Annotated in this window: 37 protein-coding genes, 1 tRNA gene and 2 pseudogenes; 10 read left to right on the plus strand and 30 right to left on the minus strand. The window is 38.0% G+C overall.

The window, feature by feature from the left end; all coding sequences use genetic code 11:
* Both P20495_RS20615 and P20495_RS08875 read left to right on the plus strand, forming a co-directional pair.
* Nucleotides 1-1,927 (plus strand): hypothetical protein (locus tag P20495_RS20615; protein WP_033015885.1); only part of this gene is annotated, 1,927 nt, incomplete at its 5' end.
* Nucleotides 1,928-2,099: 172 nt separating this feature from the next.
* Nucleotides 2,100-2,714, plus strand: a complete 615-nt coding sequence (locus P20495_RS08875) for a GntR family transcriptional regulator (RefSeq protein ID WP_007586156.1) — start codon at nucleotides 2,100-2,102, stop codon at nucleotides 2,712-2,714.
* Nucleotides 2,715-2,999: 285 nt separating this feature from the next.
* Here P20495_RS08875 and P20495_RS22525 read toward each other — a convergent pair whose 3' ends face one another.
* The 9 genes and pseudogenes from P20495_RS22525 to P20495_RS08845 form a co-directional block, all read right to left on the minus strand.
* Nucleotides 3,000-3,857, minus strand: a complete 858-nt coding sequence (locus P20495_RS22525; protein WP_008136649.1) for a hypothetical protein — start codon at nucleotides 3,855-3,857, stop codon at nucleotides 3,000-3,002.
* Nucleotides 3,858-3,865: 8 nt separating this feature from the next.
* On the minus strand, nucleotides 3,866-5,380 hold the full coding sequence (pbpC, locus tag P20495_RS22530; protein WP_008136651.1) for a penicillin-binding protein 1C: 1,515 nt from the start codon (nucleotides 5,378-5,380) through the stop codon (nucleotides 3,866-3,868).
* Entirely contained in the window at nucleotides 5,361-11,285 is a 5,925-nt protein-coding gene (locus tag P20495_RS08870; protein ID WP_008136653.1) for an alpha-2-macroglobulin, read from the minus strand. The genes pbpC and P20495_RS08870 overlap by 20 nt, the downstream gene beginning before the upstream one ends.
* A gap of 65 nt (nucleotides 11,286-11,350) precedes the next feature.
* The gene (locus tag P20495_RS08865) at nucleotides 11,351-11,944 is read right to left on the minus strand and encodes a DUF1287 domain-containing protein (protein WP_008136654.1); all 594 of its coding nucleotides are present in this window, start codon (nucleotides 11,942-11,944) and stop codon (nucleotides 11,351-11,353) included.
* A gap of 27 nt (nucleotides 11,945-11,971) precedes the next feature.
* Nucleotides 11,972-12,451, minus strand: a complete 480-nt coding sequence (locus P20495_RS08860; protein ID WP_008136656.1) for a hypothetical protein — start codon at nucleotides 12,449-12,451, stop codon at nucleotides 11,972-11,974.
* Between the two features lie 221 nt (nucleotides 12,452-12,672).
* Nucleotides 12,673-13,395, minus strand: a complete 723-nt coding sequence (locus P20495_RS08855) for a SapC family protein (RefSeq protein WP_008136657.1) — start codon at nucleotides 13,393-13,395, stop codon at nucleotides 12,673-12,675.
* A gap of 23 nt (nucleotides 13,396-13,418) precedes the next feature.
* Nucleotides 13,419-14,983 (minus strand): annotated as a pseudogene (locus tag P20495_RS20625) (tryptophan halogenase family protein).
* A 74-nt stretch (nucleotides 14,984-15,057) separates the two neighbouring features.
* Nucleotides 15,058-17,829 carry a TonB-dependent receptor gene (locus tag P20495_RS08850; protein ID WP_008136663.1) on the minus strand — a complete coding sequence of 924 codons (2,772 nt, stop codon included), beginning with the start codon at nucleotides 17,827-17,829 and terminating at the stop codon, nucleotides 15,058-15,060.
* Nucleotides 17,830-18,261: 432 nt separating this feature from the next.
* The gene (locus P20495_RS08845) at nucleotides 18,262-19,029 is read right to left on the minus strand and encodes an IclR family transcriptional regulator (protein WP_008136664.1); all 768 of its coding nucleotides are present in this window, start codon (nucleotides 19,027-19,029) and stop codon (nucleotides 18,262-18,264) included.
* Between the two features lie 233 nt (nucleotides 19,030-19,262).
* On the opposite strand from P20495_RS08845, the gene P20495_RS08840 reads away from it, so the two are divergent.
* Complete coding sequence (locus tag P20495_RS08840) at nucleotides 19,263-20,036, plus strand: phytanoyl-CoA dioxygenase family protein (RefSeq protein ID WP_007378079.1); 774 nt, start codon at nucleotides 19,263-19,265, stop codon at nucleotides 20,034-20,036.
* Nucleotides 20,037-20,113: 77 nt separating this feature from the next.
* Nucleotides 20,114-21,217 carry a hypothetical protein gene (locus tag P20495_RS08835; RefSeq protein WP_008136666.1) on the plus strand — a complete coding sequence of 368 codons (1,104 nt, stop codon included), beginning with the start codon at nucleotides 20,114-20,116 and terminating at the stop codon, nucleotides 21,215-21,217.
* 235 nt (nucleotides 21,218-21,452) lie between these two features.
* Here P20495_RS08835 and P20495_RS22535 read toward each other — a convergent pair whose 3' ends face one another.
* From P20495_RS22535 to P20495_RS08825, 4 genes are all read right to left on the minus strand, one after another.
* Nucleotides 21,453-22,184, minus strand: a complete 732-nt coding sequence (locus tag P20495_RS22535) for a hypothetical protein (RefSeq protein WP_242401483.1) — start codon at nucleotides 22,182-22,184, stop codon at nucleotides 21,453-21,455.
* A 133-nt stretch (nucleotides 22,185-22,317) separates the two neighbouring features.
* Nucleotides 22,318-23,496: a hypothetical protein gene (locus P20495_RS22540; RefSeq protein WP_008136670.1), complete on the minus strand. Its 1,179-nt coding sequence runs from the start codon at nucleotides 23,494-23,496 to the stop codon at nucleotides 22,318-22,320.
* Nucleotides 23,497-24,135: 639 nt separating this feature from the next.
* Nucleotides 24,136-24,564 (minus strand): hypothetical protein, encoded by a 429-nt coding sequence (locus tag P20495_RS08830; RefSeq protein ID WP_007378076.1) that lies wholly within the window; start codon nucleotides 24,562-24,564, stop codon nucleotides 24,136-24,138.
* A 199-nt stretch (nucleotides 24,565-24,763) separates the two neighbouring features.
* On the minus strand, nucleotides 24,764-24,943 hold the full coding sequence (locus P20495_RS08825; protein ID WP_007378075.1) for a hypothetical protein: 180 nt from the start codon (nucleotides 24,941-24,943) through the stop codon (nucleotides 24,764-24,766).
* Between the two features lie 281 nt (nucleotides 24,944-25,224).
* Between P20495_RS08825 and P20495_RS08820 the strand changes: the two genes are divergently transcribed.
* Entirely contained in the window at nucleotides 25,225-25,611 is a 387-nt protein-coding gene (locus tag P20495_RS08820) for a YkgJ family cysteine cluster protein (protein ID WP_007378074.1), read from the plus strand.
* A 738-nt stretch (nucleotides 25,612-26,349) separates the two neighbouring features.
* Here the strand turns inward: P20495_RS08820 and P20495_RS08810 are convergent.
* The 3 genes and pseudogenes from P20495_RS08810 to P20495_RS20635 form a co-directional block, all read right to left on the minus strand.
* A complete protein-coding gene (locus P20495_RS08810) occupies nucleotides 26,350-28,257 on the minus strand; it encodes a hypothetical protein (protein ID WP_008136677.1) in 1,908 nt (635 codons plus the stop codon).
* An 11-nt stretch (nucleotides 28,258-28,268) separates the two neighbouring features.
* Complete coding sequence (locus P20495_RS08805) at nucleotides 28,269-29,087, minus strand: alpha/beta hydrolase family protein (protein ID WP_008136679.1); 819 nt, start codon at nucleotides 29,085-29,087, stop codon at nucleotides 28,269-28,271.
* 11 nt (nucleotides 29,088-29,098) lie between these two features.
* Nucleotides 29,099-30,207, minus strand: a pseudogene (locus tag P20495_RS20635) (Zn-dependent alcohol dehydrogenase).
* 36 nt (nucleotides 30,208-30,243) lie between these two features.
* On the opposite strand from P20495_RS20635, the gene P20495_RS08800 reads away from it, so the two are divergent.
* Nucleotides 30,244-31,098 (plus strand): helix-turn-helix domain-containing protein, encoded by an 855-nt coding sequence (locus tag P20495_RS08800; protein WP_242401484.1) that lies wholly within the window; start codon nucleotides 30,244-30,246, stop codon nucleotides 31,096-31,098.
* On the opposite strand, the gene P20495_RS08795 is transcribed toward P20495_RS08800, so the two are convergent.
* The 6 genes from P20495_RS08795 to P20495_RS08770 form a co-directional block, all read right to left on the minus strand.
* Nucleotides 31,084-32,361, minus strand: coding sequence for an NAD(P)/FAD-dependent oxidoreductase (locus P20495_RS08795; protein WP_008136688.1), 1,278 nt, complete (start codon nucleotides 32,359-32,361; stop codon nucleotides 31,084-31,086). The genes P20495_RS08800 and P20495_RS08795 overlap by 15 nt on opposite strands.
* 16 nt (nucleotides 32,362-32,377) lie before the next feature.
* Nucleotides 32,378-32,686, minus strand: a complete 309-nt coding sequence (locus P20495_RS08790) for a 2Fe-2S iron-sulfur cluster-binding protein (RefSeq protein ID WP_007378067.1) — start codon at nucleotides 32,684-32,686, stop codon at nucleotides 32,378-32,380.
* A 60-nt stretch (nucleotides 32,687-32,746) separates the two neighbouring features.
* Nucleotides 32,747-33,919 carry a cytochrome P450 gene (locus P20495_RS08785; RefSeq protein ID WP_008136691.1) on the minus strand — a complete coding sequence of 391 codons (1,173 nt, stop codon included), beginning with the start codon at nucleotides 33,917-33,919 and terminating at the stop codon, nucleotides 32,747-32,749.
* Between the two features lie 528 nt (nucleotides 33,920-34,447).
* Nucleotides 34,448-35,557: a mandelate racemase/muconate lactonizing enzyme family protein gene (locus P20495_RS08780; RefSeq protein WP_007378064.1), complete on the minus strand. Its 1,110-nt coding sequence runs from the start codon at nucleotides 35,555-35,557 to the stop codon at nucleotides 34,448-34,450.
* Between the two features lie 290 nt (nucleotides 35,558-35,847).
* Nucleotides 35,848-36,846, minus strand: a complete 999-nt coding sequence (locus P20495_RS08775; RefSeq protein ID WP_008136694.1) for an SMP-30/gluconolactonase/LRE family protein — start codon at nucleotides 36,844-36,846, stop codon at nucleotides 35,848-35,850.
* Complete coding sequence (locus tag P20495_RS08770; RefSeq protein ID WP_008136696.1) at nucleotides 36,833-39,124, minus strand: beta-galactosidase; 2,292 nt, start codon at nucleotides 39,122-39,124, stop codon at nucleotides 36,833-36,835. Before P20495_RS08770 ends, P20495_RS08775 begins: the two co-directional genes overlap by 14 nt.
* Before the next feature lie 468 nt (nucleotides 39,125-39,592).
* Between P20495_RS08770 and P20495_RS08765 the strand changes: the two genes are divergently transcribed.
* The gene (locus tag P20495_RS08765; RefSeq protein WP_008136698.1) at nucleotides 39,593-41,974 is read left to right on the plus strand and encodes a TonB-dependent receptor domain-containing protein; all 2,382 of its coding nucleotides are present in this window, start codon (nucleotides 39,593-39,595) and stop codon (nucleotides 41,972-41,974) included.
* Nucleotides 41,975-42,336: 362 nt separating this feature from the next.
* Here P20495_RS08765 and P20495_RS08760 read toward each other — a convergent pair whose 3' ends face one another.
* The 7 genes from P20495_RS08760 to P20495_RS08730 form a co-directional block, all read right to left on the minus strand.
* Nucleotides 42,337-42,957 carry an FKBP-type peptidyl-prolyl cis-trans isomerase gene (locus P20495_RS08760; protein WP_007378060.1) on the minus strand — a complete coding sequence of 207 codons (621 nt, stop codon included), beginning with the start codon at nucleotides 42,955-42,957 and terminating at the stop codon, nucleotides 42,337-42,339.
* 69 nt (nucleotides 42,958-43,026) lie between these two features.
* The gene (locus tag P20495_RS08755; protein ID WP_007378059.1) at nucleotides 43,027-43,410 is read right to left on the minus strand and encodes a hypothetical protein; all 384 of its coding nucleotides are present in this window, start codon (nucleotides 43,408-43,410) and stop codon (nucleotides 43,027-43,029) included.
* Nucleotides 43,411-43,460: 50 nt separating this feature from the next.
* Nucleotides 43,461-43,551 (minus strand) — tRNA-Ser (locus P20495_RS08750).
* Nucleotides 43,552-43,647: 96 nt separating this feature from the next.
* The gene (locus tag P20495_RS08745) at nucleotides 43,648-44,025 is read right to left on the minus strand and encodes a hypothetical protein (protein WP_007378058.1); all 378 of its coding nucleotides are present in this window, start codon (nucleotides 44,023-44,025) and stop codon (nucleotides 43,648-43,650) included.
* 203 nt (nucleotides 44,026-44,228) lie between these two features.
* A complete protein-coding gene (locus tag P20495_RS08740; protein ID WP_008136700.1) occupies nucleotides 44,229-44,777 on the minus strand; it encodes an NAD(P)H nitroreductase in 549 nt (182 codons plus the stop codon).
* Nucleotides 44,778-44,908: 131 nt separating this feature from the next.
* On the minus strand, nucleotides 44,909-45,595 hold the full coding sequence (locus P20495_RS08735) for a DoxX family protein (protein ID WP_008136701.1): 687 nt from the start codon (nucleotides 45,593-45,595) through the stop codon (nucleotides 44,909-44,911).
* A 103-nt stretch (nucleotides 45,596-45,698) separates the two neighbouring features.
* Nucleotides 45,699-47,660: an FAD-dependent oxidoreductase gene (locus P20495_RS08730; protein ID WP_008136702.1), complete on the minus strand. Its 1,962-nt coding sequence runs from the start codon at nucleotides 47,658-47,660 to the stop codon at nucleotides 45,699-45,701.
* Between the two features lie 290 nt (nucleotides 47,661-47,950).
* Between P20495_RS08730 and sppA the strand changes: the two genes are divergently transcribed.
* Both sppA and ansA read left to right on the plus strand, forming a co-directional pair.
* Nucleotides 47,951-49,816, plus strand: a complete 1,866-nt coding sequence (gene sppA, locus P20495_RS08725; RefSeq protein ID WP_008136703.1) for a signal peptide peptidase SppA — start codon at nucleotides 47,951-47,953, stop codon at nucleotides 49,814-49,816.
* A gap of 82 nt (nucleotides 49,817-49,898) precedes the next feature.
* Nucleotides 49,899-50,909, plus strand: a complete 1,011-nt coding sequence (gene ansA, locus P20495_RS08720) for an asparaginase (RefSeq protein WP_007378053.1) — start codon at nucleotides 49,899-49,901, stop codon at nucleotides 50,907-50,909.
* A 67-nt stretch (nucleotides 50,910-50,976) separates the two neighbouring features.
* Here ansA and gndA read toward each other — a convergent pair whose 3' ends face one another.
* Entirely contained in the window at nucleotides 50,977-52,350 is a 1,374-nt protein-coding gene (gndA, locus tag P20495_RS08715; protein WP_007378052.1) for an NADP-dependent phosphogluconate dehydrogenase, read from the minus strand.
* A gap of 372 nt (nucleotides 52,351-52,722) precedes the next feature.
* Between gndA and pyk the strand changes: the two genes are divergently transcribed.
* Nucleotides 52,723-54,159 carry a pyruvate kinase gene (gene pyk, locus P20495_RS08710; protein WP_007378051.1) on the plus strand — a complete coding sequence of 479 codons (1,437 nt, stop codon included), beginning with the start codon at nucleotides 52,723-52,725 and terminating at the stop codon, nucleotides 54,157-54,159.
* The last annotated feature ends 34 nt before the right edge of the window (nucleotides 54,160-54,193 follow it).

Consider the following 54,193-nt stretch of genomic DNA (forward strand, 5'->3'; position numbering starts at 1 on the left):
GGTAGGTGGATACAACACGTATTACGCAAAACTTGACGGCCACGACCTTGCAACGCCCGATGGCAAAGAAAATGTAGAACTTAACTTTACTTCTGGTCTTCGCTCTAACCCTGATACGTGGGAGTCTGATGAGGTACAGTTTATTTCTATGTGGGGTAAAAAAAATCTCAACTTAAAAGGCATCGCTAAAATAGCAATTAGCGTGCAAAGTACATTACATGACAAAGAGCTGGCAATAAAATCTATTTCACTTCGTAAAAACCCTCAATTTAATACCGCTTTTTTAACCAAAATTGTTGATGAATTTGGCCAAAATGCAAAACAAGAATTTGCAGGGAAAGTACATTCAGAAGCCGAGCTATTGAGCGACAAAAAACAAGAAGCAACACAGTTACTTTCTAAACGCCCTACTAACCGCTCACGCTTTGGTGGCTGGGCAGAAGGTCCAAAATTAGAAGCGACTGGTTATTTTAGAACGGCTAAATACAATGATAAATGGTCATTAGTCGACCCTGATGGCTATTTATATCTTGCAACTGGCATTGATATTATTCGTCTTGCAAACTCAACAACACTGACGGGTTACGATTTTGATCAAGCGTTGTTAGCTAAACCAGCTGATGCCGGTGTAACACCTGAGGATTCAAAAGGTTTAAACCAAGTAAATAAAGAAGCGCTTAAAAGCCGCTTTGTAGCGTCACAAGTGCGTAAAAATTTATTTGAATGGCTACCTGATTATAGCGATCCACTCGGTAAACATTTTGGCTATCGTAAAAGTGCGCATTCGGGTCCGTTAGAACACGGTGAAACATATAGCTTCTACGCTGCTAATTTAGAACGCAAATATGGTCAAAATAATGCAGATTACATGCAAAAATGGCGAGAAGTTACCCTCGATAGAATGATTACATGGGGCTTTAGTTCATTAGGCAACTGGACAGATCCGAGCTACTACGATAATCAAAAAGTGCCCTATTTTGCCAATGGTTGGATTATAGGTGATTTTAAAACCGTATCAAGCGGCAACGATTTTTGGGGAGCCATGCCGGATGTATTCGACCCTGAATTTACAGTGCGTGCTAACGAAACCGTTAGTGTTGTTGCAAAAGAAGTTAAAAATTCGCCTTGGGCAGTAGGTGTATTCATTGATAACGAAAAAAGCTTTGGCCGCCCTGATTCTGTTAAAAGCCATTATGGTATTGTAATAAACACATTAGGCCGTGATGCTAAAACAGTCCCTACTAAAGCTGAATTTTCTCGCTTAATGAAAGAAAAATATACTGATGTCGCTAAACTTAATAAGGTATGGCACTTAAACTTAGCCTCATGGGTTGAGTTTGACAAAGGTGTAACGGTTGATATAAAAAATGAAGAGCAGCTTGTCGATTTTTCTATATTACTCACCGCCTATGCTGATAAGTACTTTAGTGTGGTAAATGCCGCTATGGATAAATACCTACCAAATCATATGTATTTAGGTGCGCGTTTTCCTGATTGGGGCATGCCTATAGAAGTTGTTAAAGCCTCGGCTAAATATGTTGATGTAATAAGTTTTAACGCATACAAAGAAGGCCTAAGGGATGACAAGTGGGCGTTTTTATCACAATTTGACAAACCCGCTATAATTGGTGAGTTTCATGTTGGTTCATCTGATTCAGGATTATTTCATCCTGGGTTAATACATGCTGCTAATCAACAAGACAGAGCAAATATGTATACCGATTATATGAACTCAGTGATCGACAACCCCTACTTTATAGGTGCTCATTGGTTTCAGTATATAGATTCTCCGATTACAGGCAGAGCTTACGATGGCGAAAATTATAACGTAGGCTTTATAAGTGTCACTGATAGACCCTACATTGAAATGATTGAAGCCGCTAAAGCGATGAATGAGTCTATGTATGAGCGACGATTTAAAAAATAATTGCACATTCATCATTTAATTGTATATTTATTGGCCTGTTGTAATGTGTTAACAATAGACCATTCCTTTTTTTTTATATACACTGAGATAAGTACATGATCTTAACTCGAATAACGACTATTTATTAACCGTAGCTAAGGTCACATAAAGTAAATTAAATCTAGGAATAAATATGGCTGGTAACAGAGCAACAAAAATTTTGTCTGTAAAAGATCAAATCGCTGAACAATTACGTTCAGATATAATCTCTGGTGAAATGCCACCACAAACTAAGTTAAATGAAAAAGAGCTGGCTGAGCGCTTTGGTCTCTCCAGAGGTCCAATTCGAGATGTGATTTTGCAGTTAACAAAAGAAGGTCTGTTGATTTCGCGAAATAATTGCGGCGCATCAGTCAACAGCGTACTAGAGCCTAAGCTACAACGTTTAATGATTAAACTTCGTCGCAGCATTGAAGAGTACGCAATCACAGAGTTAAACGGTAATTTAACTGAGCAAAACATTGCTGAACTTGAAGGTATCTTAGCATCTCTAGAAGACGCACTCGATCGCGAAGATTATACCGAAGTAACTAAAATCGATATTTCGTTTCATCAGTATTTAATATACCAAGCTGGGGGCGAAGAGCTGGTAAATATTTGGTATCCGTATGTCATGCGTATGCGTTTAAACTACAAACGTATTACCTCAAGCTCTGAGTGTGTTAATGAGCATCGCGCTATTTTAGAAGCACTTAAAGCTCAAGATAGCGCCGCAGCAGTTAAGGCTGTAAAACATAATATCAAGTAACTACTTTCGAAGTCATTTTGATACTCCGTTATATAAACTAGCGGCTATGAAGTCATAAGGGCATGTTGATCTTTGTGGATTGAAATTTGTTCAATCTAGGAGCCGATTTAATCACGGCCCGAGATTTGTAGTCTAGTGGGCTACCGAGCAAAACCTCCGCATCCAGCTCACGCCCCTTACCATCATCCATGTAGGTAAGAAAGAGTAAATCGCCCTAGTTTATATAAATTTCAGTTATAAAAAACTACCCTTTATTTATTACATTAAATGCATGAACACTCAATATCACTGAACGAGCTTTACACGCATTGAAACTGATGCGCTACGCCCTAAATTATCAACCACTCTTACGTCAAATTCGCCTACTTGCGGGTGCCAGAAAAGAGGCGTATCCCGCTCTACTTTACCAACAAAGCTGTTATCTACAAACCAATATAAAATACGTGAATCTGTATCTGTGATTGCGCTAAAAGGCAGGCCTTCTTGCTTCAATTTACTGGCTCTTATCGTGTAGCTAATTAAATTACTCGGGGATGTAATACTCGGTGCTGAGCCTCGTGTACTCGTGTCATTAATTAAGCATGAATCTAAATAAGGTGGAGGCTGGCGTTTAACAATGCCTGCTTGTTTAAATAATCTGACTAAGTCAGATGGCCAAAATTCGTAAACTGCCTTTGTAGTTGTAGATTCAACATACTGACAAGCACGTAATCCCGATACTTTATCAATATAAATTTCACGATGTACATCCGATACTTTAATTGGCGACTTACCTGGAATAAAAAGCCCTTTTTCTGTTTTAGGGCAATGCACATTAGGTAAATCACCTGTTGTTGAACAAATATCTACTTCTGTAATATTTAAACCACCTGGTTTTATATTGCCTTTGATTAAGCCGTAACTATCTAATGAACGTATTATTTCAAAAAATAAAGGCGCGGCTGCTTGTCGCCCAATAAAAGATGGGTGCCCTTCTCCTGAGAAATTACCCACCCATGTAGCTAAAACATACGGACCAACAATACCTACTGACCATGCATCGCGAAAAGCAAATGAAGTACCTGTTTTCCAATATACAGGATATGATTGTCTTCTTTCTTTTTGAAATGAAATTTCATCGACTGCATTATTTTCACTTAACATTTGTAAAGTCAGGTATGCAGCCTCTGGACTGAGAAGTTGCTTAATATGATCTTTTTGATTATTTGGTTTTTTTGGTTAATACCAGTGGCGTGTTTATTTAATATAATTTCATCTTTATACACCCCTAAATTAGCCAACATGGCGTATAACTTAACGAGCTCTAACATCGTTACTTCACTGCCGCCTAGCGCAAGCGCTAAACCATAAAACTCTTTAGGCCGAAGCTTTTTAACATCGGCTGCAACGAGCAAATCGTATAACCCAACTTTTTTTAAGCGATACATTAAATTAACGGCTGGCACATTACGGCTCAAAACTAGCGATTCAGTGGCTGATATAGGCCCTAAGAACTGCTGGTCATTATTCTCTGGTGTATATCCTCCAAAGCGTTTGGGGGCATCTTTTACAAGCGTTAATGGATGAATTAACCCTTCCTCTATAGCAAGCGCATAAATAAATGGTTTAAGGGTTGAACCTGGTGAACGCTTAGCTCTTACACCATTTACTTGACCGCTAATGTCATTATTAAAAAAATCCACAGAGCCTAATTCAGCAACTACTTCCATAGTTTTATAATTTAGTAAAATAGCAGACGTATTACTAAGCCCGTCTCTATGCCTGCGATTAATGTAATTTCTTGCATGGCGCTGAAGTAAGTTTTGTAAATTAAGGTCTATCGACGTTTTATATTCTCCAGGCTTTAGGTGCGGGTACTCGCTTTGTAAATTATTAATAAAATGTGGGGCTTCAAAAGGCAAGTCTGAAGAGGCATATACCTTTATCGGTAATTGCATAGCTGCTAGCCAGTGTTTATCATCTGGGTGCTTTTCAAGCCAACGAGTAAACAGTTTTTTTCTTGTTTCTAGCAATACCAATTTAGCCGATTTTTTAATGGGATTTCGTTTGGTTGGGTTTTGCGGGATTAAGCTAAGTAATAATGACTCAGGTAAATTAAGATCAATAGCTGGTTTCTTAAAATAAATTAAACTGGCTGCACCAACACCTTCAATATTTGATCCATAAGGCGCTAAGTTAAAATACGCCTCGAGTATTTGGTTTTTACTGTAGTGTCTCTCAATTTGTAACGCTCGAAGTATTTGTTCTACTTTTCCAAAAATAACATGCGTATTCATCCCAAAGTGCAACCGGGCTACTTGCATTGTTATTGTTGACGCACCGACTCGGTGACTTCTTTTAATATAGCTAGTATAAAACGCATTTATTAAAGCAATAAAATCGATACCAATATGCTCATAAAAGTCTTGGTCTTCATACAATAAAGTAGCTTGTTGAACGCTCAAAGGGATTTTATCTATTGGCGTCCATAATCTATATCTATCGTCTGCGGCTAAATTTAAACGAAGTAATTTATCACTGCTATCGTAAAAAGCCGTTGAGTAAGCATTGGGCTGGGTAATATCCGGCTTTGGAGTAAATAAATACAACAGCACTGCAAGCAGTGCTGTTGTAAAAAAAGCCGTTTTTATTATAAAACTAAGCTTTTTATTTAGCGTCGGTAACATCAAAACGACCCGATTTTGAGTGCGCTTTAATACTTAAATCATACATAGATTCAGCATAAGCCGATGGCACTACAAAGCTGCCAGATGCAGTAACCTTAACCTTATAAGTAAGCTCAGTCATGCTATCGCCAAAGCTGCCATACAATATAACCCGATCCTCTCGAATATCTTTATAATCAGAGGTCCAGCGATTATAACTATTGCGAACGCTGTCTCTGAGTACTTCAAACCCACCAGGTAGTAAATCAATAACAGCAACATCCGAAATATTTTTACCCGTTGTACTACGCACTCGTAATACAACGTTTAGTTCTTGACCTTGAACAGCGGTGGTTATCACATTACCTTTATCGTCTTGGTATTCTCTGACAACTTCTAAACCATTACTTAATGACTTTTGTGGCACGTTTGTATCAAAACCAGCTTGGCTCATCATGTAAAATGAGCGAGGTGGCGCTAATACATCAAGCGTTTTAACGTCATTTAAAAACGAGGCTTTAGGATAAGGTGTATAGGTTACGTCTAATGCCTTTTTTTCTGCCATTGTCGTTGTTGCCATTATTTTTACATCTTCAGGCTGGGCTTGTGATAACGCAACTTTTGAGTATGCCGTCATAGCAAGTACAGACCAAGCAGACGACAACGTGTTGTAGTCTCCTTTAAAAATAGGGTCAACGACATTAAACAAATCATCTTTAGTTAACTGCTTTAAGCGAGCAGGAAAATGTTTTGATAACAAATAAATATACTGTCCGTCGTGAGCTAAACGTGAGTCGTAAGCGCCCCAATTATCGTGCTGGGTATCTTGCCCAATTTTATAGCTATTGATCAGTGCTTGCGCTTTGTCGCTTGCACGTAATAGCTGATAAGTTGCGCCCATAAACGCGGACGTTATATCTTGTTGCCATACTTTGCTATTACTCGCATTTACACTTTTTTCTAAATCAGATAAGTAATTAGTTGTTACCTCACCTTGTCGTGTTAGCAAATAAATGGCATAAGCGCGGTTTCTGTCATTCGTCTCTAAAGATCCGCTCGCTATACTGCGCACACCTTCAAAACCACTGCTCCACATATCATAAGGTATTGCTACGCCCGCTTCTTTTGCATCTAATAAAAAATGCATAACATAAAGAGAAGAATAAATAGATGCACTAGAATTACCCGGCCATAACATAAATCTGCCATCAGGTAACTGACGTTGACGAAGGGTATCTATTAAGTTGTTTATACGCTCATGTTTATAAGATACATTGCCCATATAACTTGGGTGTTCTAAATAACTCAGCACCGGAAACACACTACTCACTACTTGCTCGGTACACATATGAGGAAAGTTATCTAAATAATTAATAAGACCATCAACAAGCGCTAACGGGCTTTGTGAAGCGGTAATATTATTTTTTGATAAGTTAGGATATAGCTGTCTCGAAACCGCTATTTCTTTTTTACCTGATTCACTAAAGCCACTTTCAAAGCTACTAACAAATGCAACCGCAGGGCGCACACTTAACGTTGCCGTGCGTTGGCTAACATTGTCACCCGATAACGCAGTAAATGTAATTGATGCAGCGCCAAGCTTATCAAGCACTTTCACTCTAAACGTTAATGTCTCTTCTGATTTTTCATCAATATTTAGCGTTAATTTTTTATCGCTTATTATTTCAATGTTGCTTGAAGTAAGCGCTTCTACCGTAATTGGCAGTTGTTTACCTGAATCCTCAACGCCATTAGCAATACCAAGTACAATATCAAACTCATCGCCTGGTGCTGCTGTCGTTAATACATTGGGGGTTAATACAAAGGGCCCTTTCACAAGTGTTGTACTTTCTTTAACACCAACACCCTCGTCATTTACGGCAATAGCAATTACACGTACCTGACCTGCAAAAGTATCTGGGATAGTAAACGTATGTTTTTTCGTTTTAGCATCAGCCGATAAAATACCAGACCAAAATGCGACTGGTTTTTGTACCTTACGAGAAAACGGGTTAAGTTGCTTGCTCTTGCGGTTCATTGCCATTGATTCTGCATAACCACCACCCGTAGCTGCAAGCTCTTGCACTAGTTTAAATTCAGGTAAAATAAGATCAACAATTTGCATGGTACTGACTTCTAAAGCACGTTTTTGTAAGAAGTGATTTAACGGCTTTGGCGTCCGATAATTCGCCACTTGTAAAATACCTTCATCTACAGCAAATAACAGAACACGTGAAGGTGATTTGGCACTATATGAAATGACTAAATCGTCACCTGGTTTTACTTTATCAGGTATGTTTACGTCAAAATCTATTGCGCGTTTACTACGATCAATCGCAAATGGTTTAACTGCGTAGCTTAATGGGCTTGTAAATATTTCTTTCGATTCAAGGCTTCGAACAAATGAAACATTAACATACGCATTGCCTTCTATCCCTTGAGGTAACGTTATGGTTTGTATGCTACTTGTTGTTTTACTCTCAAACCATTTAAAAGCGTGTACTTTATTAGTTTCAATTGTAATTAAACCCGAGCCAACATAGGGCGCTACAATACTTATTTCAATTGTTTCGCCCGGTTTGTAATCCGGTTTATTTAATTGAACTTGCAGTTCAGCATTCTTTTCAAGCTTACCCGCTAAGTTACCCGTGCCGGTTATCGTAAATGATACCCTACTAACGGTATTCCCTTTGCCATCAACGAGTTCTATTAAGTAATCACCTGGTTCAGCAGTGGGTAATTCGTAGTTTGCGCCATCTTGTTTAATGTAAAACGGATTGCTTGATACCTGTTTGTTTTTTCTAACCGATTGGTACTTATAAGTGCCGTTATTTTGTTGCACCAACGTAGATACATATTGTTGTTCTATTAAATTTAGCGATAAATCATCACGAGCTACTTGCTCAGTTTCTGAATTAATATTAATAAATTTTACAACACGTTTTGACTCTTTTGATATGTAGCTTAAATCGCCATCGGCTTTATAACCAACTAACTGCTCAACGGGTGAAACAAGCACCGAGCTGCTTGCACGAACACTTTTACCACCGCCTTCTTCATACCCTTGTACTGCAAAATTTAACTGATAAGTACCTGCCTCATAGCGAGTTAAGTCAATATCAAATTCTGCCTTGCCTTGTTCATTAGTTTTGGTTTCGGTTAATGATTCAATACTGTGTCTAATATTTTTTCCTTCACTGTGGGGATCAGAAAACACATAATCTTTGTATTCATTAAAGTAAAAACCAGCTGGAGATAAACGTAAATCAGCAGTAACACGTCTATTTTGAGCGGGTGTACCAAATAAATTTTGAAGGCTCACCAATGCTTTAAATTTTGAGCTGTTTACCCACCCCTTTGCAGATGATTGAGAAAATTGACTACTAATTTTCAATCTATCGGGTACAAACTCTTCAACTTTAAACTGAGTACTGCCTAATTGGTCGCGGCTATTATTATTTTTAATAAGTTGGACCGATACATAATACGTTCCGGTATTGGCGCTATTTTGTGTTTTAAAGTCAAAATCAAGCAATCCATACTTATCTAAGCTCACTCGTTTATTATAAACAGTTGTCCCTTTAGGATCGGTAATTATAAGTTCAAGCGGTATATCGCCCAGTTTTGCAAAGTTTTGTTGCTTAACAATCGTGGCAAGTTTAACACTATCGCCTGGTCGATAAATTCCACGGTCAGAAAAAACAAACGCATCTATTTTATTACTACCACTGAGCCCAGAACTTACACCGCCGGTATCAAACCGAGAGTAGTTAACCATTCGAGCATAGCGATTATAAGGAATAAAAGACATGTCACTTTTAGTTTCGACTACAAAAGCAACGGGAGTTTGATCATCAGTAAACCACGTTGTGTTGTCGAAAAATGCGTGCCCCTCAGAATCTGTTTTAGCATTTAAAATAACTAATCCGTTTTTCCCCAATAACGACACCTTCGCTTTTGCTACCGGTTTTCCTGTTTCAATAGATTGGACAAATATATCGCGAGATCCATCTGCATTATTTTTTACCAAAATACCTAAATCAGTAATAAGGATAAGTCGTTTTTCTTGGGGTCCATATACGTAATTATCTTCTGTATTTAACGCTTGAGCATTTATAAAAAATAAGCCTAAACCAACTGACTCATTATACTTACTACTCAAATCAATAGATGAATAGACCGCTTTTTTAGGGTGCTGTGGTTTTAAATTAACTTGTCTGGTAAAAATTGAACTTATGTTTTCTTCTGTAAAGTAATAATTATTAAATTCTGGATTAGAAATATCACCACTGGTTTGACTTATAAGGTGGTTAATTTGATTGGCTTCTACCCTACCTACTTTAACGTGAAGTGCGTTTACACCGCGGGTCAAAAATGACAATTTATGATCGCCATTTTTTGATAATATAGACCCTTTAGACATAATATTTACTTGTGTCGGATAAGCCGGCGTATCTAAAATAGTGTCGTATTTATTCACCATCGTAAACTCACCCGTCGACTTTAATCCCTTATCAATCGCGATATAAACTTGCTGGTTTTGAGGGGCGTCAAACGTAAAACTGTGTAACTTAGTTGTATCTTGCGCGGTAGGAATCGCATTTAACTTAACTTTTTGAGATTGCTTAAGCACTGCATCAGTAACTTCTCGTGGGCTACTGAAGTACTTATAGTTACCTTTTGAATCTTTAGTCGGTAATACGTAAGCAACCATTTTACTAACCACATCTTGCGATGAAATATCATCTGTGAAGTCTAAAACAAGTGTTTGTTCGGGTTCCCCTTGCGTATTTTTTACCATCAACACATTGGCCGTATTTACTCTAAAAAAGCTATTTACACTTGGGATCAACACGGCGTCTTTGATCTCTACTGTTGTTTGAGAAGGACCCATAACCGGCTTTACACCGTTATTAATAACAAAATACAGATAGCTTTCGGTATCTTGAATACGTATTTGCTCTGAAGTAATGTAAATCTCTCGTTGATGCTTGTCGTAAGTAACATCAAATTTATATTGTGCGAGTTCGTTCTTGCCATCTTGCTCAAGTGATTGAGTCAGCTTTAAATTATTTTTTATGGTGTTTATATCTGTTGGGTGAGTCGCTTTTAATGTTGCAACCACCTTGTGACTTTTTTTAACGTTAGGATCTTGATAAAAAGCGAGCGAGCTTAGTGTTAGTTCAAAGTTGGGAGTTTTAAATACATGCTCATTATCACTTAGATGTATATCACTTTTAAAAATAGATGAATCAAAACGTACCTTATATTCTTGCCCTGCTGACCAATCTTGTTTTGGGATAAATTTAAGCTGGCTTTCACTATTCCAAGACCACTGTCCAATTAGCTCAGGCGTGACTTTTATACCTGTGGGAATCACTTTGCCAACAAGCGCAAGCTTTGCGACAGAGTAAGACACTGCATCCGTGTTTTCTACATCATCTAAAACGGGAGTAAAATCAATATAAAGCGGTTCAGGGTTTAAAACATCAGATAAAGTGGTAACAGCAGGTGTAGAGTGAGTTGCTTTGTAACTAATTGGCTGTGGTAAGGAAAGAAAAAAACAATAGCCTGCTATAATTAATATCAGCATTAGCACGGCGCTAAAAAATGCTGTTTTGCGCTCTTTAGCAAACCTAAGCACATTATTTATAGCAGTAATTAACCATTTCGGTTTATGCCAAATAATGACACCAAATACATTTAAAATAACAAAAAATGTGGTCAGTAAAACCCACACACTGCCAACTGTTTTTTCGGTTACATTTACGTTGCCAAGTAAGCTTGCAACCAAACTAAACAAACCCGTTCCTATGGCTGAAAAAGCAATACTCATAAATAAACTAGCTATTTTGTGAGCGAGTTTACTTTGTTTAAGATTAACCTCTTTTGGGTTAGCCTCTTTTGAATCGGTTTTTGTATTCACGTTCAAAATCCTTTTTCTTTATACTGCAATATCAATAAATGAGAGAACTCATACTTATAATCTGGTTATTTATATTCTTGTGGGACGAAACGGTAATGCCCCGTAATTTTAAAATCGAAAAGCATGTCGCTTTTTTCAGGTCCTCGACCAATATTATGAACAATTAATGGATTCCCTGTGTCTTTTGCTAACTCATTCACAACCATACCAATGTGCGGCAAATTACCTGGCAGCATCCACGTTACAATGTCACCCGTTTTATAGTCGTTCACGTTACTTGATTTAGCGAGCACTTGGCCATGATTTTTAAAGTAAACCTGTAAGTTTGGCACACGGCGGTGGTCTATATTTTTATCCGGTTTGGTTAAACCCCAAATACGCTTAGAGGGATATAGCTCAAAGCTTTTTAACATGTCCTCATGCACAAGCTTTTGCAAATCAATACCTAAAAGTCGATATGATCGAATAACTACATCGGTACACACCCCTACATTAGCGGGCACATCGCCACCCGGATAAGCAATAGAGTGATAAGACCCATCGTAGGTAACGTTATGTGTTGTTCTTTCAAGTAACGCAGCCACAATATCGTCATCAAACGATGCCGCATAGGCATTTACACTAAGTAAGCTCAGTAAAAAAACAGTAAAGCGTGTCATATGCAATCCTTTGAAAATGTTAATTAACTACAACGCTTGAACCACGTGTTCAGGCACGTTTATTTTCTTGCCATTATTTGTAAAGTGCTTATCAAGACCATACGCCATGACTTCAAGTGACGCAGCTGCATAACCAACCTGCTGAATTTCGGTTATGTAACGCAACATAAAAGCCTCGGCCCCAAGTTCACTCCATTGGGCTACGTGAACAAGTTCATGAAAATGCACAGCTAAATTATCAGCTACGTAAGGAAGCATGTAATAAGTGTTTTTGTATGTAGTACCTGCGGCATCCATGTCAATAAAATCGTCTAATCCCATTTCACGCAAAAAAGGAAAGCTAGGTTTGGGTATTTCGTCGACAATAACGTAAAAGGCATTTTTTAAAAATTCGACAGGATAAAACCCTGCAAACTCACTAGCAAATTTCTCACAGCTAATTCTTTGGGTTTTATATTTAATATTTGTTGCATCAATCCATTGTTCTATTTGTTCGAGCACGTCCATTCTCTTAATCATCAATGTTTACTGGCTTGACCTTTCCCATTGCGATATAAGCCGATAAGTTAAATGATACCAAAACCAAGGCGAATAATCGAACTCCAAAACCTAAGAAGTGAACTTATAATAGTGTCCAGTTGTAGTTCATTTATTATTTCATCGGTATCAGCATAAACTAATGCACACGTAAAACCAGTGGGGGTAAGTAACGCTAATTAATAAAAAACCTATTTTAAATCGTGTAACCATTCTACTAATTTTTTAACATGCCCGCTTGAACATAAGATTAGATGGCAAGCTTGTATATAACCCATTGAGTGCAAAATATTTAGTGTTTCTGCAGGTAGTTGCTGTAGTGTCTCTGCGGCAATAGAATACAAGTCATTGTAGCCTTGTGTTTTGCCATTTGGTTTAGTGATGTTTAGCTGCACTGCTTCAATTAAATCGTGTTTTAGTAAGGTATTGATAAAAGCAGTTGTACGTTCGCCGCCATGCATAAGCTTTATCAATTGCTCACTCACATTATTTAAATATGTGGTTGGCTCCCCTGTTTCGTTAAATAACCGTGTTCCCTCACTATTATTTACTCTTGGGTGTTGTTCGTTAATTGTAACAGCGAGATCTGTTTGCTCGGTCTTGTTAGTAAGTTTATTTCCTATTCCTAACTTAAATGGTTGTCGCTGTAAGTGTAAAGGTACGTATGTGGCATGCCATATATCATTTTGTAAAAATAAGTTTTGCCCCTCATCAAAGCCAGTTAAAGCATATAGTTCAAACTGGCCAGTTTGATTGTTCTTCATAAAATAGACTGGGTAGTCTAATGCAAGTTGAGCAAGCTCATCAGCAATAACCGGAATGTAGTTTACTGCTTCGCCGTATTGTGTACCGCGTTCAGTTTTAATGCGAGTGTGCTTATGTGTATTTTTATCGAGTAATACTGAGTTTGTCATAGTGTGTCGCTCTTATGTTTTAACTATATTTGCTGCATACCAAATTGATTAATTTGCGTTAATAATGCTTTATTGGTAGGTAATTTATTAAGTAATTTTTGGGTGTATTGCTGGTTGTTATTAACAAGCGCAATGGCCTTTTTAAAATAACTTTCTGAGTTGCCATACAGTTCGCTTGAGCCTGTAAACCCCATGCCATACATCACATATTGATAGCTTGCTGCTGGAAACACTTCTTGTGAATGATCAAAGTGGTTATCGCTTGGTGTATGAAATTCCCAAAGTGATAAGTTATCTTTTAAGCTTTGTGGAATAGTATTTTGATGACAGTGCGCTTGCCAAAATGGGCTGTCGGTTCGTTTACTCAACATATAATGCAACTTTAAAAAGTCGATTATTCGCTCCCATCGGTAGCTAAATGTACGGTTAAAACGCTGCGCGGTTATATTCATTACATGCCTATTGGCCGGAAATTGCTGCGCAACAAAATTGGCTGATATTTCTACCAGTAATAAAGCGGAGGCTTCCAGTGGCTCTAAAAAACCAGCTGAGAGGCCTACTGCGACACAGTTTTTATGCCAAAATTTTTCACGATGCCCTGGTTCGAAACTAAGCTTTTTAACTTTGTATTCGCTTTGCTGATCTTTATTAATATTTAAGTAATCAAATAATTGCTGCTTAGCATCTTCATCACTAATGTGTTTACTAGAGTACACATGCCCTATTCCACGGCGTGTTTGTAATCCTATATCCCAAATCCAGCCCGATGTTTGTGCTGTAGATAAAGTATGCGAGCATATTGGTTCGTCATCTTTGTATGGCATGTGTATGGCATGTGTATGGCAAGCGCACTATCAGCAAATAATACATCTTTACAAGATTTAAACCCCACCCCTAAGTTCTCACCTAGTAATAACGATTTAAAGCCACTGCAATCGATAAATAGATCCCCAGCTATCTCTATTTTATTATTAAGGCTAACGCTTTTAATATCGCCATTTGTGCAATTGTTTACACCGACGACAGTGCCTACAATGTGTTTAACATTAAGATTATCAATGCAGTGGTTTTTTAAAAATGTAGCGAATAAGCCTGCATCCAAGTGATAAGCATAATTTGCTATTGCACTAAATTCGGGTGTTGTGATTTGTTTGGGAGCTAATCCACTTTCGCATATTGACTGCTGCGCACTTACATACTGGGCAAAAGGAGGTTGTGCGTTATTAATATTAAGCCAGCTGGTGGCTAAATTATTTTCAAACATACCCGTAGGTAGCTCAAGCGGGTGATAATAGTAATCATCATTTTCTCCGGTTACCCACTTAGCAAATTTAGCACCTTGCTTAAACGACACATTACATTGTTGAATAAATTCAGTTTCACGAATACCCATGTCTTTAAGGGTTCTACGCATAGTCGGCCACGTTCCTTCGCCAACGCCAACTGTAGGAATATCTGAGGACTCTAACAGCGTTATATTTATTTTTTTGCTGTGATGTTTTTGCAAATACGCCGCAATTATTCCTGCACTTAGCCATCCTGCAGTTCCACCGCCAACTATTACTATTGATTTAATATCATCGTTCATAGCAACCTCGTTAGTTAAAAGGCAAAAACGACAGCGCTGAGCTGTCGTTTTGTATTATTTGTCAATAAACTAACTTACCATTTAGCACTTAAGCCAATGCTAAAGCGCGGACCATATTGCTCAGCAGATACTAATTGCTCTGCAAAACGACCATGGCGGCGTGTTGTTTCATTCGTTAAATTAAGTGCATCAAAGCTAACACCCAAGGTGTCGTTAATGGTGTAATTAAAACTAAAATCTAGCTGACCATACGCCTCTGTAAATGTAGGCTCAGTTCCCAAAGACAGTAAGAAATCATCGCGCCAGTTATAGGCTAAACGTACTTGGTAATCATCGTTTTCGTAAAAGCCGACCAAATTACCTGAATCGCTTAGTCCTGCTAGTGCAATTGTTTGGTCAAAATCATACGGTTTAAACGATTCATCGCTATTCACTATCGTATAATTAGCAACCACGCCAAAGCCTGTATCAGGCACCATGTACTGCGCATTTAATTCCCAACCATCTACTTCACGATTTTGAAGATTATCTGGCGTTGCAATATCAAATGTAACAATCGGGTCTGACGCTTGGCTTAAACATGCTGGGTTAGGTGTATCTGAACTATCAGGACAACCAGGGCGGGGGTTAACACTTGGATCGCGTAACGGCTCGCCATTTACATCATTTAGCGTACCTTGCACTACGCCTGCACCAATGAAGTTTTCAACAAACTTTTTAAAGTAACCAACTGATGCATAGCTTCCGTCGTCTCCATACCACTCAACTGAAAAATCAAAGTTATCTGACGTAATTGGCAATAAGTTAGGGTTACCTTGCGATGCATTAAACGGTCCTTCAGGACGGGCGTTAATGGTAGTTGATGGGAACATACCACCAATACCTGCACGAGCTAATGTACGACTATATGAAAAACGAGTTTTAAAGCCGTCATCTAAGTCGGCGCTTATATCAAAGTTTGGTAATATACGTGTATAACCGCCTTCAAGCTCCTGCGGTGTTGCTGTTGCAGCAAATACAGGGCGAAGCTCTTCAGCATGACGATAGTTAAAAGCAACAACCTCAGGCTTGACTGAATAACCTGTTACATCGGTGTCTTCGTAGCGCACACCGACATTCATATCAATTGGAATATCGTTAAATTCGGTTTTAAGATCAAATGATACATATATCGCGAGCGTTTGCTCCTCAACCCCATTTGTAGAAATATTTGGCTCAATAAATAATCCTTCATCTCTGACAATATCTACAAAATCGTTGGCACTGTAACGTGGAATAAATGGAAATAGCTGATCCGAACCTGAAAACTCATCAGCAAAGTCACCTTGTTCATCAAAGGTTAGCCCTAGGTTGTCTAGAGGAATATCCACAAATGAGAACTGCTCAGAAAGATAAGTATCAATTTGGTAATCGGTATACATTACACCAAAATTTATAGCGCTGAGTGCCCCACTCTTCAAATTCTCCCATTGCCCACTTGCATGATACTGCTTAATGGTATTTTTCATTTCATAGCCACGGCGCTGATATAAATCTGACACAATATTAGCTGGGTTGTAAGCTCCACCCGCCAATGTTGAATCATCAACCCCAATAATCGGAATGTCACCAGAGAAGTTAGCACTGATGGATTTAACCGAACCTGGGACATTCTTTAAATTTGCAATTGTTTCAGCTGTATCACCATCTGGGTTTGAGTGTGATGTAGAGTTATGAGCGTCAAACGTAAGTTTCAATGAATCGCTTGCTTGCCACGCTAAATTTAAGCCTAATGAATCGTTTTCTTTTTCTTCGTAAAGCTCCCACGCCCAAAAATTCAACTCATCATTTGCATTTTTAATATCGACTAAAGTGCCATTTTCATCGGCGGTGCCTGTTGGGTTATCGAACCAAAATGCCATTTTATTTGTGTTACTAATTTCTTCAAAGCGCGATAAAGTGTAATCAAGTGTAGCCGTTAAGTTGTCATTAGGAGCATACTGTAAAACCAACTGCGCATTTTGGCGTTCTCGCTTAGTTTCAAAGCGCTCCATTTCTGGCGTCCAAGGTACCCAATAAGTACCCGTTGGATTAACTGTTGTATCAATTGCACTGCTATCAACACCGGCAGCATTTGCTCGGTTACGTACCCAACCTTGCGATGTGCCTACGCGCTCTCGGCCACTTTCTCGCTCTGAATGCGACAGCGCAAGTAAAACACCAAACGTATCATCAGCGAATGTTTGGCTAACCATTCCCGAAATTTCTGGTGTTAGGTTTGATTTCTCTGAGCTGGTGTCTTTAATTGCCTTTGCATTTGCAAATGCTTTAAAACCGTCAAAATCAAATGGTTTTGCTGTATTTATATTAATGGTTGCGCCAATACCACCGGAGGCTACATTCGCTTTACCCGTTTTATAAACTGATACGCCCGACACACTTTCAGCCGCAATTTCTCTAAAGTTAAAGCTGCGAGAAACTCCCGCTTCTTGTAAAACCGAAGAGTTTGGCATTTGACGACCATTTAAGGTTACTAAATTAAAGCCAGGACCAAAACCCCGAACACTAACTTGGTTGCCCTCATTGTTTGCACGGTCGATTGATACACCACTAATACGTTGCAGCGATTCAGCTAAGTTAGTATCAGGTAACTTACCAATGTCTTCTGCTGATATAGCATCTACGACGCCTGATGAATCTTGCTTTATTGACGCAGATTTACTTAATGCGCTTCTGATACCTGTTACTTGGATAACTTCAACATCACTTTGTACAGTTGTCTCGTTTTCCTGTGCGGCGTAACTTACTGGAGAAGTTATCAGCATTGCCGCGCAAATCGCATTTAATTTGAATTGTGTGTTAGTCATTATTGCACCTAAATATTGTGTTTATAACTTTTAACCATTAGCAGGTTATCTATGGGCATTATCATTGTTAAAATAACATTGTTAACAATTAACTTTATAGTAATGGAATTTAACTAACCAAGTCAAACAAATTGACCATTTATTTTACAAATAACGTTTAGTTTTCGCTCAAGAATGAGTGGGAATAAATATTTAGTGAGCTAAAAAGGCGGTATAAGAGTTAATTTTTCGCGGCGCTGGTTAAGAGGTTTATCGACATATTGAGCCATAAGGATATTTAAATTTATCTTTCGAGGCTGAATTTGCAGCAGTATGTTTGACTTTTAGGCAATGCAGAGCCTGTGTTGTGTCGCAACGCAGCATAAATGCCAAACAACCGCTATCCTTGGTTCCTCCTAGGCGCGAGTTAATACTTAAGCGCTAAAATTAAGTTTAGCGCGCCAATAATGATGTAATTTTTTGCGCTGTACTTTTAAGTTCATCAATAACACATTGCTTATTTGAAGAAGTATTAAGTGCTGAATCAAAAGACGAAATGGTAAGTGCGGCTATTAATTTTGCATTAGGCTTACCTATTAATACGCTAAAGTCGTGTACACCAGCGATCAGTGGGTTATTTTGTACAAGGTATCCTTGCACTTTAATTAAATCGAGCTCGTTCAATAACTGATGACATTCATTTTCATAAGCACTATACGTTTCATCGTGTTCAATAAGCATCTGGCGCACTTCGTCATTACTGTTTGATAAAAGTACTTTACCTGCACTGGAACTACTCAGCGTAAATAAAGCCCCTTCTGCAATACTTAAATGCATTGGACTTTTGCTACGCGCTTGCACAACAACCATTGCTTGGCTTTGATACAACATACTTAAATGGCAAGACTGCCCACTATTTACAGCCAAATCTTCCATATGCGGTAATGCCGATTGCAGTACATTATCCATAGGGGAGATACTTCGTGATAAATTATAAAGCTTTAACGACAGACAATATCTGCCCGACTCCAGTGAGCGAACTAAATAGCCACGCTTTTCAAGGCCCACGAGCACTCTGTATACCTCATTAGGTGTTCTAGAAATACCAGATGCTATTTCACTTTGCGTACAAGGTGCGTTATTTAGAGCTAAAAACTCTAATATATCCAAACCTTTATCTAAAGCGGGCACTGCATATTTTGCTTTTGACTTATCGTTCATAGATGTCCTTTGTTTGAATTTCAACCTAAAATAACTTGTATCTTTATATATAAATTTAAAAATTTTTTTGACTACAAAAAACAATTTACTTATTTACAATCAAGCACATAGCGAATAAAAATCAATTCATATATAAATGCAGTATTTTTATATAAATTAAACTTGACCTAAATGCATAACCGATCAAATATTGTCAACAATAAACAAATAAATAGAAAAATGGAACTACATTTATGTCACACACTTATTTAACACCACAACAAATAGCTGATTTTCACCGTGATGGTTATATTATTGTCAAAAATTACTACAGCGCTGATGAAATTGAGCTACTACAACAAACTGCTTTTAATGACGATACACTCTATGAACGAGCATGGGACAAAAAAGACGCCGATGGCGCTGTAAGTAAAGTCTGTTTATGGCAAAAAACAGGCGACGATTTATACAGTATGTTTTCTCGCGGTCGTCGCTTAATTGAAGTATGCGAAACACTTATTGGCGAAGAGGTGTACCACACCAGCACTAAAATTATGATGAAAGAACCATTTGTAGGTGGCGCCTGGGAATGGCACCAAGATTTTGGCTACTGGCATCGTGATAATTACATGCTTTATCCAAAATCAATTAGCTGTATGGTCGCCATTAATAAAGCGACGCAAGAAAATGGTTGCTTGCAAGTACTTAAAGGCTCACATCATTTGGGACGATTGGATCACAGTAAAACCGGTGACCAAAAAGGCGCCTGTTTAGAGTTTGTAGAAGAAGCAATGAAGTACCATGAACTTATAAATGTAGAACTTGAACCAGGTGATGTACTGTTTTTCCACTGTAATTTACTGCATAAATCAAATCAAAACCGCGCTGCCGAACCTCGTTGGTCAATGATCAGTGCTTACAATGCGATTAGCAACCAGCCATTTAAAGAAAACGAAGCTGTTTATTATCCATTAAATCGCGTTAACGATGATGCTATTTTAAATTTTAAAGCAAAAGAACGCACTTAAAGTAACCTTCTAGCCTAAACCAGCTTATGCATTATAGCCCAATGCATAAGCTGGTTTTTTTATATGGAAAATTCTGTATGTTAACCTCAGAGCAAAAACACCTTATACCTCACGCTACTCCTAAAAATGACGAAGACCCACACGGGAAAATAATTGGCCAAGGTAAATTTAAATACAAAATAGACGCCCACTGGGGAAAGTTAAACCCCAATAAATACCCTATAGAAAATTGTCATGCGATGGTGATGGACTCACAAGGGAGAATATTTATGATCACCGATAACACGACTAATAATATTTTAGTGTATAGCCAAAACGGTGAATTACTTGACGCTTTTGGAAGCTCTTTTCCTGGTGGACACGCTATAAAAATTGTAAAAGAAGGCGAGCAAGAATTTCTATACGTTGTAGATAGTGGCTGGATTGTTAATCGCCACTGGGATGGTCACAGCACAGAGCAATGGGATAGCCCTACTAACAATGTCATTCCACAGGCTGGCTTTATTGCCAAAATGACCTTAGATGGCAAACTAATATACAGTATCGGCCATCCACAAACGTGCGGTGCTTATAAACCCGAGCAACCTTTTCGCTCTACTGACATTGCCATTGCCCCCAATGGGGATTTATATGTCACCGATGGTTATGGCAGCGACTTTTTACTGCATTATGATAAACAAGGTCGCTATATAAACCATTGGGGCGGTCACCATAATGAAGACAAAAATTACAATTTACACAACACCCATGGGGTTGAAGTAGACTTACGAGATCCCTTAAATCCTACATTAATAGTAAGCTCTCGTTTTGAGCAATGTTTAAAAGTATTTTCGTTTGATGGTAAGTACCTTGATAGAATTAGCGCTAATGGGGCATATATTGGCGGTCCCGTGTTCAAAGGTGAACTATTTTATGCACCAGTTTGCTGGTCGCATATTGACAATAAAAATGCTGACGATTCTGGTTTTATTAGTATATTTGATAAAAGTAACACGCTAATAGCTAATTTAGGGGCACCGCAACCGCAGTATATAAATGGAGAACTACAGCCGATGCAAAGTAACGGGGACATTTTTAATCACGTGCATTGTATTTGCGTAGATCAAGACGACAACTTATATGTAGGTCAGTGGAACTCCTCTAAAACATACCCAATTAAATTAATAAAACAGTCATGCTAAGTTTAACGCTCTGAGAATAGTGTTTATTTTTAATAATGAGTACCTTGTACTCATTGTAAAGCATAAAACTCACAGGCTTAACAGCAAAAATACACCTAAAGCCATTCCCAGCATATTTAGTATTAGTTTATTTGTATTGTGTTAGGCAGTAGTAGCGATACAAATAAAAAAACTGCGAAGCTATCATATAGATAAACCCGCAGTTTGTTTATTACTAAACCTTTATTACACGTTTTTAGCGAGTAATATGTTTACTCATTTTAAAGTTTTGTAATGTTAGTGAACTAACTGCACCACCACTGTCAGGGAATGTAACTTCAATATTGTTAGTTTTTTTAATGTTATTATATGGCACTGGAATTTCAATAACACCAAAGAAACGCTCACGTCCAAGGCCACCATTTTTTTGATCATATCCTCTAAAATCAGTAGGAATAGCGACTCTATTACCATTAACAGTTACAACTGGCGTTAACGACTTACCATGAGGGCGGCCAACACCTAAGCGCAATGTAGCCTCGCCATTAGCCCCTTTATCTACATTGTTAATAGTAAAGAACTGGGTCGCGTTGGCTGCAATATTTTTAACTACTGCACTTGCGTAATGCTTAGTCTCTTGATTAATATTGTTAATAACAACATTTTTTTGGTGACTCACTTTAATTATCATGGTTGACTCAGAGCCTAATACAACAGAGCTTGGGAGTGTTGTTCTGTTGCTGTTATCCAATACTGGTTTGCCTTGGGCATTAGGATATAAATGCTTAATATTTACACCCGTTACGTTGTTAGAACCCTTGCCTAAAACACTTAAATCAATATTGGTCGGTGAAAATTCAAGGCTGTTTAATACCAAATAAACATCTTTGCCATCAACATACGCGTCAGCTTGAATATCCATATCGCTTGCCCAGCTATCTATTCGCGTCCCTTTCATATCAGACCATAACTGGTAAAACTTGACCATTTCGGTGTAAACCCATTGCTCGCCGGTTTCACCTTGACCTTCTTTAGCTTGACGCAGTAGACGCCAGTAATAGGGAATAGTGTCGCTTATACGGCCCCATTCTGCTTTTAATGGAATAAACGGAATGGCTTTATCAATAGTTTGGCCTTTCCATAAAGCTCATCAGCATAGAGCTCATTGCCTTTAGACATAACCAGTCACGTTGCGGTGTCCATTTAGTACCAAATGAGCCTTGTAATTGAGAGCCATATTCGGAAATAACTAACGGCTTAATACTTCCCCATTTATAAGCCATATATTGCTCAACCATATCAAGGGTCGCTTCCATATTGCTGCCTTTTCGGTACTGTATTTGATGCTGACCACCAGGGCCACCTGGGAAATTTGGAAAGTCATATAAGTGCATCGAAATAAAGTCCATTTTATTTCCTGCAATATCTAAAAATGCCTTGTCGCGTTGCTTCCAGTTATCGAAAAATTGTGACCCTTTTTCATAATCAGGAAACGCCACCGTAAAGCCCCCTACTTTCACATCATTCAGTGCAGGGTTAGCATTAATCACATCAGCAACTGAGTTATGCAATCTAAAAATGTCATAGAGGCTTTCTTTATCATAACCGGTATGCGGAAAGTCGTGCAGTTCAAACAGTGGCTCGTTCATTACCTCAACATACGTTGGGCGCTTTTGACCAAGGCTATCTGATGGGCCTGATTTAAAGTATTTTTGTAAAAACTGCGCCATGTAGTCGCCCATGGCTGTACCTAGTGGTTCAGCCGCAGTATCTCTTTGCGAGAAAGACCAATTTTGATTACCAATTTTAGTGCCATCAGGATAATAAGGATGTTGCTGTGCAGCGACAATTAAATCGCTGTTACGCCCTTCATGCTTTCGCATTGTTTTAGCTTGAGCTGTTGTAATATTGGTGTAATTCCATTTTACTCCGCCGCCATTTGTTGTTGCGGTTGCTGCGCTTGCATAACCTGGTTTTGCTGAATCTTCTGGTAATTGTGTTAGTTGATATTTCATGCCCCCTGTATCACGACCAAAGTACACATCGTAATCTTCTAAAAAATGCGTCATTAAATCAGGAACAGCATTAGGCGCATTTAAGCTTTGAGCGTTATTTCCAAACCAGTCACTTTCGGTATTTGATGAATGTAACGTAATAAATTTACGACGATCGAAGCTATCAAACTGTCCTACAGCATGTTTTGTATCAATATTAAACTGCACTTTAACAGCGTGCACATTAAAGGTACTTGAAAGTAATAGCGCACTCGAAACCGCACAATACAATGATCTTTTTTTCATAACTGTTACCTATCTTGGTGTAAAAATTAATCCTTTGTGTAAAGGCATGGAACTCACAATCAATATAATGTTAACAATTAACAAAATGCAACGGTTAGTTAAAGTTTTGTTCAAATTTCACACTTTAGTGGTAATTAACGGGACTAAGTTAACGCCGTAAATGAACAAGCTGAACACCCTATTTACAACTAGGTATTTAGAGAGTGTTAACTTTTTGAGGTTGAATTTGCTGCAGCATGCTTGGTTTTTAGCCAAACCAGAACCCAAGCATTTGATAAAAAATATTTTATGTGTGACTTTTAATTACATTCTAATTATTTCAGACGTTTTTCAGTGTTAACAATTTGTTGTTATTCATTCAAAAGGAAGATGACTCATGACCACATTGGTTAACTTATTTTAGTGGGACTCACTCATAAAAAGTAATCTATAGATTTGCTGAATAGAATTTAATAAGTAACAGGCTGATTAATAAATATAAACTTTATGAGTAAACTGGCTCAAAAATAAAGCATTTCTTTTTGTCATTTATAGTAAACATAAAAAAGCGCTGAGGGTATAAACCACCAACGCGTTATTAATATCAAGTTAAGTCCACAAAAATCACATTTAATCGGGGCTAATTATACTTTTAAATACTTAACCTTCCTCTTCAATAAGTGACTCTAGTAAGTCATGTATTTCAGCTTTAAGCTCTTTGTCTTCAATTTTATTAGCACTGACTTTAGCGTTTTGTAAGTTTTTAATCGCTTCGTCTTTTTGACCTATTTCTAACTGTAACGTAGCCATTGAAAAAGCAACCGATGACATATGATCTTTGTTATTAATTGCAATTGATTTCTCTAACGCTTTTTCATAAGTGGTGATCGCTTCTTCTAGCTCTTCGGTAAAATCAGCTAGGGTTTCCCATTGCACTGGGTGATCTTTAGACGTATTTTCGTTTTCCATACAAATAGCTTTTAATTGAGCAAATAAAGACTCAAACTTTTCACGATCATTTTTATTAGCAGCCGTCATTAGCTCTTCTGCTAAGTCGTGTACCGCTTTGTATACTTTTGTGTTCATCATTACGTGTTACCTTTTAATGCAGCTAAACTCAATTACTCACTCAATTTAGCCAAAATATAGCATTCAGCCATTACAAAACATGTTTTAACAACTGATTTATTTAATTTGGTCTATAGCGTAATAATACATTAATAATAAACATCGGGTAGGCGTTAAACACTTTGTGATTAAAATTTTACCGAAATTATTGCTTGTAACCTTAAATGCGAAATAAACTCGCAAGCCAATCGAAGGTAAAGATGGTTGTAAATACCTTAAGCGCAATAACAGCTATAAACAATAAGAGAATTAGCGCTTTAGCTTTGTTACTTTTAAGATTGTTCCAATACAATAACTTTGCATTAAATTCTGTTTTTAACTTTGAAACAGCTTCTTTCATGATAATTCCTGATCAAATATTTTTGTACAGTAATTGTAACAACCACAAGTTACTCAAACTGATTTCATAACATTTTTAACTACCTTTAGAGTAAACCATTTAATAATGTCTGCACTATATAAAATGTAACAAGGGATTTTTCATCTAGATTAATGCCGTAACTACTGTGTACACACAAATTAAAGGGATGGTTTTTTAATTAAGCAAACAGCGAATAATAAATTCAGTGCTACACTCACAGCTAACTTAAACTCGTTGACAACCAATTCAATTAGCAAATTATGAAACAATGTAATCAATGCGGTAAGTGCTGTATTAAATACGGTGGTGGCGATTTAAGCGCATCAAAAGAAGAAATTGATTTATGGGAGCTTTTTAACCCCGAAATCTACGAATACGTGAAAAACGACGAAATTTGGTTTGACCCAAAAACAGGATTGAGACTAGATGCTTGCCCTTTTTTAGAAATTGCGCCTAAAAAAGATCCCTTGGCTAAAAACATGTACACCTGCAGTATTTATCTCGACCGCCCAGAGGACTGTCGCCACTACCCTAGCCTCATTCCTGAAATGATCAGAGACGAATGCGAGATGATTGAAGCTATCGACATAAAGAATCAAACCAGAGCTCAACATAAACTCGATATACTTATGATTGATAGTCGATAATTCTCTTTTAAACTGCAACAGGTTATTGGTTAGTTTTTATTTTTAAAAAAGAGTAAATCTGTATACCAACAACCTATAGCAACTACAATAGAGCCAAAGCAAATTAAAAAAAAGGGCCTTATAGGCTCAATCCAACCTATTGAAATAATTACAATAAATGGGGTTGCACTCGCTAAAAGAACCATAGGTAAATTAAAAACATTAAATTTTTTTTAATAAAATTGATATTGGTACCCCATAAACAAGTAGTGCGGGATAGACATAAAATAAGCTTCCGCCGACCATTGCAGCCGAAAATACTATTGTATCTAAATAGCTTTTTGAGGGCTGAGATCCAAACAGCGCAAATACAATAGCAAGTAAGGTACAAGCAGGAAATAAGGCTAAAGGGCCTATCAATATAACAGCAATAAATTTGATAAATAATCCCTTTTAATCAGGTGTTGTTCTGTGCCATTAAGCCTTAAATTACTGTGTATCTATGCAATAGATTTTGAAGAGCTTTTAACACAGTAAATGAGAACCTCAATACGTTAGGATAATCATGTCGATAACAAGGCATCTGTATTCTTTTCCGCCAATAGCACAAGCAAATATAATACACATTAAGATCAATCACTAATGCATACGAATTATGCCATCTATTTTTAAAATTGAATAAGACTTCTGTGACAACTAAGGCCACTAATAATTAGTGACCTTGCTTTTTATAACATAACAAATAGTTAGTTTTTTAAATTAAATATCATCACTGTACTCAAACGCTTGAAGCGTCACGCTACTAACAAATCCGCCATCATCTGGGTATGTAACTAATATCGTATTATTGGTTTTTAATAGCTCGTTTGGAACTTCGATTTCTAGCATGCTAAATACTTGTTCATCACCGGCATAATCGGTTGGTACAGTAACTAAAGTGCCATTTACTTTAACGATAGGTTGTTGAGCTAAATCATGCTCTCTGCCAAAACTTAAACGCAATATACCTTTACCATATTCACTTGTTTTTACATCGTTAATGTTAAATTTAAGCGCTGTATTAGCTTTAATTGGCTGTTTGTAGGTTGTTGCATAGTATTTATGCTCGTCAGACTCAGCAGTAATTTTTATATTGTTGCTGAACGTATATTCAATAATTACTGTGGCTTCTGCACCTATGTTAATGCTTTTTGGTAACTCATTTTTTACACCAATATTTTGTGATGTTGTTGTAAGTGTTGACTCACCATTAGCAAAGTGCAAGTGCTTAATTTTAATGTTATTAATCGGATTGCTTGGTAGCTCTGTTAAATTTAGCAAGGCGCTATTAGCACTTGTTTCTAAATTACTGATAATTACATATGCTTTGTTCTTGTTTACGTAACTATCTACTAATAAGTCGGCTTCATTTGAGTCAGTATTAACACGTGTGCCATTTACATCTGACCACAATTGATAAAACTTAATAATGTCGGTGAATACATATTCATCGCCTGTTTCACCTGTTTTTTCGTCATTGTGGCGTAGCAAACGCCAAGCATAATCACGCCCCTCATTACCACTCCACTCTGCTTTTGCTAAACTAAATGGAATGGCTTTAATTATGAGATTAGGTTTAGCCATAAATTGCATCATCATAGGGCTAAACGATTTCATAGTTTGCCAGTCATTTATTGCAGTCCATGGCGTTGCTTCTGTTTTATGGTCACGCCCGCCGTATTCCGAAATCATGAAAGGTTTTACCTTACCTAGCTTAAGCTTTTCGTATTGCTCCATCATGTCCATAGTGGCTTCTATACGGGCTCCTTTAAAGTTAGCAACGCCTTTATCGCGGTTTAAATAGCCAAAGTCGTAAAGATGAATCGAAAAATAATCCATGTATTCACCGCTGGTATCTAAAAATAGCTTCATTCGCTCATCCCAACGATTAAAGCTGTTATCGTCAAACCATGGAAAGGCAGTGGTGTACCCACCAATCTTAATACTTGTATTAACTTTTCGTATGCCTTGGGCTACTTCGTTATGAAAAATAAATGTATCGATAGGCTTACCGTGATGTACATCAACAAGTTCGTAAAGTGGCTCATTAAGTATTTCAAGGTATTGTGGCCGTGCTGGGCCTTTGTTCGGTCCTTGGTTGTCATTTCGATAAAATTCATTTACAAAATTTCCCATATATTGACCCACAGCATCGGTATTAGCAAAGCTCCATTCGCCTTTGCCTTTATGATTACCAATCCAAAACTGATTAATTTGCCCGCCTATCATTACGTGGGCTTTATTATCGTATTTATGAAGCTTCGACAACGTTTTACCATAATAATCTTCGCGAGCAGTTTTGCCATAAGCAGCGATACTCTCAGGGCTTGCGTACCCTAGGTTATTTGAGTTTTGCTCAACTTGAGTCGCGTAATACGGCATAGAACCATTATCGCGACCAAAGTACACATCAAGGTCGTTAAGTAAGTAGTCAAGCTTATCTTCTTCCCCCTTCCAATCGGTTGTTGTTAGCATCGAATGCATAACAATGTATTTGCTTCTATCAAAGGTTGATAGGCCGTCAATACTTCGCTTTACGTTTAAATTTACGGATACTTCTGGCTGCGCGACTAAATTGCATGATGCAGTACATGCAAATGCAATTAAAAGTGAGCTAATGACTTTCATGTGTTATCTCCTTATTTTAATTGTGTGTGAGTTTTGCTTTCTAATTGAGCAAAAAAGATCATAGTTTTAGCTACATGTTCGTGCCAATACTCCCAGCAATGGGTGCCTGCAAAAATATCGAACGTATGAGGAACATTTTCATCAACTAGCTTTTTTGCAAGCGCAGTATTAGCACTAAAAAGTACATCGTCTTTTCCGCAATCAAATCGCAGTGGCGGTAATGTCTTTTTATTCGCGATCAATGTTTTAAACACGTCGCCTTTGTACTTATCAGTGGTTTTTTTTAGTGGCTTTAGAGTGTGTTCATCAACAAAGAGATTAAAGTCGTCAAGCTCAGTAATTGATGAATGCGCTGATATACCGCTAAAAATAGTTGGATGCTTTGCACCTAAACATAATGCTCCATACCCTCCCATTGAAAGGCCCGTAATATATATATTTGATGAGCTCGAGCACATTGGTTGAGTTTGAATAACAGCGCTAATCACATCATCAACTATCCATGCTTCATAATCTGCATTTTTAAGTGGCAAATACCCGCTGCCCTCGGCGTGCGCGCCATCTGATGGCATCACTAATACAAACTCGTTAAGGCCACTGCTACGAAGCTGCTGATACACTTTATGTACGCCCCCTAGCTGGCTCCACACCCAGTGGCTACCATACACACCATGCAGTAATACAATTATAGGTACATTTTTATTACTGGTTGCTTCTTGGTAAATGCTTATATCACCTCGCCCTTTTAAGTGACTGCTATACGCGGTTAGCGTTACAAAGTTATCAGCGGTGTAACAGTTATTTGATACCTCTAAACGATGAATTGCCATTTTATGCTCCTTTAATCATCAAACACGACGACACCTTTAGCGATACGCCCTGCTAGCATGTCGTCAAAGCCTGTTTGTAACTCATCTAACGAGTAAGTTTTTGTGACTAGCTCATCGAGCTTGAGCTTTTTTGCGTCATAAAGGTCTAGTATTTGAGCAAAGTCGCGCTTAGGATTACACTGCCCGTAGAGCGGATTTATATAAATTTTATCCCACTCAAATAATTCGCAATCAAAATCTATTTTTTGCTCAATGCCACTCACTTGCACCGCAACGCCCGCGCTGCGTATTAATGCTAATGGCGCGGAGCCAAGTGCCGGCACTGCTGTACACTCAAAGGCATAATCGGCTCCGCGACTATTTGTTAGCGCTTTAACTTCGTTTATCATATGAACTAAATCAGGGTCATACTTTTTAGCAAGTACAGTATGTGTAGCACCAAATGTTTTAGCTTGTGTTAATCGCTCCGGTGACAAATCAATTGCTATTATTTTAGCGGCGCCTGAAATTGCAGCCCCTTGTATTGCATTTAGTCCTACGCCTCCACAGCCTAATACGGCCACTGACGAACCTGCTTTTACTTTAGCGGCATTAACCACTGATCCGTAACCGGTCATTACACCGCAACCAACAATACTTGCACTTGGAAAAGGAATGTCACTGTGTATTTTTATAACTGCAGCAGCTTTTACGACGGTGTATTCGCTCATCGTACCTAATGAAATGAGCGCTCTAAGCTATTGCCATTATGCTCACACGCTTGTTTACCTGCGTGTCCGCATAAACCATTGCCAGTTACGGGGCTATTTACTTCACAAATGTGTAAATTACCCTCTTGGCACTGGAAACACTCACCACACGGAATTGCCCAATTTAGTATTACTTTATCGCCAATAGTAAATTCCGTTACACCTTCGCCCAACTCAACAACGGTTCCTGCGCCTTCATGACCAATGATAAATTTTTTATTCCACGTTTTAATTGAATCCCAATCGGTATGACAAATACCTGAGGCTTTTATTTTAATTTTTACTTCGCCAGTACTTGGTTTTCCGACATTAACGGTATCGAAGAAAAAACCGCCTTTTCCATCTGCAATTGCAGCTTTTGCCTTGTACATGTAGACTCCTAAGTCTCTAAATATAAGTATTATGTTATGAAGCAACCGACAATTTACTGTGAACCGTTTTGTATAAAAGACGGTTACGATTTCGAAATTCATCATGTAAGTTATCTTCAGCACGATAGCTATTCATGTTTTATGCACTTTCATCAGGTGCACGAATTTATGTTTTTTGAACAAATTGATGGCACGTATTTTTACCATCAGGGTGAATCAACTCTGTCTGATTTTGAGGCCGTTTTTACGCCTGCAATGGAAACGCATGATTTTGCTTTAAACCCACGTCCTAAATCTTGGTATATTGTGCAGTTTATGCCTGAGCGCCTTAACGACCCAGCCCTACAAGAGTTTTTAGATCTATTGAAAACCGGTTTACATCTAACATTTAGCGTTGAACTACAAAAAAGAATCCATAAACTACTCGCATGGATGTTGAGCGAGTTTAACGAAAACCCAAAAAGTAAAACCTGCAAACAACTGTTTAATAGTTTAATAACCATGGTGTGCGAATACGGTAAAAGTAGTTTATCTAACCAGCAAAAACCGTTGAGTGGTTCAGCTAGCTTTAAAAAGTTAACACCCGTTGTTAATGAGCTAAAAACAAAAAATGACCTCAATCTTTCGCTAGAGCAAGCCGCAGCACTTTGTTATTTATCACCTTCGTATTTTTCACGAGTATTTAAAAAGCATTTTAGAGTGCCGTACTCCGACTACCTTATTCAGCACAAGCTATATAATGCCGCACGACTACTTGGGCAAAGTGATGCCTCGGTAACTGATATTTCTTACGACTTGAGTTTCTCCAGCCCGTCGTATTTTATTAAGCAGTTTAAGCACCATTTTAAAGTTACCCCTCACCAGTATCGCCAGCAGCTACGTCTCAAGTAGGTGTTGCTTTGCAAGCGGTGTTGCTAAATCACTTAATATCCGCTTATTAACCTTTATATTTTGCTTTATAGCCTGTGTACCAAGTACGTAGGCTTTAGCATGATTAACCGCTTCTACACACAACAATGTGTCGTTAATAAAATACCAAAGCGAAAATTGATCCGGTGACTCTTCGCGTACGACAATTTCGTTATATCCTTGTGATAAACCCACTATCTGTAGTTTGTACTCGTATTGATCTGACCAAAACCAAGGTAAAGCAGGAACCGGTTCACTATTTTTTGCTAAAAACTGTGCAGCTGTTTTGGCTTGTTCTACGGCATTTTGAACCGATTCAAGTCTTATCCATCTCTGATAAATTTTATTAAAATGTGAGGCACAGTCGCCGATAGAAAAAATATCAGGGTGTGAAGTTTGGCATACATCATTTACTTTGATACCTTGTTCGAGCGCTAACTCTGCAGTCACTGCAAGCTCGGTATTAAGCCTTACCCCAACGCCCACTAAAATAAAATCGGCGGGATATTGAGTGCCATCACTGCATACAACATAATGTTTATTAGCTGTGTGCTTTATTTGTACAACATCTTTTGCTGTTTGCAAATCTACCCCTTTGCTTATGTGCAATTGAGTTAAAAAGTCAGACATAACAGCTGATGTAACACGCGAGAGTATGCTTTGTTGCTTTTCAATTACCGTTACTTTTGCACCTAACGCTATAAACGATGACGCCGACTCAAGGCCAATGTAGCCGCCACCAATAATGACTACCTGTTTATCATTACTTTTATTGAGTGCTGTTTTTATTGCCACTGCATCTGCGTGTGTTCGCATCGCAAAATATTGTGCATTCCCTTTATCGTCAACGGTATCAATAAGCCCTTTAATAGGCGGAATAAAGGGCGAACATCCCGTCGCTATCACTAATTTATGAAAGGCTATTTGCTTTCCACATTTCAGCGTAATTGTTTTACTTTGTTTATTAATTGCAGTAACACGCTGGCCCAAGCACAAATCTATATTGCTATCTGTATAAGCTTTTTCTACTTTTAATGGAGTCGATTTTACATCATCCGATTGCAACGTTTTTTTAGACAAAGGTGGCCGATGATATGGCAGCTCTGGATCGCTGTCGAGTAACGTAATTTTACCCAGCCAACCTTGCTGGCGAAGCGTAAAAGCAAAGTTAACCCCGCCATGGCTTGCGCCAATAACCACCACACTTTGCTCAAGTAGATTTGGTTCTGTATGTGTGTTTTGCATAATGCTGTACCCGCTTTTAATTGGCTACTCTGAAGGTCATGCCATCAATATTGTCAGACACCTCAATTTGGCAACATAAACGGCTGTATTGCGTTACGTTATCGTCCAGCTCTAGCATGTCGCTTTCTATCTCATCGGGTGTACCTACTTTTTTAAAGTCATCCGGTGTTAAGTAAATATGACACGTTGCACACGAACATACACCGCCACAATCACCATCAATACCAGTAACACCATTTGCTGATGCTAGTTCCATTAGCGAGCCACTGTCGCCCTCAACTTCAACTGCATCGTTTGTTTTGGTTATAAATATTACTTTCGCCATCGTATTAATCCTCTACTTTTACTTGTTACTGTATTTATTTAACTATTTTGTACGGTGTTTTTATTTTGATTTAAAGCTAACGTGCAGACTGTTAAAGCCTACCTTTCTTGAAAACTCACCTAGTTTTTCAATATTTTCATCTGCTTTTATTGTCTCTATTTGAGCAACTTTATTAGCAAGTGATAACACTAGTTGACGCAGAATTTGGCGAGCATGCGTTGCGCCCAAACAATTGTGATGGCTAAAACCAAAACTAATATGCGGATTAACTTTTCGGTCGAAGTCGACATTGTTGGGATCTTTGAATACCTTTTCATCGCGATTAGCCGACGCCCAACATAACGAAACTCGTGTGTCGGCTTTTATAGCGTGCTCACATACGCTTGTGTCTTGCGTAGCGACGCGGCCCATTTGCGTAAGCGGCGAAAAATAGCGAATGAGTTCTTCTACGGCCCTGTTTAATATTTCAGGCTCATCATCAATACGCTTTAAATCACTGATGTTTTCGCTAAAGTAGGCAATAGAGTTTGTGATCGCGTTTATAACGGTGTCGCGCCCCCCTGCAAAGGTGAGGATCATCACACCTTTTACTTCTTCTTTACTCAGCTTTTTACCGTTCGCCTCTGAATTTAAAAGCACTGAATATAAATCATCACCCGGGATTGCAATGGCGTTTTCTATTTGCTCATCAATGTAATCGTATAGAATATTGGCTTTATCGCTATCAAGGTCACTATCTTCACTTCTAAATACGTGCGTACCCCAATCTATCCATGTTTGTGCTTTATCCATTGAGGTATTAAGTAACAGCGTTAACGCTTTAGATTGCAGCGGGAGTGCAAATTGTGACACCACATCTAACGACTCGGCTTTGAAGGCATTGTCTATTGTTTCATCAATAATAGCTTGTAAGCGCGCTTGGTAACCCTCATCTAATGGACGCTTAAACCATGGATTTAATAGTTCACGAAAACCGCCGTGCTCAGGTGGGTCTACTTCAAATGGGATTTGACGTGTTTCACGTATTGCGACTTCTGATGGAATTACAATACGCCCTGGTTTAGCTCCTGATTGAAAAACAGCACAATTATGCGCCGCTTTACGTACATCTTTTAGACCTAATATCATATTGACGGGATCGTTTTGATCGTCCATTTGTCCCATGCCACTTGCTGTGCGTTTTGTTAAAAATGCATCAGGGAAATCGCTCACACCTATTATTTTTGACGTCATAATAAAACCTAACACTGTAATAAATGAATTTAGATACAACATATTAAGGGCAACTTTATGATGGAAATACACGCATTTTGCTTAAAAATGGTAGTTTCATGCTTTTTAATACAATTTAAAAGCATAAAAAAGCCAACAGTTCATGTTGGCTTTTAGTGGGGATGTGAGAGTTACTAACTAATTTAATTTGTATTGCTTATTCAGCAAAGAGTGCATTACTTTATAGCAATCTAAAGCTTTACCACTTACTTTGCAATTTGGGTTGTGGTAAATGCCAATTCAGATAAATCTCTGAATAATTAAATATAAAATATTGCCTCTTTAGAAAACAATTTTTTAACGTTAAATACTCCTATTATAGTGGATTTAATATCAACAGCTTGCACTTTAAGTAATGTAACTATTTTTATAAAGGCGCCCACAAGAGCAATACACATAAGATTTAATTTATGATGGATTATTCATCACTCCTTGTTAAATAATCACTTCACTGCTCTTGTGGCCGCACAACGACTCGTTTATTTTTTACTAGGAGTGCTTAACTAAATGTGGTTTAACGAGTTGTGGGTCAAACTCGACACCTGTACCTATTATATCTGGCGCGCACGCTTTGCCGTTTTCAAGTTTTAAAGGACGCGTTGTGTATTCATCAATAGGAAAAGAATGAACCTCTAAAAAACCAGCATGTGGCTGAGATGCCAGTAGTGATACATGCAGTTCATGCATACCATGACTGCAAATAGGTAAGTTATGGGTATATGCCATACTGGCTACATGTAACCACCCTGTTATACCACCAATATTTGATGCATCTGGTTGTAAAAAGCCCAATTTAGCTTGGTCAATTGCATAGCCAAACTCATGCAGTGTGTGTAAATTTTCGCCCATGGCAAGCGGTATTGAGGTTGCTTGTGCTATGCGAGCAAAACCTTTGTAGTCATCTGGTATGGTGGGCTCTTCAAACCATGTAATATCATATTTTTCAATCGATTTTGCAAAGCGAATTGCTTGCTCCACACTCATCGAGTAATTAGCATCGACCATGAGTATTTTGTCATTACCAATTAAATTGCGTACTGCAGCTACACGTTCTATGTCTTCTTTAAAATCTGGTTTACCCACTTTAATTTTTACGGCGTTAAAACCACGATTTAAATAACCACCAATATTATCAAGTAGTTTTTGCTCACTAAAGTTTAAATCTATTCCACCTGCATAACATTTTGTGTTATCACTACTGCCCCCAGCAACTTGCCATAAGGGTGCATTTAAACGTTTACATTTAATATCCCACAACGCTATATCAACTGCTGAAATAGCAAAACTAAGTAAACCACCACGGCCTACATAATGTAGATCCCACTGTAACTTATCCCAGATTGCCATAATTGACGTTGAATCTTGGTTAATTAACCCCGGTTTAATTTCGTCATTAAGGAGTGAATAAATTGCACGTCCACCTTTTCCACCAGTATAGGTGTAACCCATACCTTCAAAGCCGTCATGGGTCATTATATGTAATGCAATAATTTCAAAGTGAGTGTGATCGCCATGTTTAGCATCACTTAATACTTCAGCTAGCGGAATTTGGTAATACTCTACTTTTACACTTTTTATTGTTTGTGATGATACTTTCATTAAACCACCGAATTAGTTCACATAACACTGTTCATTGTCAACAATTTACAACGCGATTGAATTATTGTAAAGGTCATGTCATTAATAAAATGAAATTAACTTGTGAGACTTTTTAAAGGTAATTGTTTTAAACTGCAAAATGTCAAAAATAAATTTGCAGTTTACTGAAGGTATATTTACTTGAGCCGGATCTGTTTAACAGATATAAAAGTATCACCTTGTTGCCCCATATAAACAACCCAACAAACACTAACAATTAACACTACAATTCAAAGGCTTATGATTTATTTTCACTTTAAATCAAGCGCTAATAACTGTGTATTCGCGGTTATATAAACACGGTTCTGTTGAGTATTAAATGCCAAATTAGCACTCATATTTGGCGTGGTAATTTTAGCTAATAGTTCAGCCTTTTTATTAAATAGCCATAAACCATTGGGTCCTGTAGCAAAGATAATCCCGCTTTTATGTACTTTTAAACCATCAGGTAATCCTTTGCCGTGCTTTGCAATTGGTGGCAGCTGATAAAACAGTGATTTGCTAATAACACCTCCATTGCTATTTAAATAATACTGGTACCAAGCGGGTTTATTTTTATTCGATGCAGCTACATACAAAATTTTGTTATCATTCGACAACGCAACACCATTAGGATAAATTAATTCGTCGTCTAATAACGTTATTTCTCCTGTATCTTTAACCGAATACACACCTTGAAAACTTAACTCTTTATTTTCGTCATTTAGCTGCTTAGGAAGTCCATAAGGTGGATCACTAAAATAAAGTGTGCCTTTGTTATTAAATGCACCATCATTTGGACTATTAAACTTTTGACCATTAAAGTGACTTACTATAGGTAAGTAATCAGATTTTGGGGCGCTTAAAGGCGCTTTCATTTTAGATACCACACGAGAGCGAGATTGCAAAAGAACAAGCTCGTTTTGTGCATTAACCAATAAGCCATTTGAGTAGCCGCTTTGCGCTAGATATAGGCTAACACCTTTACCTGGCGTGTATTTATATACTTGATGATTAGGTATATCAGAATATAACAAATACCCCCCTTGATTTACCCACACGGGTCCCTCTAGCCATTCATACCCAGAGGCAAGTATTTGCAATGGCATCTTTAAGTTGAGTACCTCAAGCGCTTGTTCATTAAATATTTGATACGGCCCCTGCTCATACAATGGTTTTTCGGTTGGTTCGGCTAATGCTATCCCCGTTAAACCAAAAGCACTTAAATACAAAGCAGTTAGAACGTTAATAATGTGTTTAATTTTTATCATTGCGGTACCTGCGCTCATATAAAGATTTATTCACATTTTTAGCTGCATTAACGAGTGGTTCGTAAGGAATATCAGCCACATTTACGAAACCCACATTGTAGTTTTCGCCATCGTATGCACGCCCTGTTAAAGGTGAGTCTATATATTGAAACCAATGTGCGCCGACAAAATAAGGGTTATCAATTACGCTATTCATATAATTTTGGTATTTTGATCCGCGCTCTTGCTGCGATTGAGTATGTATTAGTCCAGGGTTTAGCAGACCCGAATCAAGAGCTCCATTATGAAACTCGCCAATAATACTTGGCATATCTATATCCGACAAAAACTCCCAAAACTCTTGGTTTAAGCCTTCTCGATAATAATTGTAACTCATTACATCGACGTGAGCTGCACTGGCGGCTCTAATTTCAGGAGTCATTCCCCAATCGGCAAAACGCGCTCCCATATTTAACTGATTTGGTAAGTGTTTGGTAATTGCTTCATCCACCACTGCAAAATACTGATTAGCATGATGGAACAACATCGCTGATAAATCGGTATTAACGTGATCGTTAAACTGCGTTAAAGTCACTCCCTCTGCAAACTCATCCCACGATGAGAGTGTTGTATTCCATGCTTTATTTAATTTACTTATTTTGCTGTATTTATTTTTCATTAAAAGTACAAATTCAGCTTTAGTTGGACTATTTTTGGCATTATTTTTAAGTGTATTAATGGCAATGCCGTAACGTGTGGTATCTGAATTCATCATGCCCCAGCTTTTTTCGTTATCAATAAACACTCCAACACACCATGGACTGTTTTTGACTTGCTGAGCTACTTTTGCAAGTGTTACATCGGCGCGATCAACAAATAAAGGATCGAATGGATCTGGTAGTGGGCTCCAATAATCGTTACCGCTGCTTACTGTTTTAAAGTTACCAATGATCCATGCATTAGCAAAATAAGGTAATTTTTTAGTATGGTAATACTGCTCTTCTATCCAGTTACCAAACGATGTAAAACCCCACGACAACATACGATTAACGGTTGTTTTTTGCCATTGTTTCATTAATTCATTGTTGTTATGTGTCTGATACTTTCGCTCTAAGTTCGCGCGATAAAAGCTAAACGTTTCGCCTTTTTTAACTGCTCCACTGTGTACTTCGCGTCTGTAGCCATAATTATCGGCAAGGGGATCGTCCTGTTTTGGTAGCCAGTTAAACATCTCAGCTCTGAGCTTTGAGCTTTGATAACGTGTTGGCCAAGCAGCTACAGGCGCTGGGTTTAATCCAAGTGAGTCTTCGGGTGTTAAGTCGCCAGCTTCGCGTTGTTTAATATAACTTTGATCAAAATCGTAGCCAGTAATCGTTGAGGTGTTTGCCATGCGGACGTTATCGATACCGGTCGAAAAATACAGATAACCTTCTGGGTCAACTAAACTCCATTTACCTTTGTATTTTTCGGTTCTAAAATACCCTGTAGCCTTTAATTGCGGGCCATTTTTCCAGCCGCTAAACTTAGAGCGCCCTTGCAGTGGTTGTGCTTGCAGCTGAGCTTGTTCCTTTTGTGAGATAACTAATAGCTGCTCAGTTGACGTAACCTTGTTAATAAAGTTTAACTTTGCATTCTGTCCAAATTCATCCACCAACCCTTTGAGGTAATTTACATCAAAATTAGTTGGTTTTATCAAGCGTAAGTTATCAATTAAAAAACGTTTATCTTCAAGTAAGCCCTTTACACCAAGCGACACCTTTACAATGCTGCTTACATCTATATTTTTTTGCCCACCCCTATAAATAATAGGTGTATAACCGCTATGCCAACTGGGTGGATTTGAGCGAATGCCTGAGTTTATATTAAGGTTAGCGCCTTTAAGCTCGATGTAATAAGTGTTTTCTGAGTGCCCGGGTACAACGACACTGCGTGTTTGTGACTTGCCTGACTTATCGGTAGTTTTCACATAAATATGGGTGGATGCGCTATTAGGATTTTGAATATCAATCGCAAGGGCAAAGTTACCAATAGCTTGCCAATCCCAACCTTGTGGATTAACGAACTCAAAATCGCTTTCGGTGTGTGATTTAGAGTATAGATTTACTTGTAATTTATGATTGCCACTTTGCTCAACAAGTTTAGTAGAAGCATTAATGGTATTTATATTATCGCTGTAATTGTTTTTTTCGAAATCAAAAATAACAAGCTGTTTCTTAAAATCAACGACTGTATTGTTCGGTTTTTTTTCTGATATTTTTCCATTATTACACCCTGCAAGTCCTACTAAACAGCAAAGCATTAGTGTCAATCTTACGTCTTTAGGTATGTGATTCATGTTGAGCCTATTATTGTGTTGGTTTAATAGCGAGCTTTAAAGTAGCAAAGCTAAAAGCATTTAAAACTAGGCAGGATAATTACACAACACTGAAACCAAAACAATTAACTGTTAACAATAACGGCAAATCTAAAGATACAATCTGATTATAAAAAGTTCGAAAATCACTTTGTAAGTGCTTAATAAACAATATCTTATTTATTTTTTATTGTTGAAATGAATTAGTTTATATGATTTAAATATAAATAATTTTAGGCGAATTAATAAAATGTACTGACTACATTTATAGATACTTGATTGTTCATAAAACTGTTTATCGGTGTTTTTAGCCTATTTAACGCAAAAATAAAAGTTATGGTATAACATTGTTGATTCGTTCATTTCTCGGTGTTATATTATATCACAACATAATAACCGCGAACCAATATATCCATGACAAAGCTAACATTAATCTCCTCCGCTATTTTTTCTGTTTTATGTTCTCATTCAGTACTTGCTGCCACAATTAATGGCAAAGTAACAGATAATAAAAATCAACCAATTCAAAATGCGACTATTCATATACATGGTAAGACACAAGGCGTAAAAAGTAATGAGCTTGGCGAATTCTCTATCGAAGTTGATACAGCAAGCCAACTGCATATAAGTAAAAATAATTACATTGATTCTCGAATAGATGTTACAGGTTTATCTAACAATGTAACCGTTTCTCTTAAACCAACCTCGGTAGAAACTGTTGTTGTGTATGCCTCAGCGCTTCATAAAAATAGTCTAGAAATGATTTCTCCAGTGAGTGTTTTATCTGGTGATGAGCTTAGAAATAAATCTAAACCTACACTTGGTGAAACGCTAAAGGGTTTGCCAGGTGTTAACGCCAGCTACTTTGGCCCTGTTTCTTCAAGCCCTATTATTCGTGGCTTAGGTGGCCCTCGCGTTAAAATAATGCAAAATGGTTTAGATAGCAGTGATGCGTCGCGTATTGGTCCAGACCACGCAACATCAAGCGATAGTTTAGCCGCAGAGCAGATAGAAGTATTACGCGGCCCAAGTACCCTACTTTATGGCTCGGGTGCGATTGGTGGTGTAGTAAATGTAGTAGATAACCGCATTCCTACTAGTAACATTGATGAACTAACGGGCGCGGCAGAATACAGTCACGACACTGTATCAAACGCAAATACATATGCTGCAAAATTAGAAAGCGGTTATAACAATTTTAATTTTCATTTTGATGGTACAAAACGTACAGGTGATGATTATCAAACACCTACTTTTACTATCTCAGATGAAGATGGCGATGTAGAAATTGAAAACTCAGTAGAAAATACCTTTATCGATAGTGAAACAGTTAACTTTGGTACTAGCTATGTTGGGGAGCACTTAACGGTTGGTTTTTCATATGGCAATATAGAAACTGATTACGGTATTCCGGGGCATGAACATCATCACGAACATGATCACGAAGACGAAACTGAAGAAGAGCATGCTGAGCATGAAGATGAAACGGCTGAAGACCCAGTTTATGCTCATTTAGAGCAAGACCGCTGGCAAGGACTTGTAAGTTACGCACTGCATAATAACTGGATTGAAACAATCAAATTACGTGTTGGCTACACTGATTATTCGCATAGCGAAATTGAAGACGGTGCAATTGGTACAACCTTTACAAATAAAACGACAGAAGCACGTTTAAATGTAGAGCATAAATTTGCTGATTGGCACGGTATGGTTGGTTATCATTACAGTGATTCTGATTACGATGCTATTGGTGAAGAAGCATTTACACCAGCGAGCGTAACAACAACTAACGCTGTGTATTTATTAGAAGAACGTGAATTTGGTGATGTGACAGTAGAGCTGGGCGCACGTGTTGAAGATTATAAAATAAAAAGCCAAATTTCAGAAGTTGAACACGGCCATGATCATGACGAAGTTGAAGATGACCATGACGATGAAGAAACAATCGGTTACAGCAAAAGTTTTACTAATGTAAGTGTATCTGCTGGCGCTATTTGGCAATACAAACCAGGCCATAGTATTGCGACGAGTATTTCTCATTCAGAACGTGCACCACTCTCTGCTGAATTATTATCCAATGGCTTACACATTGCCACTGGTACGTATGAGCTAGGTCTTGGGTATAACATTGAAGGTAATGAAACACATTTCGAACCAGAAAATATTAAACAAGAAACCTCAACAAACTTAGATTTAAGTTTTAGACGTTTTAGTGGCGATTTTGGTTATACCGTTAACTTTTTCTATAACGATATTAAAAACTTTTACTTTCAAGAAAATACAGGATTAGTATTTGACGAAGAGGATGGTTTAGAATCAGCTATTGGTGCCCATGACGATGCCGTTGCCGTTTATCAGTTCACAAGTAAAGACGCTGAGCTTTATGGAATTGAGTTTGATGCACATTACCAAATAACACCAAGCGCTATGGTAAAAGTATTTGGCGACTCGACTCGCGCTAAATTAAAAGACGATGAAGGTAATTTACCGCGTATTCCAGCTAATAAGTTAGGTTCTGAACTACAATACACTTTAGGTGATTTACAGTTGACACTTACTGGCACGCATTACTTTGATCAAAGTGATATAACGGCCTTTGAAACTAAAACAGATGGTTATACATTATTCGATGCACAGGCTAACTACCAATTAGGATTAGGCGCAATAGATGCACAACTTTATCTAAATGTAGATAATATTACTGACGAGTTAGGCTTTGTGCATACCTCTTTTATTAAAGATACCGCCCCACTTCCAGGCAGAAACTTTCGCTTTGGTGTTCGTGGTTATTTTTAATAATTAAAAATCGTTTTAGCTTACATATTTATAAACCGCATTTTATTAATGCGGTTTTTTTATTGTTAGAATACATATCCGTAATAATAGTTAATCAATTTAAGGGATTAAATCTGACTCTAACTGTGTTAAAAATTCTGATATACGACTGCATGGATGTAGGAGGTAGAGCAATGCAGGAGCAATTAGTGATAAAAATTAATTAAAGAAATTTTTGCCTTGTTATGGACACAATTTTCTTAGCGCAAAATAGACCACTTAATTAATCGAATTGGTATAAAACGCTTAGATTACAGATACAAAAAAGCCGTATTCAGATCGAATACGGCTTTTTAAACTCTTAATTTTAAAATTTATTTAAATTAAGAAATGATTTCGTGTAGTTCAACGTCAAATACAAGCGTTGAGAAAGGTGCGATTGCAGCACCTGCGCCACGTTCACCATAAGCAAGCTCATGAGGAACGTAGATACGCCATTTAGTACCTACAGGCATCATTTGTAATGCTTCAGTCCAGCCTTTGATCACGCCACCAACTGGAAATTCAGCTGGTTCACCGCGCTCGTATGAGCTATCAAACACAGTACCGTTAATAAGTGTACCGTGGTAATCAACACGTACTGTAGACTCAGCTGTTGGCTTTTCGCCTTCGCCAGTTGCTAGTACTTCGTATTGAAGACCAGACTCAGTTACTGTGATTTCAGGACGTTTTGCGTTTTCTTCTAAGAATGAAATACCTTCTGCAGAAAGTACTTTAGACTCTTCTTCACGACGAGCTTGAATCTCTTCGTTGATTTTTTCAAATGCAGCTTGGATCTCAGGGATCTCAACTTGAAATGCGCTACCAGCGTACGCATCTTTCATGCCTTCAAATACTGAATTTAGGTTTAAGCCTTCAAAAGGATTAGACTTAAGTTGCTCACCCATTTGTAAGCCAATACCGTAACTTGCTTTTTCAGCATCTGTAGTAAAATTATCTGACATAATGTGTTTTTCACGTTTTGTTAGTTAAAAGACGCGACTATGCTATCACAAAATAAACCGCGTTTGGGGCTAGTTTTTGCTGAGTTTTAGCTTAATTAGGCCAACAATATAACTGCAAAGCGGCAAACTGAATAAAATTCCAACAAGTAGAGGCATTGTTAGTAATCCTGATTCGCCAAGCAGTAAAAATGGCACGACAAGCAGCCCTATACAACCGATAAAAACAGAGCCAATAACTGGCCAATGCTTATCGTATTTAGTAATAAGATGGGCAGCTAAAACATTAAAACCAACACCATAAATTAAAGCGGTAATTAATGGGTATTCTGGTTGAGCGTCTATAGCCATTTTTACTAATAAGCTAATAGCACTTTGATAGCAGTAACCAAATACCGTCCATAGTAAAGTATGTTTAATTAGTAATTGTGGGATTGATTGAATTTGTTTTGTCATTTTTAGTTCCACATAGCAAAAAACCGCCAATAAGGCGGTTTTTTAAATAATGGTGGAGAGATAGGGATTTGAACCCTAGATGGGCTATAAACCCATGCCGGTTTTCAAGACCGGTGCATTCGACCACTCTGCCATCTCTCCGTACGGCGCGGATAATAGAGTGAAATGCATTGTTTGTAAAGAACTAATACACTCTAGTGAGTAAAAAATTAAATATATTTATTAATAATCTACTTGTTAGTAATACTGCTTTGGTCTTCGTGCAATAAACGAACAAATCAAACATGCTAACAAACTCAGTGCAAATAGCGTTATGCTTTGAAAAATCATATCAAATTGATTTAAATCACCACTGGGTATCACAACAAGGATAAGGGTGGGTAATAGACTTAACATTAATACATAGCAACATATTTTAAATGCCCGACCAAAATCAAATCGTTTAGATTGTTGCATCCACCAAGTTAATATTACTAATACACCAATAGCAGAACCTGCCGCAAAATGCGCTATATTAGTACTCATAGCAACATAGAGTGTGACAAGAGCTCCCAAAACACCCCAGATTGACCATGCTAACCAGTTTTCTTTTTCACGTAAAAATAAATTACCCATCGTTTTCGTCTTCTTTATCGTTATTTTTATTAAGACTTTCCATACATTATCAAAAAACAACCGATTAAAAAACAAACTGAAGAAGAATTATTATACTTTATGCTTCCAAGCACTTCTCACAGCCGAACCATTAATTTTTTCTCTAAGCAATATACAACATTAATGATTTAAGACTATTAGAATTAGGAAAAGTTCATACTATTTTACAAATAACTAAAATAATTTTCAGGTTTATGGCGAGCCGATTTTTTGCAATCTACAGTCGGCGTACCTATATATAAATAGCCCACTATTTCATCGTGTTCTTGCAAATTAAGTGCCTTTTTAACAGCCTGACTTTGTGCAAAATACCCCGTACGCCAAACGCCACCTAAACCTTGTGCAAATGCGGCTTGTTGCATTGCCAATACACTGCATCCTGCACTTTGTATTTGCTCTATTCGAGGGACTTTTGGGTGTTCTTGGTATTTTGCAATCGCAATAATAATCATAGGTGCACGCAATGGAAGCTCTTTAGCACGATTAATTACTTTTTCTTCTTGTAGCTCTGTCACTGCACTTTGATGATAAATTTCGCCTAATTTATGACGCGCATCACCCTGGGCAATAATAAACTGCCAAGGGGCTATACAGCCATGATCAGGAACACGTAATGCTGCTTGCTGAATAATTGCAAGTTGCTCCTCATTTGGCGCGGGATCAGTTAATTTTGGATCAGATTGACGGGTAAGTAGAAGCTCGATTGCGTTCACAGCTATTTCCTTAAAATTAAAAACGTTAGGGTAACATTTTAATGCTGAAAAAATAAATATTGAAAGTCTAAAACGCAAAACGGCTACATAAATAATAATTTAAGTAGCCGTTAGTAATACATGTTAAGTCGTTATTCTTTTAGAGCAACTCGCTTTAGCCAGTAATCAATACTAACAAAACGTCCGCCGCCCATAAAAAATAAGCTAAATAGCATAGCAAAGTAGATTGCTGAAAACTCAATACCATTGTTTAAAATCGATGGTTTACCTTTTTCGTATAAGTAATCGGAAGAACCATGTTCTTCGACTAATCCACGAATTATCCCGATTCGGTTTTGTACTTCTAAAGAGTTTTCGAGGCTTTCTTTGGCACCTGGAACAGATAGCCAATCAAGTACTTGTGCTGCACTGGTATCAGGGTTTGTAGGTGCTATTGCAAACCAACCATTATGCCAATGCACTGATGTTGCCGCTACAACCATCGTGAACATCAGCGGAATGCTAACTAAGCGAGTGAGCAAACCAAGCAGTAAAAACCAGCCGCCTAAGAACTCACTCCACCCCGCTAAAAAAGCAAGTAAATCGGGAAAAGGTAATCCTAATCCCCATTCACTATTGCCAAACCATTGAACAACGTCGGGAGAGGCTAAAAAGTTATCAAAAAAACTTTCGGTTTCACCGCTTATCGCAAGTTTATTGTAACCTGCAATAATCATTACTGGCGCTAAAATCAAACGAAATAGTAAAGCGGGTAAACCATCTAAAAATGATAATTTACCCAAAATTGTATCGTAAATACCAATTATTTTATTTTTCATGTGTGTCCTGTTCGTTCATTGTTTATTTAGTTATAGACTATAAACAACCAAGACCGCACTAAAACAAAAAGTATTTCATTGCACAAATATAGCGTTATGTTCGTCAAATACTGCGGGCAATTTGCAATGCTTCAAATATCGCGCGCTTAGCGTCAATTGCTGAAGCGAGTTTAGCACCGCCTATGACATGTACTTTAGCATTATCAAGTTGATTTTTGAGCACTTCATTATTTGATACCTGCCCGATACAGGCAATAACAGTATCAACTGGTAAGGTTTGTGTCTCACCTGCAACAGTTATGGATAAACCATTTTTATCAAAACTGTTATATTGGCAATCAGCAATTTGCTTAACACCATGTTGTTTTGCGACTTGGCGATGTATCCAGCCTGTTGTTTTGCCTAACTCACTACCAAAGCGCCCTGCACTTCGCTTTAACATGTATAATTGGCGTTCATCTTTATGTGGTTGTGGCTCACATTCAATGCCCCATTGCGTTTTAAAATCGCTAATAGTTTGTGATCTGTGCTCACTTAAAAATGCGACCATATCAAAACCTATACCACCTGCGCCTAAAATTGCAATTGATTTACCCAGTTCTACTTCGCCACGAATAACTTCGTCGTAGGCAAAAACACGTTTACCATCATTACACTTAATCGTTGCTTCACGTGGTCTTACACCTGTAGCAAAAACAATATCATCATAGCTTTCAAGCATACTGTCATTATAAGCTTTACCCAATTCAACACTCACATTTAAACGTGCTAACTCATTAGTGTAATAATTTAAAGTGTGGTTAAAGTCTTCTTTACCGGGTATTTGCATAGCTAAATTAAATTGGCCACCCATCTGCTCTTTTTGATCAATTAACGTGACATGATGGCCTTTTTGCGCTAAATAGCAACTTGCCGATAAACCAGCAGGACCTGCCCCCACTACCAATACATTTTTAGCTTTAGTCGCTTGCTCTAATGGGTAATCTAGCTCAAATGCAGCTTGTGGATTAACTAAACAGGTAGCACGTTTATTCTTAAACACGTGATCTAAACAACCTTGATTACACCCAATACAGATATTGATTTGCTTAGATTGCTTATTTACATACTTATTAAAAAACTCAGGGTCAGCCAATAACGGACGAGCCATTGAAATTAAGTCTGCTTCACCGGCAGTTAAAATATCATTAGCAATTTCAGGTGTATTAATTCGGTTAACAGCAATTACTGGGACACTAACTACATCTTTTAAGCGTTTTGAAGCTTCTTTAAATGCACCAGGTGGCACCATACTCGCAATAGTCGGTACACGCGCTTCGTGCCAGCCAATGCCTGTATTAAAAATATCAACGCCCGCTTTTTCAAGTTCAATAGCTTGAATTGTCACTTCATCGGGTGTTGAGCCATTTGGGATTAAATCTATTACTGATAATCTAAAAATGATTAAAAACTTTTCAGATACTTTTGATCTCACTGCTTTAACTATTTCAAGCGCAAGTCGCATTCTGTTTTCTAGGTTACCACCAAACTCATCTTCGCGTTTATTAGTATGAGGCGCCATAAATTCATTAATTAAATAACCCTCAGAACCCATCACTTCTACGCCATCGTACCCTGCTTTTTCAGCCATATAGGCAGAGTGCGCAAAGTCTTTAATTGTTTTTTTAATAGACCCTAATGACATAGCTTTAGGTTTATAAGGATTAATAGGTGCTTGTATGGCACTTGGCGCTTGATTGAATGGATGGTACGCATAGCGTCCAGCATGTAATAGTTGCAGGCAAATTTTCCCACCATGTTTATGCACAGCATCTGTGTATGCGCGATGCTTAAATACGTCATAATAACTATTAAATGAGGAAGAAATAGGTGTCAATTTACCGCGTAAATTAGGGCTGTACCCGCCCGTAATTAACATTGCGGTACCGCCCTTGGCACGTGCTTCATAAAAAGCACGTAGGCGTTTTCGGTTATGCCAGCCTTCTTCTAAGCCCGTATGCATTGAGCCCATCACTAAGCGGTTACGTAATTGTGTGTGTTTTAATTGTAGTTGTTGTTCTAACATCCTCTGCCCCGTTAACTGGTCTAACCTGTATACATTAGCTAATTCTGCTTCAATGGCAAGTAATAAGCAATATTTGACTGCATTTAATTGTGAACCTCTTAACATAATTAACTAATTTTTAATGTGCATTAATTTGATGCAAAAAAATTATTAAATACTTCAAAAATACTCTATTTATGGGCACTTAAACACATTCATAAACACTTCGTTACGATTTAGCAGTTAAATTTTTTTTTATTCTAGGATAAGATGGAACAAACGTATTAGCTGTACCAAATTAAGGAGCTATTTTGATAGAAAAAATATTTAAAGGTATTTGGGCTGGGATTAACTTTTCTCGTCGATTAGTACTTAACATTTTGTTTTTATTACTTGTAATTGTTTTTATTGCGGGTATATCAAGCGATGACGATAAGATAATTATTGAAGATGGTTCTGTCCTAAGATTAAATCTTAATGGTCCTATCGTAGAAGAAAAAACATACATTGATCCAATTGAAGCAGCTATCAGCGATGTGACATCAGGTTCAGAAGTACCAAGTGAAATTTTACTAGATGATATCGTTGAAGTAATTAATGAAGCGGCTAAAGATGAACGCATTACTGTGTTACTTCTTGATTTACAAGAAATGCCTAAAGCACATTTGAATAAGCTTAAGCAAATTTCAAGTGCCATTGACCGCTTTAAAGAAACAGGTAAAAAAGTTATAGCATCAGGCTATTACTATACGCAAGCGCAATACTATATAGCATCGCATGCTGATGAAATTGCTATGCACCCTTACGGTAGCGTTGCAATTGAGGGGTATGGCATGTACCCACTTTACTTCAAAGATGCACTTGAAAAACTTGAAGTAACGCAGCATATTTTCCGTGTTGGTACTTTCAAGTCGGCAGTAGAACCTTTTATCCGTAATGACATGTCTGATGCAGCGAAAGAAGCTAACCGTGTTTGGTTAGGCGCTCTTTGGAGCGAATACAAACAAGATGTTGCTGCAGTACGCCCTTTTGATGAATCAAACTTTGACGAAACAATGGATGTGTATTTAGCAAAAATGCAAGCCGCAAATGGTGACGCTGGTAAATATGCACTAGATCATCAATGGGTTGATTCGTTAAAAACAAGTCAACAGATCCGCCAACAACTTATCGACTTAGTTGGCACACAAGAAGATGGTAAAACATTTAAGCAAGTATCATTTCGTGAATACTTAAGCTTAGTTAAACCACCTATTGCATTTGATAATCCACTAACTGAAAAAGTAGCCGTTGTTGTTGCAAAGGGCACAATTGTTGACGGTGAACGTAAAGCTGGCGAAATTGGTGGCGACTCTACTGCAGCCCTTCTTCGTAAAGCACGCCTTGATGATAAAGTTAAAGCAGTTGTACTTCGTATCGACTCTGGTGGTGGTAGCATGTTCGCCTCTGAAGTTATTCGTGCTGAAGTGCTCGCACTAAAGGCAGCGGGTAAACCGGTTATTGCTTCAATGAGTTCTGTAGCAGCATCGGGCGGTTATTGGATTGCCTCTGCAGCAAACGAAATTTGGGCAGCACCGAGTACAATAACAGGTTCTATTGGTGTGTTTGGTACGTTTATGACATTTGAAAAAACCTTGTCTAAAATTGGTGTTTATTCAGATGGTGTTGCAACAACTGAAATGGCAGGTTTTTCCATCACTCGCCCACTAAACGAAAAAATGGGTCAAATAATTCAAATGAGTGTTGAAGAAGCATACGGTCGCTTTTTAAATGTTGTGGCCGAAGCACGTAATATGACCCCAGAGCAAGTTGATAAAATAGCACAAGGGCGCGTATGGATTGCTTCGCAAGCCCTAGAGTTAGGCTTGGTAGATAAGCTTGGTAATAAACAAAATGCAATTGATGCTGCAGCTGCTCTTGCAAAACTAAATCACTACGAAGTTAAAACAATGACGCATGATTTAAGCCCGCAAGAAAAAATGATGCAAGATATCTTTGGAAATGCGTCGATTAAATCAATGTTAGGCCTACAATCACAAAAAACATCAGTGCTCGCTACGCAAGCTAACTTGCAAAGCGTTATTAACCAATTAAGTACTGAAGTTGAAAACCTTAAAGATTACAACGATCCACAAGGTGTATATGCACGCTGTCTAGTGTGTGACGTTGCACAATAAAAGTGCATCGCTTCGTCTAATCAGCTGTATTTGAAGCTGCTTAACGTTATACTAAGCCCAGTTTTTTTACTGGGCTTTTTTTATGAAACGCAAACGCATTTATATCGCTTACACTGGCGGTACTATAGGGATGAAAAAATCGAGCCGTGGTTACATTCCGGCCGAAGGCTTTTTAACTGAGACAGTGGTCAACAACGCTGAATTTAATCGTGATGAAATGCCTTTATTTGATATTCACGAATACTGTCCTCTTATTGATTCGTCTGATATGTCGCCTGCTCATTGGCAACTTATTGCTGATGATATTAAAAGTAAGTATCAACAATACGATGGTTTTGTTGTTCTGCACGGCACTGACACAATGGCGTACACCGCCTCTGCACTTTCGTTCATGTTTGAAAATCTGACTAAGCCTGTGATTGTAACCGGCTCGCAAATTCCGCTTTCACAATTGCGCTCAGACGGACAAGTCAACTTGCTTAACGCAATGTATTTAGCCGCAAACTATCCGATTGCTGAAGTAAGCTTGTTTTTCAATAACCAGCTATTTAGAGGAAATAGAGCAACAAAAGCCCATGCTGACGGTTTTAATGCATTTGCATCGCCTAACCTTGAACCTTTAGCGCTATCTGGTATTAGTATTCAACTTATTAAAGGTCAGCTTAGCCCTTACGTTGAAAACGAGCTGCAAGTAACGCCTATAACGCCCCAACCTATCGGGGTGCTATATTTATACCCAGGTATTAGCCGAGACGTAGTTAAAAGCTTAGTAAACGACAATATTAAAGCCTTGGTCTTACTTAGCTTTGGAGTGGGTAATGCACCTCAAGATCCAGAATTTTTATCGGTGCTAAGTGAAGCAAGTAAGCGCGGAATGGTCATCGTTAATTTAACCCAATGTTTAAAAGGTCATGTAAACATGGGGGGGTATGCAACAGGTAACGCATTATTAAATATTGGTGTTATTAGTGGATATGATATGACGTTAGAAGCCTGTTTAACTAAGTTGCATTACTTATTTAGTCAAAAGCTTGAAATTGAGACTATTCGCCATTTAATGCAAGACAATTTACGTGGTGAATTAAGCAGATAATAACGCACAACTAAAAACAAAAAGGCACGCTAATAAGCGTGCCTTTAAACTTTTAAACAACTGCTTATTATCTAACTTTAGCGTCTATCTCTACTAAATCTGTTAAATGGCACATTTCACCACTGTGGGTTTTAATACCGTGTTCACCAAAGTAATCACGCTGGGCTTGTACTAAATGCCCATTACTTGGTGTAGTTAACGTCGCTAAATAAGTTTGCGATGAGCTAAGCACTGGAAACGCTAAGCCAGACATAATTGCTTGGCCTGTTACCTTACGAAGTGCCGCAGCTTCTTTATCAAGAGAATCAATAAATTCAACGCCTTGCGCTACGCTATCTAAATAATCGGCGCGAATAATACAACCTGCGCGCCAAGTTTGTAATGTTTTAGATAAATCAACTTTCCATTGATGTGTACGCGATGCACCCTTTATAAGCGCTAAACCTTGGCGATAAGCCAATAAGCTTGCAAGCGTAAATGCATCTTTTAGCTCTTCTAAATCAATATCAACGTTGTTGGTTGATTTAGTTGCATATGTCATCTCTTGTGCGGCAGTTGTATCGCATGCATTGGTTAAATGGCGAGCTTGCACAGCAGCAACAAGTGAAGGGACAGCAATACCAAGTTCGAGTGCATTTTGCGCAGTCCAGAGACCGGTCCCTTTGGCGCCAACTTTATTATCAATTAAGTCCGCAAGCGGAACATTTTTTTGATTTTCAAGGGATAAGATATGGCTAGAAATCGAAAGCAGGTAACTATTTAATTGACCTTTTGACCAATCATCAAAAATAGCAGCCACTTCTTTGGGTGAACGGCCTGTGCCTAAACGAAGCAATTGGTACACTTCAGCGATTAATTGCATCAGTGCATATTCAATACCGTTGTGAACCATTTTTACAAAATGACCACTCGCAGACTGGCCTACACGCGCAAAGCATGAGTCGCCATTATAGCTTGCAGCTACTTTTTCAAACCAAGGTTCAATACGTTCCCAACCACCCTCAGAACCACTTGCCATCATTGCAGGGCCATGACGAGCGCCTTCTGCACCACCAGAAATACCCATAGTGGCAAATTCAAATTTATTTTGGTACTTAAGTTTACGCGTTATACCGTCTTTATAATTACTGTTACCACAATCAACAATCATGTCATTGCAATCAACGCCCGCATCCACCAGTTCATTACAAACTGTATCAACTAGCTCACCAGCAGGAACAAGCAGTAAGATTGAACGAGGTACTTCTAAACGCTTTACCATGTCTCTTAAATCAGAAACAATATGCAGTCTATCGGCCATACCTTGCGATTTAGCACAACTTAATAACTCTTCACCCGCATGCGGATTTTTGTCATAAGCGACTAGCGTAATCCCTTTTTCAATCAAGTTTAAAGCAAGATTTTTCCCCATAACGCCTAACCCGACTAATGCAACTTGCATTTAGTGTCCTCCTCGGTAACAACTATTTGGTTAGTGAATGTAAATAATACCGTGTGCATTATACTGATACAGTCATAAAAGACTAATCACATAACTAATACAACATGCTTTTTTAATATAGATAAATAAGCTACGCGATTATATCAAACATCAGTGCTCTCAGGGTGACAAAAAGCAATGCTATTTAAAATTTAAGAACATTGACGCATTCTGACACCGGTGTCATAATGATGACACAATAGTTTTGTATAAAATAGTGGCAATAATACAAACATTGTCCATTACTAAAAATATTTTTACCTTTTTGTATTTGTATTTTAAATAACAAAACAACCGTTAACCCGCTTACATCTAAGCACACAGGAGAATTTGATGCTAAGACGCACAAAAATAGTCGCTACCCTTGGGCCTGCTACCGATAGAGATAACAATTTAGAAAAAATTATTCGCGCCGGCGCCAACGTTGTACGTTTAAACTTCTCACATGGTATTGCACAAGATCATAAAGACCGTGCGCAAGCTGTACGCGATATTGCAAAAAAATTAGGCAAGCATATTGCCATCCTTGCTGACCTTCAAGGCCCTAAAATCCGCGTTTCTACTTTTAAAGAAGGTAAAGTAACGCTTGCTGTGGGTGCAAAGTTCACTCTTGATGCAAAAATGGAAAAAGGCGAAGGCGATGTTAACTCTGTAGGTATTGATTATAAAGAATTACCTAACGATGTTAGCCCTAACGACTTACTCCTCCTAAATGACGGCCTTATCCAACTAAGTGTTGATGAAGTAGCTGGGCACTTAGTACATTGTACTGTAACTGTTGGCGGTGTTTTATCTAACAATAAAGGTATTAACCGTTTAGGTGGTGGCTTAACTGCTCCAGCATTTACTGAAAAAGATAAAGAAGATTTAATCACGGCAGCTGAAATTGACGTAGATTATATTGCAGTTTCATTCCCTCGTAGTGGTGATGATATGCGCTACGTTCGCTCTCTAGCTGAAGCTGCTGGTTCAAAAGCACAACTACTTGCAAAAATTGAACGTGCTGAAGCCGTTGAAACACAAGAAGCGGTTGATGACATTATCTTAGCGTCTGACGCTGTAATGGTTGCTCGTGGTGATTTAGGTGTTGAAATTGGTGATGCTGCACTAATGGGCAAGCAAAAACTAATTATTCGTCGTGCTCGTTCATTAAACCGTACTGTAGTAACAGCAACGCAAATGATGGAATCGATGATCGATAACCCGATGCCCACTCGTGCAGAAGTTATGGATGTTGCAAATGCTGTTCTTGATGGAACAGATGCTGTAATGCTTTCTGCTGAAACAGCGGCTGGTGATTACCCTGAAGAAACAGTTGCTACAATGGCACGTGTTTGTTTAGGTGCTGAATCTCAAAAAGAAACACACGTTTCTAAACATCGTTTAGATAGTCGCTTTTCTAATAATGCTGAATCAATTGCCCTTTCTGCTATGTATGCAGCAAACCATTTAGATTCTGTTAAAGCAATCATCACACTAACTGAATCTGGCAGTACGGCTAAACTGATGTCGCGTATTAGCTCTGGTTTACCAATCTACTCGCTTTCACGTCATGCAAGTACGTTAGGTCAAACGGCACTTTATCGTGGTGTTTACCCAGTATTTTTTGATTCTACAAAAACTGAAAAAGACGGTATGGTAAAAGCAGCACTTGATACTTTAGTTGCTCAAGGCTCTTTAGAATCTGGCGATACAGTGATCATTACTCACGGTGACTCAATGGAAACCGTGGGCGCAACTAACACAATGAAAATCGTAACTGTTGTATAATTACTAAATATAAAAAAATGCGAGCTAAGACTCG

It is taken from the genome of Pseudoalteromonas sp. BSi20495 (genome assembly GCF_000241185.1).
GTDB lineage: Bacteria > Pseudomonadota > Gammaproteobacteria > Enterobacterales > Alteromonadaceae > Pseudoalteromonas > Pseudoalteromonas fuliginea.

Bases quoted from the DNA above. Each gene is read 5' to 3' on its own strand.
- P20495_RS08875 (WP_007586156.1), top strand. From the start codon at position 2,100: ATGGCTGGTAACAGAGCAACAAAAATTTTGTCTGTAAAAGATCAAATC.
- P20495_RS22525 (WP_008136649.1), bottom strand. From the start codon at position 3,857: ATGTTAAGTGAAAATAATGCAGTCGATGAAATTTCATTTCAAAAAGAA.
- pbpC (WP_008136651.1), bottom strand. From the start codon at position 5,380: ATGTTACCGACGCTAAATAAAAAGCTTAGTTTTATAATAAAAACGGCT.
- P20495_RS08865 (WP_008136654.1), bottom strand. From the start codon at position 11,944: ATGACACGCTTTACTGTTTTTTTACTGAGCTTACTTAGTGTAAATGCC.
- P20495_RS08860 (WP_008136656.1), bottom strand. From the start codon at position 12,451: ATGGACGTGCTCGAACAAATAGAACAATGGATTGATGCAACAAATATT.
- P20495_RS08855 (WP_008136657.1), bottom strand. From the start codon at position 13,395: ATGACAAACTCAGTATTACTCGATAAAAATACACATAAGCACACTCGC.
- P20495_RS08850 (WP_008136663.1), bottom strand. From the start codon at position 17,829: ATGACTAACACACAATTCAAATTAAATGCGATTTGCGCGGCAATGCTG.
- P20495_RS08845 (WP_008136664.1), bottom strand. From the start codon at position 19,029: ATGAACGATAAGTCAAAAGCAAAATATGCAGTGCCCGCTTTAGATAAA.
- P20495_RS08840 (WP_007378079.1), top strand. From the start codon at position 19,263: ATGTCACACACTTATTTAACACCACAACAAATAGCTGATTTTCACCGT.
- P20495_RS08835 (WP_008136666.1), top strand. From the start codon at position 20,114: ATGTTAACCTCAGAGCAAAAACACCTTATACCTCACGCTACTCCTAAA.
- P20495_RS22535 (WP_242401483.1), bottom strand. From the start codon at position 22,184: ATGGTCAAGTTTTACCAGTTATGGTCTGATATGAAAGGGACGCGAATA.
- P20495_RS22540 (WP_008136670.1), bottom strand. From the start codon at position 23,496: ATGAAAAAAAGATCATTGTATTGTGCGGTTTCGAGTGCGCTATTACTT.
- P20495_RS08830 (WP_007378076.1), bottom strand. From the start codon at position 24,564: ATGATGAACACAAAAGTATACAAAGCGGTACACGACTTAGCAGAAGAG.
- P20495_RS08825 (WP_007378075.1), bottom strand. From the start codon at position 24,943: ATGAAAGAAGCTGTTTCAAAGTTAAAAACAGAATTTAATGCAAAGTTA.
- P20495_RS08820 (WP_007378074.1), top strand. From the start codon at position 25,225: ATGAAACAATGTAATCAATGCGGTAAGTGCTGTATTAAATACGGTGGT.
- P20495_RS08810 (WP_008136677.1), bottom strand. From the start codon at position 28,257: ATGAAAGTCATTAGCTCACTTTTAATTGCATTTGCATGTACTGCATCA.
- P20495_RS08805 (WP_008136679.1), bottom strand. From the start codon at position 29,087: ATGGCAATTCATCGTTTAGAGGTATCAAATAACTGTTACACCGCTGAT.
- P20495_RS08800 (WP_242401484.1), top strand. From the start codon at position 30,244: ATGAAGCAACCGACAATTTACTGTGAACCGTTTTGTATAAAAGACGGT.
- P20495_RS08795 (WP_008136688.1), bottom strand. From the start codon at position 32,361: ATGCAAAACACACATACAGAACCAAATCTACTTGAGCAAAGTGTGGTG.
- P20495_RS08790 (WP_007378067.1), bottom strand. From the start codon at position 32,686: ATGGCGAAAGTAATATTTATAACCAAAACAAACGATGCAGTTGAAGTT.
- P20495_RS08785 (WP_008136691.1), bottom strand. From the start codon at position 33,919: ATGACGTCAAAAATAATAGGTGTGAGCGATTTCCCTGATGCATTTTTA.
- P20495_RS08780 (WP_007378064.1), bottom strand. From the start codon at position 35,557: ATGAAAGTATCATCACAAACAATAAAAAGTGTAAAAGTAGAGTATTAC.
- P20495_RS08775 (WP_008136694.1), bottom strand. From the start codon at position 36,846: ATGATAAAAATTAAACACATTATTAACGTTCTAACTGCTTTGTATTTA.
- P20495_RS08770 (WP_008136696.1), bottom strand. From the start codon at position 39,124: ATGCTTTGCTGTTTAGTAGGACTTGCAGGGTGTAATAATGGAAAAATA.
- P20495_RS08765 (WP_008136698.1), top strand. From the start codon at position 39,593: ATGACAAAGCTAACATTAATCTCCTCCGCTATTTTTTCTGTTTTATGT.
- P20495_RS08760 (WP_007378060.1), bottom strand. From the start codon at position 42,957: ATGTCAGATAATTTTACTACAGATGCTGAAAAAGCAAGTTACGGTATT.
- P20495_RS08755 (WP_007378059.1), bottom strand. From the start codon at position 43,410: ATGACAAAACAAATTCAATCAATCCCACAATTACTAATTAAACATACT.
- P20495_RS08745 (WP_007378058.1), bottom strand. From the start codon at position 44,025: ATGGGTAATTTATTTTTACGTGAAAAAGAAAACTGGTTAGCATGGTCA.
- P20495_RS08735 (WP_008136701.1), bottom strand. From the start codon at position 45,595: ATGAAAAATAAAATAATTGGTATTTACGATACAATTTTGGGTAAATTA.
- P20495_RS08730 (WP_008136702.1), bottom strand. From the start codon at position 47,660: ATGTTAGAACAACAACTACAATTAAAACACACACAATTACGTAACCGC.
- ansA (WP_007378053.1), top strand. From the start codon at position 49,899: ATGAAACGCAAACGCATTTATATCGCTTACACTGGCGGTACTATAGGG.
- gndA (WP_007378052.1), bottom strand. From the start codon at position 52,350: ATGCAAGTTGCATTAGTCGGGTTAGGCGTTATGGGGAAAAATCTTGCT.
- pyk (WP_007378051.1), top strand. From the start codon at position 52,723: ATGCTAAGACGCACAAAAATAGTCGCTACCCTTGGGCCTGCTACCGAT.